Here is a 56,592-nt window from a genome sequence, read left to right on the forward strand (position 1 = left end):
TTGATTTCTTCAGAACGAGGAACTTCGTCGCCAGCAGCGCCGCCGCCCTCGTCAGTGATCGGGCTTATAATCCCTCAACATTCATACAGTCAACACAAACAAGCCAACTTTTTTGACATTTTTGTAACAGGTTGATTTTGCTGACAGTTTTACACGCTCTTGCTCTTGGCAAGAGTTTGCCTGTCGAAATCACCCCGTTTCGGATCGATTTCTGCCGATTCCAGACGGACAACGTCGGTTTGAGGTGCAACGTTCATATAGGCATGCGCCTGCGCAGTTTCCAGGCCGCTTGCCTCGACCGATCCAATCGGTAGTTTGAGCGGATATATCCATGCCTTTGCGGAGTTCAGAATGCTTATCCTCGATGAAGACCAAACGCGGAGCGCCCTACCGTGGGCACAGCTTATCGATGCGATCGAGGCCATGTTTCGAAGCGATTGCGTCATGCCGGTGCGCCACCATCACGATATGGAAGTTCCGGGGGAGGAGAATGCCACGCTGCTCTTAATGCCGGCGTGGCTTCCCGGCCAGTACACGGGCATCAAAACCGTTTCAGTTTTTCCAGGCAATGTTCGCCGGGGCCTGCCGGCGATCTTCGGAAGCTATCTGCTGTCGTCGGCGGCGACGGGACAAATGCTGGCTGTCATTGACGGCGGAGAATTGACGGCCCGGCGCACTGCTGCGACTTCGGCACTGGCATCCCGCTATCTTTCCCGACCGGACGCAGAAGAGATGCTGGTCTGTGGCACCGGGCGGCTTTCGCTCAACCTCATGCAGGCACACGGGACCGTCAGACCCATCCGGCGCTACCGCATATGGGGACGCAATCGAGAAGCGGCGAAGAGGGCTGCGGAGGAAGCGCAGGCTCTTGGCCTGCGGACCGAGGCGGTGGAGGATCTTGAAGCGGCAGTAAGAACTGCCGACATCGTTTCCTGCGCAACGCTTTCCAGCGAGCCGCTTGTTTACGGCGATTGGCTGAAGCCCGGCGCCCATCTCGACCTCGTTGGCGCTTTCAAGCCCAGCATGCGCGAGAGCGATGACACCGCCGTCCTGCGTTCGGTCGTCTATGTCGATACACGGGCAGGTGCGCTCAGCGAAGGCGGGGACATTATGCAGCCGTTGAAGAGCGGGTTAATGAAAGAGAGCGATATACGCGGAGAACTCGCGGAATTGATATCGGGGGCCAGCACAGGACGGACCAACGCGCAGGAGATTACGCTATTCAAGTCTGTCGGTGCGGCACTGGAAGATCTTGCCGGCGCCATTCTCGCTTATGAAATGACGACAGAACGAAAGTGAAGACCATGCCTCGCCTGCCGGAGCTTCCGGTTTCGTATGTTTTGCCCGATATCAGTGTCGCGCTCGGCGATGAAAAGCGCGCCATACTTTCAGCGCCGCCCGGCGCCGGCAAGACAACGCTCGTCCCGCTTCATCTGCTTGATCAGCCATGGCGTGGCGACGGGAAGATCGTCCTGTTGGAACCACGCAGACTGGCAGCCCGCGCCGCGGCAAGCCGCATGGCTTCTTTGTTTGGCGAGCAAATCGGCGAGACGGTCGGCTATCGCATGCGCCTCGACAACCGGATTTCGGCGAGAACGCGGATCGAGGTGGTCACCGAGGGCGTCTTTGCCCGGATGATTCTCGATGATCCCGAGCTTTCGGGTGTCTCGACTGTTATCTTCGACGAATTCCACGAGCGTTCGCTGGATGCTGATTTCGGCCTTGCTCTGGCGCTCGATGTTCAGTCTGCGCTTCGCGAAGATCTGCGTATCCTTGTGATGTCGGCAACACTCGATGTCGAGCGGGTCGCGGCCCTGCTTGATCATCCACCTGTCATCGAAAGCACGGGGCGAAGCTTCCCGATCGATATCCGTTATCAGGACAGACCGGGCGGCGAGCGGATCGAGGACGCAATGGTCCGGGCGATCGCCGCATCCCATGCCAGCGAGTCGGGGTCGATTCTCGCCTTCCTGCCGGGCCAGGCTGAGATCGCCCGGACGGCGGAGCGGCTTGAGGGACGATTCGGCCCGGAGACGCTGATTGCGCCGCTTTACGGCAATCTAAGCCAGAAGGAGCAGGACACAGCGATCCGCCCTGCCGCAGCTGGCACTCGCAAGATCGTACTCGCGACCTCCATTGCCGAAACCTCTATCACCATCGACGGCGTGCGAATCGTGATCGACAGCGGGCTACAGCGATTGCCGGTCTTCGAGGCATCGACGGGCATCACCAGGCTTGAAACCGTTCGGGTGTCTCGGGCTTCGGCCGACCAGCGCGCCGGCCGCGCGGGCCGAACGGAGCCGGGCATTGCAGTCCGCCTGTGGCATCAGGGGCAGACGGCCGCCCTTCCGGCATTCACACCGCCGCAGATTCTCTCGAGCGATCTTTCCGGTCTCGTGCTCGATCTCGCACACTGGGGCGTTCAGGATACGAAATCTCTCGCCTTCGTTGACCAGCCACCGGAAACGACGATCGCGGAAGCTACGGCCTTGCTTGTGCAGCTTGGGGCGCTTGACAGGGATGGCGCGTTGACGGCGCGCGGTAAAGTGATGCGCGACCTCGCATTGCCGCCGCGGCTCGCCGCCATGGTGGTTTCAGCTGGCGAATCCGGATATGCCAAGGATGCGGCACTGATATCGGTGCTGCTGACCGAGCAGGGGCTCGGCGGTACCAGTATCGATCTTGAAGAGCGGCTGCGGCGTTTCAAAGGCGAGAGAGGCGAAAGGGCCGAAGCATCAAGACGGCTCGCGGGACGGCTGGCAGGGGGGCTCAACAAGACCTCGAGTTCCGAGCCTGCACTCGCAGGGCGACTTCTGCTGCATGCCTTCCCGGATCGGGTTGCGCTTCAGCGCGGCGGGCGTGGACGTTATGTGATGGCGAACGGCCGCGGCGCCGAACTCGCAGAAACAGAACGGTTGGCAGGCAGCCAGATGCTTGTGATTGCCGATCTGACGGGGCGGGCGGCACAGGGCCGGATACTGGCCGCAGCAGAGGTCTCGAGGGCCGATATCGAGGCCGAACTGCCGGGCGAAATCCGCACAGACGACCAGACCTTCTTCGACCCACAAAGCCGGCAAGTGCGGGCACGCCGCGCCACGAGACTCGGCGCGATCGTTTTCGACGAGACGCCGCTTCCCCGCCCCTCGGGTGAGGCGGTCGTGGGAGCGCTCGCAGAGGGATTGCGTGAGCTGGGGCTCGGTCAGCTTCCCTTTTCCAAGGAGGCCCTGCAGCTTCGGGAGCGGATCGGTTTCTTGCATCGGTCAATCGGTGAGCCGTGGCCTGACATGAGCGACGAGGCGCTGCTCGAACGGATGGAGGACTGGTTCATCCCGTTTCAGACGGATGCGCGCGGGCTTTCGGATATTTCCGCCTCCGGCCTCTCCAATGGGCTGATGGCGCTTGTACCGCATGATCTGCAGCGAGATATCGCACGGCTGGCACCGACGCATTTCGAGGCGCCGACCGGGCAACGCCATCCGATCCAGTATGACCGTGAGGAGCCGGTGCTGACGATCCGTGTGCAAGAGCTTTTCGGGCTCAAGCAGCATCCAGCTGTCGCTGGCGGACGCCTGCCGCTGCTGCTCGAGCTCACTTCGCCGGCTCACAGGCCGATCCAAACGACGCGTGACCTGCCGGGTTTCTGGGCTGGCTCTTGGAAAGACGTGCGGGCGGATATGCGGGGACGCTATCCCAAGCACCCATGGCCAGAGAAACCCGAGGATGCCGCGCCGACGACACGGGCAAAGCCTCGTGGTACATAACCCGCCTACGCATCGATTCAAAAAGTTGGAGCGTCCTTTGCGTCGGAATGGGCGTAGGGCGCTCTGAGGGAGCATGCCGTGGTCGAGAAGACCGAAATCCAAACGCAGGAAGACAGGTTGAGCAGTCGGCGGCTGCGTCTGCAGACTTTGGTGCGCTTGCGATGGCTAGCGGTCGCGGGCCAGGCAGTGACGGTCTTCATCGTCGCTTTCCTGTTGAAATTCCCGTTACCGCTGGTTGCGAGCTGCTCACTGATTGCCGCGCTTGCCTGGGTGAATTTCTACCTGACAATTCGCTACCCGCCGACTCACCGGCTTGAGCCGCCTGCCGCTTTCGCACTTCTCGGTTTTGACCTTCTGCAACTATGCGCGCTGCTCTTCATCACTGGCGGCCTTGCCAATCCGTTCGCAGCGCTGGTCTGCGTTCCCGTCATCATTTCCTTCGCTTCGCAGCCGATCCGCTACAGCATGGCATTGATTGGTTTTGCGATGGTCTGCATCACCGTGCTGGCCTTCTCGCCGTTTCCGCTTCCGTGGTTCGACGGGATGGAAATCAATGTGCACAATGTCATGCAGTTCGGCGTCTGGTGCTCGATCGCCTCGACCATGGCCTTTGCCGCTTTCTATGCCTACAGGGTGTCGATGGAGGCGAGCCAACTCGCGGACGCGCTGGCGGCAACCGAACTGGTGCTGCAGCGGGAAAAACATCTCTCGCAACTCGACGGGCTTGCGGCCGCAGCAGCCCATGAGCTCGGCACACCGCTTGCGACGATCAGCGTCGTTGCCAAGGAGATGGAACGCGAGCTCAAAAATGACGACCGGTTCCGCGAGGATGTGCAGCTCCTGCGCAGCCAGAGCGAGCGCTGCCGCGATATCCTTCGCCGACTGACGACACTCTCCTCCGAAGGCGAGGCACATATGCGGCGCCTCCCCCTCTCCTCCATGATGGAAGAGATCGTGGCACCGCACCGCGAATTCGGCATCAAGCTGGAGCTTATCGAAAAGAGTCCGCGAAAAGGGGAGCCGGTCACCGACCGCAATGCCGGCATCATGTACGGGCTCGGCAATCTGATCGAAAATGCCGTCGACTATGCGCGTGAGAGGGTGACGGTCACTGTCGAGCACGATCACGAAAAGGTGCTTATCATTATCGAGGACGACGGCAACGGCTATGCGCCTGATATTCTGACGCGTATCGGCGAGCCCTATGTCACCAAACGACAGAAGGAAGATACGGCGGGGGGCCTGGGATTGGGACTTTTCATCGCTAAAACGCTGCTGGAGCGCTCCGGAGCATCGCTCGTCTTCGAGAATCGCGACCCGGAAATCGGAGGTGCCCGCATCCGCATCGAATGGCCTCGAACGTTGATCGACGCAAATTCGACAAAATGACTTTGTGGGCATAAACAAGATATAGCGGTTGACGCATTTCGGACATTCGACCGCCAGGACCGAAGCGATGACAGACCAGAACCATGAGATTTCCGCCGCCTCCAACGAGGAGCATATCGGGCCTGATCCGAGCCTGCTGATCGTCGATGACGATGGTCCTTTCCTGCGGCGCCTGGCGCGCGCAATGGAGGCACGCGGCTTTCACGTGGAAACGGCCGAATCAGTCGCAGAAGGCGTGGCGAAGTCCCGGGGGCGGCCGCCGAAATATGCGGTCGTCGACTTAAGACTTGGCGACGGCAACGGCCTCGACGTCATCGAAGCGATTCGCCAACGGCGCGACGACACGCGAATCATCGTGCTGACGGGCTACGGCAATATCGCTACGGCCGTGACGGCCGTGAAGCTTGGGGCTGTGGATTATCTCGCAAAACCCGCCGATGCCGATGACGTATTTTCAGCGCTCACACAGCGGCCGGGGGAAAAAGCCGAGCTGCCTGAGAATCCCATGTCGGCGGACCGGGTGCGTTGGGAACATATCCAGCGCGTCTATGAAATGTGCGAACGCAACGTGTCGGAAACGGCGCGCCGGCTCAACATGCACCGCCGCACCTTGCAACGCATCCTCGCCAAGCGCGCACCCAAATAGCTAGACCTCATCCACATTGAACGGCTTGCCATTTGCCCATTCGGCCATCATCAGCCGCTGTGCGGCGGCGCGCGAAAAATTGAGAGTCACGGCCTTGCGGGTGGCCGGCGGCAGGCGGTGTTCGGGTGCTTCGCGCAGCATATGTGCCCCGTAACCGTCTGAAAGAAAAAGCCCGCACTCTTCCGGGAAGATATCGAGAGGCACATCCTTGTGCGTCGCAAAGAATAGCCGGTCGCAATGCAGACGGTAGTCCGGCCATTTGCGATCGACCTTGAAATCCTCGATCGATGTCTTGATCTCTACGATCCAGACCTCTCCCTTCTCGGAGATCGTGATCAGATCGGCCCGGCGGCCGCTCGCCAGCGGAAGTTCCGGCAGCACCGCGTGGCGCATGTCGTGAAGCAAAATCTGCATGCCACGGCGTACCATCATGGCCCTGTCCGATTGCCGGCCATCGATTAACGGATTGTTATTGTAAACGCTCAAAATCGTCATGGATAACCATCAAGTGGAGTTGGCCGTTGTTGCAAAAAAGCCATGCGCTTTTAATTTGCGGCTCAGATGGATTTTGTCGCACTGCAGCAGCCTTGCAAAGGCAAAGTTAATCGAAAATAAACCATAAATAACGATGGTCGAAAGACTATCTTCCAATTGCCCAAAACCTTCACGAGTCATCCATGCGCATCCGCAATGCATTTCCTGTATTTGGCCTGCTGGCGACCCTGGCACTGGCCGGCTGCTCCACGACGTCCGAAACCGCGTCCACCGACAAGGGTGCGGGTCCGACCGTTCAGACGGCACAGATCTTCAATGACGCCTATGGCGTAACGTCGGATGCCGGATACTCCCTGCCGGCAATTCCGATCGACCGCGTCAAGCCGGAATTCCGCCGCCAGATCGTCAGCTACCAGAGCGACGAGCGTCCAGGCACGATCATCGTCAACACGCGCGAGCGTCACCTCTATTATATCCTGCCCGGCGGCAAGGCCGTTCGTTACGGCATCGGCGTCGGCAAGCAGGGCTTCGCATGGTCCGGCACGGCCTATGTCGCCTGGAAGCAAGAATGGCCGACCTGGCATCCGCCGAAAGAAATGGCTGTCCGTCGTCCTGACGTTGCCAAGTATGTCGACGACGGCATGGGTCCGGGCCTTACCAATCCGCTCGGCGCACGTGCCATGTATCTCTTCAATGAAGAAGGCAAGGACACGCTCTTCCGCCTGCACGGCACTCCCGAATGGGCATCGATCGGCACCGCCGCCTCCTCGGGCTGCATCCGCCTGATGAACCAAGACGTGATCGACCTCTACAGCCGGGTCCGCCCCGGCAAGACCACCTCCAAGGTTATCGTTATCCAGTAAGCTAAAGGCCGAATTCGGTATAAAAAAGGCCGCCGGACTTTTGGGTCCGGCGGCCTTTTGTATCTGGCATGCTCAGGCTCAGGCAGTCTGCTTCGCCTTCAACTCGATGCGACGGCGATGCAGGACCGGCTCGGTATAGCCGTTCGGCTGCTCTCTTCCCTTCAGGACGAGATCGAGCGCTGCCTGGAAGGCAATCGAATCGTCGAAATGTGCCGCCATCGGCATATAGGCCGGATCACCGGCGTTCTGTTGGTCGACAACAGCAGCCATACGCTTCATGGTTTCGACGATCTGCTCCCTGGTGACGATTTTGTGATGCAGCCAGTTCGCCATGTGCTGGGCGGAAATTCGCAGCGTCGCACGGTCTTCCATAAGGCCGACATTGTTGATGTCCGGCACTTTCGAGCAGCCGATGCCCTGGTCGACCCAACGCACGACATAACCCAGAATGCCCTGAGCGTTGTTGTCGAGTTCACGCTGGATTTCTTCCGGCGTCCAGTTCGGCCGCACAACGACCGGCACCGAGAGAATATCGGAGAGCTCGGCACGGCTGCGGTCCTTCAGCTGTTCCTGCACCTTGGCTACATTGATCCGGTGATAATGTGTGGCGTGCAGGGTGGCGGCCGTCGGCGACGGCACCCAGGCGGTGTTGGCGCCAGCCTTCGGATGGGCGATCTTCTGCTCCAGCATAGCGGCCATCAGATCCGGCATTGCCCACATGCCCTTGCCGATCTGCGCATGGCCGGAGAGGCCGCATTCGAGGCCGATATCGACGTTCCAGTTTTCGTAGGCGCCGATCCAGGCAGCCTGCTTCATGTCGCCCTTGCGGATCATCGGACCAGCTTCCATCGAGGTGTGGATCTCATCGCCGGTCCGATCGAGGAAACCCGTGTTGATGAAGACGACGCGTTCGCGGGCAGCGCGGATGCACTCCTTGAGATTGACCGTCGTGCGGCGCTCCTCGTCCATGATGCCCATCTTGATGGTGTTGCGCGCCATGCCGAGGGCATCTTCAACGCGCGAGAAGATCTCGACGGCGAAAGCGACCTCTTCTGGGCCATGCATCTTCGGCTTGACGACATACATGGAGCCGGCGCGCGAATTCTTGCGTCGTCCGGACGGGCCAACGTCGTAGAGAGCAATCAGGCCCGTAATCATGGCATCCATGATGCCCTCCGGCACCTCATTGCCGTCGCGATCGACGATCGCCGGATTGGTCATGAGGTGGCCGACATTGCGCACCAGCATCAGCGAGCGGCGATGGAGCTCGAAGGTTTCGCCGCCCGGTGCTGTGTAGGCGATATCGGGATTGAGCTTGCGGATGAAGGCCGAGCTGCCCTTCGTCACTTCCTCCTGCAGATCGCCCTTCATCAGGCCGAGCCAGTTGCGGTAGACGACGACCTTGTCTTCGGCGTCGACGGCGGCAACGGAATCTTCGCAGTCCATGATCGTGGTGATGGCCGATTCCAGCCAGACATCGGAAATATGCGCCGGGTCCGCCTTGCCGATTGCGGTCGAGGCGTCGAGGACGATTTCGATATGGATGCCGTTATTCTTCAGAAGGATATGCGTTGGCGCATTTGCATCGCCAAGATAGCCGGCGAAATGTCCGGCGTCTTTCAATATCAAAGCTTTACCGTCTGCGGCGGCGATTGCCAGAGCGCCATTCCTGACGGCGAAGGAGCCGACATTCTTCCAGGAGCTGCCATCGAGGGGAGCAGCGGAATCGAGGAAATCGCGAACCCAGGCAATGACCTTCTCGCCGCGCTTGGGATTATAACCCTTGCCCTTTTCGGTTCCGTCCGTTTCCGGAATGGCGTCCGTGCCGTAGAGAGCATCGTAGAGCGAGCCCCAGCGGGCATTGGCGGCATTCAACGCATAGCGGGCGTTCATGACGGGAACAACGAGCTGCGGGCCGGCAATGGAGGCAATCTCGGCATCGACATTGGCCGTCGAGACCTGAAAATCCGATCCCTCCGGCAAAAGATAGCCGATGTCCTCAAGGAAGGACTGATAGGCTTCCATGTCCGTCGGTGCGCCGTTCTGACGATACCAATCATCGATCTTCGCCTGCAGTTGGTCTCGCTTCGAAAGCAGCGCACGATTCTTCGGAGCCAGATCATGCACGATCGCTGCGAAATCGGCGAAGAACTTGTCCGCATCGATGGCGAGACCCGGCAGTGCCTCCGTCACAAGGAAATCATGGAGGACGGCTTCGATGAAGAGACCATTCTTTTCAATGCGGCTCATGCGGTGTCTCCCTTGCAGTGGCAGCTTTTCATGCTGCCACTTTGCCCGGCTTTCACTCACAGTCAATTCAGCAACAATTCGAAAGATTTATGCAGGCTTGGAAACAGTTCGGCGCGTCACGCGCATCGGAAGCCCATTCTGCGGCTGCGTCGTCAGCTTCTGTACCGGCCAGGGGTTCGTCTGGTCGGTGGAATCGACGCGATAGCGATGCATCAGAACGGCCAGCGCGATCACCGCTTCCTGAAGCGCGAAGGCGGCGCCGATGCAGACACGCGGGCCGGCTCCGAAGGGCAGGAACTGAAAACGGCCGATGGCGGCACGGTTTTCCGGCAGGAAACGTTCCGGCATATAGGCACGCGGGCGATCCCAGTGGAGTTCATGGCGATGCAGCGTCCAGGGCATGACCAGCACCGTGACGCCAGCTTCGATCTCGACCCGCTCACCCTTGGGGCTGGTCCAGGAATCATCTGAAATAGCGGCACGATTGATTGAGGGAGCCGGCGGATAGAGGCGTAGCGCTTCCTCGAAGGCGGCGCGGGTTTGCGGCATCAGATCCGGCCATTCGACGGGTTCTGCGCCAGTGGCAAGCACTGCGTCAATCTCCTCTTCCATCGCCTCGCGGATATGCGGACTGTTGGAGACACAATAGAGTGTCCATGCAAGTGCGCGGGCGGTCGTCTCATGGCCCGCGCCGATGAAGGTGAGAATATTGTCTTCGATCTCTTCCTTGGTGAGGCCATCGGGACCAGCCTGCTCCAGAAGCAGGGTCAGAAAATCGTTTGGCGCCGCGGTGCGATCGGCTTTCATTTTGGCAAGGCGCAGATCCATGGTGTTGCGCACGATGGCGCGGAATTTTTCCAACACCTTCTGGCCGCCAAAGCGTGTCACACGTGGAACCCATGACGGCGCGCGCAGCAAATCCATCGGATCGACGCGGCCCATGCGGTGCAGGAGTTCATTCACATCATCGGCGAAGTGACCGCTCGACGTAACGATCTCACCTGAGAACAGGGTGTCTGCGAGGATCGCGAAGGTCAGCTCCGTCATGTCCGTGCTGATATCAAAGACCGTGCCAGCTTCGCCGACATCGGCATATTTGCGGATGTAGTCTTCCGACTGGCGCAGCATTTGGCTCGCAAAGCCCTTGGCGTGGCGGGGCGTGAAGACAGGGGCGACCGCCTTACGCGAGCGTTTCCAAACTGAACCTTCCGCGGTCAGAAGTCCGTCACGCAGGATCGGCCGCAGTACGAGTTGGCGGACGTCGGACATGCGATAATTGTTGGCGTTGTCGACCAGCACATGCTTGATCAGGCCGGGATCGTTGACGATCAGTGTTCTCTGGCCGAAGAAACTTGTATGAATCCAGGGCAGCGTATAGGACGGCTCGCCCCAAAGCTCGAGCGGATTGCGAAAAATCGTCCTGATGATCTCAAGCCGCGACGGCGGCACGGTGCGCGGCAACGGTGCCGGCGGAACGAAGGGATCCGGGCGCATGTCCATCAGCATAGCCTTTCCCGGGAGGTATCGTCTTCCCGGCAGGCTTGAAGGTTAGAGCAGGCCCTTCAGCTCGTCCAGTTTGTCGTTGATCAGCCAGCCGTAATAATTCTCTTCCGGCCAGACCGTCGTGCCGGAGGAACGATTCTTGGCGGCAAGCGCTGCGGCACGCTGGCGGGAATTGCCGACATTATAAAGCGTCGCTGTCACCCCCGGATTCCCGGATATATCCATGCCGGCGATCTCCTTGTAGTCGTCGATCGATCGGCGGATCGAAGCGGCAACGAAGGCGAGCGAAATGTCGGGATCCATGATCGCCTTGTAAACCGAGCCGGCATCCTTCTCGTTGAGTTTCGGATAACCGGAAACGCGGGATACCAGGTCGGACAGCATGAGCGCCGTCAGCGGATTGACCTGGCCGAGACCGAAGGTCTGGCCGGCGTAGAAGGGCTGGAAGAAGACGGCGCTGAAGCGATTGTTTGGGAAGCTCTTGCCGCCAACGGTCTTGCCGCGGAAATCGCTTTCCCAGACATCCTCTCGGCAAGTCCAGAGGGTGTAGGAATCGCTCTTGCCGTTGCAGGCGGCAAATTGCGGCCGGTCGACGAAATCGTCTACGCTTTCGCCGTCATAAGCGAAACGGAAGCTCTGGCCGGCGTAGGAGGCAGCTTTAACATAATAAGCCTGAAGCCGGTCATAGGCATCGACATTATAGGTGTGTTCGCCGACGAGCGCGCCGATGACGTGGATCGGGCTGATGCCGTAGGCGTTCGAAACCTTCTTAATCTTGCCGAGAAGCTCGTGGTCGGTCGACAGGAGGTCGTAGACCTTCTCATATTTGATATCGAACGTCGTCTTGGTGCCTTTGGTGCGACGGACCGAAGCGCCGGGGATATCCGGCTGTTCGGCATGACGGTTACCGGGCGGAACGACCTGCGCCGCAAAGGCAGGGACCGAACCCGCAATGGTCATGGCAATCACAAGGCTTGTTAAAAGGCGTCGCACGATCTGCTTTCCCGTCTTTCCCTGTCATCTTTGTATCGCGGCTGACTGGACCAGAATCTTGTCCGAATAAAGCCGGCACAAAAACAAAGCGGGCCTTCACTAAAAAGTAAAAGGCCCGCTGTCGAGAGTTCAGATCGTCAAAGTTTCGACACCGGCGCGCAAAGACGGAAAGCGGTGTTTACCGATCACAGAATAAAGCGCGACAGGTCCGTATTCTGCGCCAGATCGCCGACATGTTCACGAACATACGCGGCATCGATCTTGACGTCCGTGCCGGCGCGGTCCGGCGCGTTATAGGAGATATCATCAAGCACCCTCTCCATGACGGTCTGCAGACGGCGGGCGCCGATATTCTCGACCGAGGAGTTCAGGTGGACGGCAACATCGGCAAGCGCATCAATCGCGTCATCGGTAAAGTCGAGCGTCAGGCTTTCGGTTTCCATCAGCGCCTTATATTGGCGGATGAGGCTCGCCTCGGTCTCCGTCAGGATGCGGCGGAAATCTTCCTTGTTGAGCGGACGCAACTCCACGCGGATCGGCAGACGACCCTGCAATTCGGGCAGCAGGTCCGACGGCTTGGAAACGTGGAAGGCGCCGGAGGCGATGAAGAGGACGTGGTCCGTCTTCACCGGGCCGTATTTGGTCGAAACCGTCGTGCCTTCAACGAGCGGCAGTAGGTCGCGCTGAACGCCTTCGCGGGAAACGCCGGCACCGACCCCGCCATCGCGGGCGGCGATCTTGTCGATTTCGTCGAGGAAGACGATGCCGTCATTCTCGACCGAGCGGACGGCTTCGCGCTGGATGACCTCGTTGTCGATCAGCTTGTCGGACTCATCGCGGATGAGATCCGTGTAGGAGGCCTTAACCGTGGTGCGGACCTTCTTGGTGCGGCCGCCCATCGCCTTGCCGAACATTTCAGACAGGTTCAGAACGCCGATATTGGCGCCCGGCATGCCGGGGATGTCGAATCCGCCCATGCCTGAGCCTGTATCGGCCACTTCGATATCGATCTCCTTGTCGTCGAGTTCGCCATTGCGCAGCTTCTTGCGGAAATTCTCGCGCGTTGCAGGCGAGGCTGTCGCACCGACCAGCGCATCAAGAACACGTTCTTCGGCGCTCATATGCGCCTTGGCCTGAACTTCGCTGCGCTTCTTTTCACGCACCAGGCCGATGCCAACCTCGACGAGATCGCGGATGATCTGCTCGACGTCGCGTCCGACATAGCCGACTTCGGTGAACTTGGTGGCTTCGACCTTGATAAAAGGGGCGCCGGCGAGCTTGGCGAGGCGACGAGAGATTTCCGTCTTGCCGACGCCGGTCGGGCCGATCATTAGGATATTCTTCGGCATGACCTCGTCGCGCAGGCTCGGATCGAGCTGCTGGCGGCGCCAGCGGTTGCGGAGCGCAATTGCCACGGCGCGCTTGGCCTCATGCTGGCCGATAATGTAGCGGTCGAGTTCGGAAACGATCTCGCGGGGGGAAAAAGTGGTCATATCAGATCCGTTCTTCGGGTGGGTCCATAACCATGAAATAGGCCGGACCATATATAGATGTTCTCGTGTCGAAATGCCGGAAGCCCGCCTTTTCGTAAGCGTGGATCGCTCTCGCATTCGCCGGATGGGGATCGATTACAATCCTTGTCACACCGGCAGCGAAAAGCTGGACAGCCATCTGCCTCACAATCGCGCTGCCGTGGCCCTTGCCCAGCAAATCCGCGTCGCCGATCGAGATATCCAGTCCGAGCGTGCCTTTCGGCTGGTCCTGATAGGGGTGGCCCTCTTCAAGATGGGGATCGTAGCTCTGCAGATAAGCAATCGGCGCTCCATCCAGCTCCACGATCATCGGCCGCGTTTCCACGCTCGTCATAGACTCCCTGATCGAAGCCAGCTCTTCGTCAACAGCGCCCCACCATTCAGCAATGTGCGGCTCACCGAGCCAGCGTGCCAGAAGCGGAAAATCTCCGTCGGCAACATCGCGGAATGTGTATCGGGGCGCGTTGTCAGCTTTCGGCATCCAACGTTTCCACGATGACGTTATGATTCGTGTAGACGCAGATGTCGGCAGCGATATCCAGCGCCCGGCGGGCAATCTCTTCGGCAGACTTATCGGTGTCAGCAAGCGCAAGAGCTGCGGCAAGCGCAAAATTGCCACCCGAGCCGATGGCCGCGACGCCATGCTCGGGTTCCAGCACGTCACCGTTACCGGTGATCGCAAGCGTTACCGATTTGTCGGCAACCAGCATCATGGCTTCGAGATTGCGCAGGTAGCGGTCGGTGCGCCAATCCTTGGCGAGTTCGACAGCGGCGCGCATCAGCTGGCCCGGATACTGTTCCAGCTTCTTTTCGAGCCTTTCCAGAAGGGTGAAGGCGTCGGCAGTAGCGCCGGCGAAACCGGCAATCACTTCGCCCTTGCCAATCCGGCGGACCTTGCGGGCGTTGCCCTTCATGACGGTCTGGCCGAGACTGACCTGGCCATCACCGGCCACCACGACCTTGCCGCCTTTACGAACTGTAATTATTGTCGTCATCTAACACCTGTTGCCCCAACTCACGGGCGGTTCCGGCGGGCCGAACATCCGGCCCCGTTGAGCCCTATGTAAGTCGGCGCACCACGATTGCAAATGGCTTGCCTTTTCCGCCCGCGCTTCTGGATATTTCGCGATGCGCCTGATAAGGAACCACCTTGATTTCAAGGAGAAAGCCATATGGCCGAGACCGTCGCAAGCCGCACCGGCAGCGTTTCCCGCAAGACCAACGAGACGTCCATTTCCGTTTCCGTCAATCTCGACGGCGCCGGCAAATCAACGATTTCGACGGGCGTCGGCTTCTTCGACCATATGCTGGACCAGCTTTCACGACACTCGCTGATCGACATGGAAATCGAATCCAAGGGTGACCTGCATATCGACGACCATCACACGGTCGAAGATACCGGCATCGCCATCGGCCAGGCAATCTCCAAGGCGCTCGGCGACCGCCGCGGCATCACCCGCTACGCCTCGATCGATCTTGCCATGGACGAGACGATGACCAAGGCGGCTGTTGATCTCTCCGGCCGTCCCTTTCTCGTCTGGAACGTTTCCTTCAGCGCCCCGAAGATCGGCACCTTCGATACGGAGCTGGTACGGGAGTTCTTCCAGGCGCTGGCGCAGAATGCCGGGATCACGCTGCATATTCTCAATCACTATGGTGCCAACAACCACCATATCGCAGAGACATGCTTCAAGGCCGTCGCGCGCGTTCTGCGTACGGCGACAGAGATCGATCCGCGGCAGGCGGGCCGTGTTCCTTCGACCAAGGGCACGCTTGCCTGAACCCCATCAGGGAGCCTCAGATGGCATCCAGCTACGTTTTTCTTGTTCCGCCTGATGGTCGGCGCGAGGATACGCGCACGATCCGTGACGGCTTCTCGTGGCTTGCCTTCCTCTTTCCCTGGATCTGGCTGCTTGCGCATCGCCTCTGGCTTCATGCGATCATTGCGTTCGCGCTGCAGGCGATCGGCGGCGTGCTGGCGGAAGAGCCAGGCTTCGGACCGGCGGGCATGGCACTCGCCTTCGCCGTCAACCTGTTCGTCGGGCTCGAGGGGCAGAATTTCCGCATCCGCAATCTCGTATCCCGCGGCTGGCGAGAGGATGCGGCGATCGGCGCGCCATCGCTCGACCTTGCGGAAGAGATCTATTTTTCCAACATCGAGACCGGTGCCGATACAAAAGTACACGAATGGAGCCAGGCTCCCGGCGCACAGGCGCAGCCTGGACAATCCACGTCGCTCGGTCTTTTCGGCTTTGAGGGAGGGCGCAAATAATGCGCGTTGCAATTATCGACTATGGCTCGGGCAATCTGCGCTCGGCGACGAAAGCTTTCGAACGAGCGGCCCGTGAAGCCGGCATCGAGGCGGAGATCAATCTCACCGACAAGGCGGAGATTGTCGCGGCGGCCGACCGTATCGTATTGCCAGGCGTCGGGGCCTATGCCGATTGCCGCCGTGGACTTGATGCCGTGCCTGGTATGACGGAGGCCCTGCTCGAAGGCGTTGAGAAAAAGGCGCGTCCATTCCTTGGCATCTGCGTCGGCATGCAGCTCATGTCCTCGCGCGGCCTTGAAAAAACGGTGACGCAAGGCTTCGGCTGGGTCCCCGGCGACGTCGTCGAGATGACACCTGCCGATCCGGAACTGAAAATCCCGCAGATAGGTTGGAACACGCTGGACCTGAAGCACGACCACCCGCTTTTCAACGGCATTCCCACCGGGCCTGATGGGCTGCATGCCTACTTCGTGCACTCCTATCATCTCGCTGCCGAAAATACCTCCGACGTGATCGCCACCACTGAGTACGGCGGGCCGATGACTGCCTTCGTCGGTCGGGACAATATGGCCGGTTCGCAGTTTCACCCGGAAAAAAGCCAGAAGCTAGGGCTGGCGCTGATCGCGAATTTCCTGCGCTGGGCGCCGTAAGGACTGGCTTTTAGTACGAGCGCCTTATTTCCTTGTAATTGAAGAGCCAAGGACAGGAGCGCTCGATGCCGGCTTCGCAGAAATCAGGCAGAATCTTCTATATGCTGCGGCCCTCCAGAGAGGGGCAGCCGGCTTTTGTCGATGTCAGGCTGCCAGACGGGACGATCATCCGGCAGGTTGACGAGGCGATCCATCGCAAAGCGCTCTCCAATGCTGCCAAGGCGCTCAAAGAGAGGCTCGGTGATGATGCATGAGAGCTTTCCCGGAAACGAGAATTCCCTGTTGCGGTCGAACGGCAGCGTCAGCGCCACCGACCTCGCCGAAGCGGTGCTGGAATTTTACATCGAAGGCGAAGACGATTTGATCGGCCTGCTCGCCTATGCGCTTTATGAGCGTCAGAAGCGTGATTTCATCGTCAGCCACCGCAAGCGCAATTCCGGCCGTTCGCCGAACGAGGCGGAAATTGCGGCCGTGACGAGCAACTATCTCTCGGCCGATCTGCGCAACACCCTACGCGACCGCGCTTCGCAGATCTTGTCGCGCTATGCCGAGACCTATGTCGAGGCCATGGAACCGCAGATCCAGCTCGTCGCCACCAATAGCGAGGCGTTACGTCGGGTGCGTGACATCGAAAAGTCAGTAAAGAAGCGCACCGGCTTCTGGCGGCAGGTCCGCGTCGGCTTCTCCGTGACGCTGCTGTTGATCGTGCTTTTCGCCGCGGCCACCATTGCCGCTGTCTTTTTTCGTTCGGATATCGTAGATGCGTGGAATGCACTGATAGTGCCCCTGACGCTACGGACTTGAGACGAATGATCCTTTTTCCCGCGATCGACCTGAAGGGCGGACAATGTGTTCGCCTGAAGCTCGGCGATATGCAACAGGCGACGGTCTACAACACCGATCCGGCCGCCCAGGCGAGATCCTTCGAGGAGCAGGGGTTCGAATGGCTGCACGTGGTCGATCTCGACGGCGCCTTTGCAGGACATTCGGCGAATAGCAATGCCGTTGAGGCGATCCTGAAGGCCACGAAGAACCCGGTTCAGCTCGGCGGCGGCATTCGCACTCTCGACCATATCGAAAACTGGCTTTCTCGCGGGCTGCGCCGCGTTATCCTCGGCACCGTCGCCGTACGCGACCCGGCACTCGTTATCGAAGCCTGCAAGAAATTTCCGGGTCGCGTTGCTGTCGGCATCGATGCCAAGGGCGGCAAGGTCGCTGTCGAAGGCTGGGCGGAAGCCTCCGAACTCGGGATCGTCGAACTCGCGAAGAAATTCGAAGGCGCCGGGGTTGCAGCGATCATCTATACGGACATCGATCGCGACGGCATTCTGACCGGCATCAACTGGGTCTCGACGCTGGAACTGGCGGATACCGTTTCCATTCCGGTCATCGCTTCCGGCGGTCTCGCCTCTATCGACGATATCAAGCGCATGTTGCAACCGGACGCCCGCAAGCTTGAGGGCGCCATTTCCGGCCGTGCCCTCTATGATGGTCGGATCGACCCTAAGGAAGCGCTCGATCTCATCAAGGCCGCCCGGGCGAAGGAGACTGTCTAATGAGCTTGAAGGCCCGCGTGATCCCCTGCCTCGACGTCAAGGACGGCCGTGTCGTCAAGGGCGTCAATTTCCTCAACCTGGTCGATGCCGGCGATCCTGTCGAAGCGGCCAAGGCCTATGATGCGGCCGGTGCCGACGAACTCTGCTTCCTCGATATCACCGCTTCCTCGGACAATCGTGAGACAATCTTCGATGTCGTCGCGCGCACGGCCGAGCAGTGCTTCATGCCGCTTACCGTCGGCGGCGGCGTGCGGACCATCGGCGATATCCGCAAGCTCCTGCTTTGCGGCGCCGATAAGGTGTCGATCAATTCTGCAGCGGTCAATAATCCGGATTTCGTCGCCGAGGCGGCCGACAAGTTCGGCGACCAGTGCATCGTTGTTTCTATCGATGCCAAGCGCCGGCTGACGCAGCAGGTCGGCGGCGACAATCTCAGCGCCTGGGAAATCTATACGCATGGCGGCCGCAACGCGACCGGCATCGACGCTGTGGAATTCGCCCAGAAGATGGTGGCCCGCGGCGCCGGCGAACTGCTCGTCACCTCCATGGACCGCGACGGCACAAAGGTCGGCTACGATCTGGAGCTGACACGGGCGATTGCCGATTCCGTCCGCGTGCCTGTCATCGCGTCTGGCGGTGTGGGCGATCTCGACGATCTCGTAGCCGGCGTGAAGGAAGGCCATGCCAACGCGGTGCTCGCCGCGTCAATCTTCCATTTCGGTACCTATTCCGTCGGCGAAGCAAAACACTATATGTCAGAGCGCGGCATCGCGATGCGGCTCGACTGAGTTTGGAAGCAGGACCATGAGCGGATTTTCCCTTTCCGACCTCGAGCGGATCGTCGAAGAGCGGGCGAAGGCCTCTGCCGACGAATCCTGGACCGCCAAGCTGGTAGCGGGCGGACAGCCGAAAGCAGCTAAGAAACTCGGCGAGGAAGCAATCGAAGCAGTGATGGCGGCCGTCACCAACGACCGCGATAACCTCATCTATGAAGCAGCCGACGTTCTCTATCACCTAATGGTCGTATTGAAGATTGCTGAAATACCGCTAGAGAATGTCATGACCGAACTTGCGCGGCGGACCGCGCAATCCGGCCTCAAGGAAAAGGCCAGCCGGTAGAGTTCATGAGCATCGCGACACAGATCATCGGAGTGGCGGAAAAGGTGGATGACTTCCAGACCGCTTCTTATTCTCCCTACCATTTCTTCAGCTCGGATCAGTGGGCAAAGTTTCGAGCCGATACGCCGCTGACGTTGACAGGAGACGAGGTCAAACGGTTGCGCTCCATGGGCGATCCGATCGACCTCGATGAAGTCAGGCGCATCTACCTGTCGCTCTCTCGTCTGCTTTCGGCGCATGTGGAATCGTCGCAGCTGCTGTTCAAGCAGCGCAACCGGTTCCTCAGCCTGTCGAATGTGACGAAGACCCCGTTTGTGATCGGCATTGCCGGTTCCGTGGCCGTCGGCAAGTCCACGACAGCGCGTATTCTGAAGGAACTGCTCGGCCGCTGGCCCTCCAGTCCCAAGGTCGATCTCGTCACCACTGATGGTTTTCTCCATCCGAATGCAGTGCTGAAGCGCGAGAACCTGATGCAGCGCAAGGGTTTTCCAGAGAGTTACGATACCGGCGCAATTCTGCGTTTCCTGTCGGCGATCAAGGCAGGCCTGCCGGATGTGAAGGCGCCCTCCTATTCGCACCTCGTCTATGACGTGCTACCGGACGAATACAAGATCGTTGACCGACCCGATATTCTGATCTTCGAGGGCATCAACGTCCTGCAATCGCGCGACCTTCCGGCAGACGGCAAGATCGTGCCGATGGTCTCCGACTTCTTCGACTTCTCGATCTATATCGACGCCGAAGAAACGCAGATCCACAACTGGTACGTTACGCGCTTCATGCGCCTCAGGGAAACGGCCTTCCGGGATCCGAATTCCTACTTCCACCGCTATGCTTCAATCAGCGAGGAGGAGGCGGTTGCGATCGCCGAGGATCTCTGGGCGAACATCAACCTCAAGAACCTGCGGCAGAACATCCTGCCGACAAGGCCGCGCGCCGACCTCATCCTGCGCAAGGGCAAGGATCACCTCATCGAACAGGTGGCGTTGCGCAAACTGTAGAATGTGAACGCTTCAGGGATTGACGCGGCGAAGCGTCAGATTGATGCGGCCGCCGTTCTTCAGAAGCGTCGACGTGGCCGGATAGATGCGGTCGACGCCGTGGAAGCAGAGCCGCCCTTGCCCGCCGAGAATGACGAGATCACCGCTCGACAGTTTGAAGGAGATGGTCTTGTCGCTGCGGTTCACTCCACCCACGCGAAACAGGCAGGCATTGCCGAGCGAAATCGAAACGACCGGTGCCTTCAGGTCAGTCTCATCCTTATCCTGATGCAGGCCCATGCGCGCGTCATCCGAATAGAAATTGACGAGGCAGGCTTCGGGTGGCTTCTTATAGCCCGATACGTCGTTCCAGATATCAGACAATTCCTGAGGAATCGCCGGCCACGGCCTGCCTGTCGCCGGATGCATCGGCTGATAGCGATAGCCGCGCTCCTTATCCGTCACCCAGCCGAGCGAACCGCAATTGGTCATGCGCACCGACATCGGCTTGCCGGTGCCTGGCATGACCGGCACATAGAGCGGCGCTTCGGCAACGATAGCCCTGATGATATCGACCAGCGCCTCCTGGCGAGCGCGGTCCAAATATTCCGGCAGATGGCGGATGCCGCTCAGAAGCTCCGGCATATCATTCTCCGCCACCTGGGCGGCCGCGCATCTTCTTGACTTCCGAGCGTCCCGACTTTTCCTTCAGGCGCCGTTCGATCGAGCCTTTGGTCGGTTTCGTCTTCTTGCGCGGCGGCGGCGGCGGTTTGGCGGCTTCGATGATCAGTTCCTTCAGCCGCTCGCGTGCGTCCTCGCGATTGCGGTCCTGGCTGCGAAAGCGGCTCGCCTCGATCATCAGGACGCCGTCCTTCGACATGCGTCTGCCGGCAAGCTTGATCGCATTGGCCTTGACCCGCTCGCTAAGCGAAGGCGAATTCGGGATGTTGAAGAAGAGTTGGACGGCGGTCGAGACCTTGTTGACGTTCTGACCACCAGGGCCGCCTGCCAGAACGAACTGTTCCGTCAGCTCCCATCCGGCGATGGTGATCCTGTCGTTGATATAGAGCGCTTCGCTGGCCATACCGCCTTCTAACGCATAATGGCCGTAAATTAAAAGCGGGTGAACCCGGCGCAGAAGCGACCGGGTTTCACGTGAATCGACTGGTTCCAGTACCGAGTTATTCGGCTGCGACCTTGATGCCCGGCGCTGCGTCGCGCACGCCGCCGTCGACGTGGCCCTCGAACTTGGCGAAGTTGGCGATGAACATGGAGACCAGCTTTTCAGCCTGCGCGTCATAGGCCTGCTTGTCGGCCCAGGTCGAGCGCGGATCGAGGATGCCGGTATCGACGCCCTTCACTGCGACCGGAACGGCAAAGCCGAAATTCGGATCGGCGCGGAGTTCAACCTTGGCAAGTTCGCCGGACAGGGCAGCCGTCAGCAACGCACGGGTAGCCTTGATCGGCATGCGCTTGCCGGTGCCGTAAGCGCCACCGGTCCAGCCGGTATTGACGAGCCAGCATTCGACGCCATGGCGGCGGATGAGTTCCTTCAACAAATTGCCGTATTCGGCGGGGTGGCGCGGCATAAAGGGTGCGCCAAAGCACGTCGAGAAGGTCGCTTCAGGCTCCGTGACACCCTTTTCGGTGCCAGCAACCTTTGCTGTGTAACCGGACAGGAAGTGATACATGGCCTGATCCGGCGTCAGCTTGGCGATCGGCGGCATGACGCCGAAAGCGTCAGCCGTCAGCATGATGATGGTCTTCGGATGACCAGCAAGGCCAGTCTCCGATGCATTCGGAATGAAATCCATCGGGTAGGCGCAACGCGTATTTTCGGTCAGCGACGCATCATCGAAATCCGGTTCGCGCTTCTCGTTGAGCACGACGTTTTCAAGCACCGTGCCAAAGCGCTGGGTGGTGGCGTAGATTTCCGGCTCGGCTTCTGCCGAGAGACGGATGGTCTTGGCGTAGCAGCCACCTTCAAAATTGAAGATGCCGTTTTCGCCCCAGCCGTGCTCGTCGTCGCCGATCAGCGTACGAGCGGGATCGGCCGAAAGCGTCGTCTTGCCCGTACCTGACAGGCCAAAGAAGACAGCAGCATCGCCGGCCGGGCCGACATTGGCCGAGCAGTGCATTGGCATGACGCCCTTTTCCGGCAGAAGGTAGTTCAGCACGGTGAAAACGGATTTCTTCATCTCGCCGGCATAAGAAGTACCGCCGATCAGAACGATCCCGTTGGTCAGATCACAGGCGATCACTGTCTCGGTGCGGCAGCCATGACGCTCGGGATCGGCCTTGAAGCTCGGCAGATCGATAATCGTCAGGTTCGGCGCAAAATCTGCGAGCACATCGGCCTTCGGACGGATCAACAGATTGCGGATGAAGAGCGAGTGCCAGGCGAATTCAGTCACAACGCGGGTCGGCAGCGCTTGGCCCCTATCGGCGCCGCCGATGAGGTCCTGCACGAAGAGATCCTTGCCCGCGGCATGGGCCAGCATATCCTTGTGCAGAAGTGCGAAATGCTCCGGCGACATCGGCTTGTTGTTGTCCCACCAGATCTTACCGTCGGTGTTCCCGTCGCGAACGACGAACTTATCGCGCGGCGAACGGCCCGTATGCTGGCCAGTGGTTGCACGAAGGGCGCCCTGGGCTGTCAGTTCGGCCTCTCTCCGGCGAATCGCTTCTTCGTAAAGAAGAGCGGCGGAGAGGTTATAACGGACGCTCCGTACGTCGCTGAAACCGATCGTCGCCAGCTCGATTGCCTGGTTGTGAACTCCGAACGTCTCCATAGCTTTTCCCTTCGCTGAGGCGCCTTGGCCGTTAAAATCTGCGCAAAAGTAAAAGGAGAAATTTTAAATGGCAATAGGATTGAGATTAGAAAATATAACAATATCAAATAATTAATCGATTTAAATTCCGGTGATCCGTTTTAAATCGTTTGAAGACCCTTTGTTGAAACAAGTTGTCACACGACTTTTGATTGCGCCTCGTGAAGATCGGCAATCTGCCCCTTTATCTTTGCCACAATTTGTTCCACCTTTATCCTCCATAAGCGCAACCGGTCCCAAAGACCGCCTGGGGAGACGAAATCCGGGAGATCGCGCACCGATGACGGAGACGAATACCATGCCGACAATCGCGCTCGTTGACGACGACCGCAACATTCTCACTTCCGTGTCGATTGCACTGGAAGCTGAAGGATATAAGGTCGAGACCTACACGGATGGCGCCTCAGCGCTGGATGGTCTGCTCGCACGCCCGCCGCATCTGGCGATCTTCGATATCAAGATGCCGCGTATGGACGGCATGGAGCTGCTGCGCCGGCTTCGACAGAAGTCGGACATGCCGGTCATCTTCCTCACCTCCAAGGATGAAGAGATTGATGAGCTGTTCGGCCTGAAAATGGGAGCCGATGATTTTATCACCAAGCCCTTCTCCCAGCGCCTGTTGGTCGAGCGCGTTCGCGCCGTCCTGCGCCGTGCATCGAGCCGCGAGGCGGCTGCAGCCGGCGGCGTTGCAACGGCCGGCGCGCCTAAGGCAGGTGCGGTCCAGCAGGCCCGTTCGCTGGAGCGCGGCCAACTCGTCATGGATCAGGAGCGGCATACCTGTACCTGGAAGGGCGAGGCAGTCACTCTCACCGTGACCGAATTCCTGATCCTGCATTCGCTGGCGCAGCGCCCAGGTGTGGTGAAAAGCCGCGACGCCCTCATGGATGCCGCCTATGACGAACAGGTGTATGTTGATGATCGCACCATCGACAGCCACATCAAACGGCTGCGCAAGAAGTTCAAGATGGTCGATACGGACTTTGATATGATTGAAACGCTTTACGGTGTGGGGTACCGCTTCCGCGAAGCAGCCTGACGCCGAACGGCGCGGCAAAAGACGATTGAGGGTGGCGGGCCGGTCAAGCTGGCCCCGCCCTCCGAAAGGGCCTGTCATTGGCACAGTTGGTGCAGGAAAGAGATCTGGATGATGCGGAGGGCGTGAGCACCCGACGCATCAGGGGCCGGCGTTGGTCACATCCCTTCACTCTGATCCGCCGTATCTTCGGCAATGCCGTCTTTTCGAGCCTGACGCGCCGCATCGTTTTCTTCAACCTCGCCGCCTTGCTCGTTCTCGTCGGTGGCATTCTCTATCTCAACCAGTTCCGCGAAGGTCTGATCGACGCTCGCGTCGAGAGCTTGCTGACGCAGGGCGAAATCATCGCCGGCGCGGTTTCGGCCTCGGCTTCCGTCGATACGAACTCGATCACCATCGACCCGCAGAAGCTGCTCGAGCTGCAGGCTGGCCAGAGCATCACACCGGTGCCGAATGACGAGGATCTCGAATTTCCGATCGATCCGGAAAAGGTTGCCCCGGTTCTTCGCCGGCTGATTTCGCCGACTCGCACACGCGCCCGGATCTTCGATGCCGATGCAAATCTGCTGCTCGATTCCCGGCATCTTTATTCCCGTGGCCAAGTTCTGCGTTTCGATCTGCCGCCGGTGGAAGAAGAAAAGCAGACCTGGGGCGAATGGTTCACCGCCCTCTTCAACAAGGCGCTGCAGCCGGGCAATCTTCCTGTCTATAAGGAAGCGCCGGGCGGCGACGGCTCCATTTACCCCGAAGTGATGAATGCGCTGACGGGCGTGCGCGGCGCAGTCGTACGCACGACGGAAAAGGGCGAACTCATCGTTTCGGTTGCGGTGCCGATCCAGCGCTTCCGGGCGGTGCTGGGTGTGTTGTTGCTTTCGACGCAGGCGGGCGACATCGACAATATCGTGCATGCCGAGCGCCTCGCCATCATGCGCGTGTTCGGGGTTGCAACGCTCGTCAACGTGCTTTTGTCGCTCGTTCTCTCCTCGACGATCGCCAATCCCTTACGCCGGCTTTCAGCGGCTGCCATACGCGTGCGCCGCGGCGCCAAAGAGCGCGAGGAGATCCCTGATTTTTCCGTGCGTCAGGACGAAATCGGCAACCTTTCCATCGCGTTGCGCGAAATGACGACGGCTCTATACGACCGCATCGATGCGATCGAGAGCTTTGCGGCCGATGTCAGCCATGAACTGAAGAACCCGCTGACCTCGCTGCGCAGCGCTGTCGAAACACTGCCGCTCGCCAAATCCGACGATTCCAAGAAGCGGCTGATGGATGTCATCCAGCATGATGTCCGCCGCCTCGACCGCCTGATCAGCGATATCTCGGACGCATCCCGCCTCGATGCCGAGCTTGCACGGGTAGACGCCGGCTTAGTCGACCTGGAAGTGTTTCTGCGTGACCTCATCGATGTGTCGCGTCAGATCCGCAGTACCAAGAAGAAGGTTGAGATCGAATATGCTGTGGATCGCAAGCCCAACGTTAAGACGCGCTTTGTCGTCAAAGGACATGACCTGCGTATTGGACAGATCATCACCAACCTGATCGAAAATGCCCGCTCCTTCGTGCCGGAGCAGGACGGTAAGATCACGGTCCGTCTGGTCCGCACCCGTTCCCGTTGTGTCGTCTATATCGAAGACAATGGTCCGGGCATCCAGGCCGAAAATATCGACCGCATTTTTGAACGCTTTTATACCGACCGGCCGGAATCCGAAGGCTTTGGTCAGAATTCCGGCCTCGGGCTCTCCATTAGCAGGCAGATCGCTGAGGCGCATGGCGGCTCGTTGCGGGCCGAAAACATCGTCGACGACGAGAGCGGTAAATTGCTTGGCGCCCGCTTCATCCTCGCTCTCCCCGCCGATGCCGCGGCATGATCAATATCCACGCCACCGCAATCGTCATCGGAAAGACCGGTCTCCTATTCACCGGCCCCTCGGGCTGGGGCAAATCGATGACCGCGTTTACCTGCATGGCGGAGGCACGGAGGCAGGGACTTTTCTCTGCCCTCGTGGCCGACGATCAGGTGCTTCTTTCAAAACAGGACAACGCAGTTATTGCCACCTGCCCGCCTGCCATTGCCGGGCTCATCGAACTGCGCGGCACGGGCATCATAAGGCAAAATCACGTCGCCCAGGCGGCAATGCATATCGCAATCCTGCCGGGCAGCCCCACGGGCGAGAACCGGCTCCCCGAGGAAGGGGAAACTGCGGTTCTTGCCGAGGGATGCGAATTGCCTGTATTGCGGCTGTTGCCCAATCTCTCCCTACCCCTTGCCGTATTGATGGCAAAAGCGCCAGAAATTGGAAGCTGAGGTCTCCGGGACGAGCCAATACGGCTTATATAATCATATTTTTATCTTGCACTTCGGCTTTCGATAGCCAAGATGTCCCTCCACCGGTGGACGTAATTGCTGCGTTGCGATATTGGGGCCACCGTTTGGGTATGCCATTGGGAGCAGTAATATCATGATCGGACTTGTGCTTGTCACTCATGGCAAGCTGGCTGAAGAGTTTCGTCATGCCGTAGAGCACGTCGTCGGTCCTCAGAAATTTATCGAAACGGTCTGCATCGGACCGGAAGACGATATGGACCAGAGACGACAGGACATTCTCGAAGCCGTTTCCGGCGCAGACGACGGTCACGGCGTTGTCATTCTCACCGACATGTTCGGCGGTACACCTTCCAACCTCGCCATTTCTGTGATGAGCAGCGGCCACACCGAAGTGATTGCCGGCGTCAACCTGCCGATGCTGATCAAGCTCGCCGGCGTGCGCGGCGAAAACAATATGGAAAAGGCGCTCGCCGAAGCTTCCGAGGCAGGGCGTAAATATATCAACGTCGCAAGCCGGGTGCTGAGCGGAAAATAGAAAGCCTTCATGACGCCGCTCTCCCGGGAATTGCTGATCATCAACAAGCGCGGCCTGCACGCGCGCGCCTCCGCGAAATTCGTTCAGACCGTCGACGCCTTTGATGCGACGATCACCGTTTCCAAGGACGGTATGACGGTCGGCGGCACTTCCATCATGGGCCTGATGATGCTCGCGGCGAGCCCCGGCTCCAGCGTCGTCGTCTCTGCGACCGGCAATCAGGCCGCCGAAGCTCTGGATGCGCTCGACCAGCTTATCCAGAACAAGTTCGGCGAAGAAATCTGATCTCCAGCGCCATATAAAGATATAAAGACCTCTTTATATCCCCGTTGCCTTCCCGGCCGAAGCCTGATAAACGGCGAGCATGTCGTGCATTCAGCACGCGGTCACCGTCGCGCGGTCATCGTCGCGTCCTTGCGATGTTTCGAGACGTTTTCAGCCTGGAGAACCCTATGAGCACTGAAAAAGATTATGTCGTCGCCGATATCGGCCTTGCAGATTTCGGCCGCAAGGAAATCACGATCGCCGAAACTGAAATGCCAGGCCTCATGGCCTCCCGTGCTGAATTCGGCGCATCCAAGCCGCTGAAGGGCGCGCGCATCACCGGCTCTCTGCACATGACGATCCAGACCGCGGTTCTCATCGAGACGCTGGTGGCCCTCGGTGCCGAAGTTCGCTGGGCTTCGTGCAATATCTTCTCGACGCAGGACCATGCCGCAGCGGCGATCGCTGCCGCGGGTATCCCCGTCTTTGCAATCAAGGGCGAATCCCTCGTCGATTACTGGAACTACACCGACAAGATCTTCCAGTGGGCCGATGGCGGCCTCTCCAACATGATCCTGGACGATGGCGGTGACGCTACCATGTACATCCTGCTCGGCGCCCGTGCCGAAGCGGGCGAGGACGTTCTCTCCAACCCCCATTCCGAAGAAGAAGAAATTCTCTTCGCCCAGATCAAGAAGCGCCTCGCCGCAACGCCCGGCTGGTTCACCAAGCAGCGCGATGCCATCAAGGGCGTCACCGAAGAAACCACGACGGGCGTCAATCGCCTCTATCAGCTAAGCCAGAAGGGCCTGCTGCCTTTCCCGGCCATCAACGTCAACGACTCCGTCACCAAGTCGAAGTTCGACAACAAGTATGGCTGCAAGGAGTCGCTGGTCGACGGTATCCGCCGCGGTACCGACGTGATGATGGCCGGCAAGGTTGCCGTCGTCTGCGGTTATGGCGACGTCGGCAAGGGTTCTGCCGCCTCCCTTTCCGGCGCCGGCGCCCGCGTCAAGGTGACCGAAGCCGATCCGATCTGCGCCCTGCAGGCCGCCATGGACGGTTATGAAGTGGTTCTGCTCGAAGATGTCGTTTCATCGGCCGATATCTTCATCACCACGACCGGCAACAAGGATGTCATCCGCATCGACCACATGCGTCAGATGAAGGATATGGCGATCGTCGGCAATATCGGCCACTTCGACAACGAAATTGAAGTTGCAGCACTGCGTAACCTCAAGTGGACCAACGTCAAGCCGCAGGTCGACCTGATCGAGTTCCCGAAGGGCAACCGTATCATCCTTCTCTCCGAAGGCCGCCTGCTGAACCTCGGCAATGCGACAGGCCATCCGTCTTTCGTCATGTCGGCATCGTTCACCAACCAGACGCTGGCGCAGATCGAGCTCTTCACCAAGCCCGGCCAATACGAGAACAAGGTCTATATCCTGCCGAAGCACCTCGACGAAAAGGTTGCGCGCCTTCACCTCGACAAGCTCGGTGTGAAGCTTACCCAGCTTAGCGAAGAGCAGGCTGCCTATATCGGCGTGAAGCCGCAGGGCCCGTTCAAGTCCGACCACTACAGATACTGATTTTACCTTCGATATCCACAAGATGTGGTGGCCTCGGCATTGACAAATGCCGGGGCTTATTTTTTGGACGCTCCCTTTCCGACGATTCCCTAACGAAGTATTGTTTTAAGACTTGATTCGTGGCTGCGGAGCTCTCTGTTTTCCACGAAAATGGGATGTCTTGTCGTGATGCGGCACATTAAAGGACGGAGACATACCGGGGATGTCGGAAATGAAATACAGCCTGCCCAGCCAGGTGGAGGACAGTGCCTACGCCGCTGACCGCCCGCTTCAGGCAGGCCAAAAATATAAGTTTGCCGCGGCCCCTTTGGCCGCAAGGCAAAAGCTATGGTCTTTGGCACATATTGCAAAGCTGTGTGCTGCTAGCACCGCTGTTGCCGCTCCGGCGTGGCCGGCCCTGGCGCAGTCGGCGACCGGCATTGGCGCGTCGGCACATCTGTTTACCTCCTCGCAGGTCGTTGGCCTTTCTGTCGTCATCGGCGTTATTTCGGCTGCCCTGCTTTCGACGCTGTGGCTGGTGCGCCAGCGCGGCAATCTGGAAAACGAAAGCCGAGAAATTCGCTCGGCACTTTCGGATGCGCAGCAGCGCATTTCGCAATATCAGGCGCTCATCGCCGACAAGAACCGGCGTATCGTCATCTGGGACGGCGTCGCCCGGCCGGAATTGCTCGGTCAGCTTCCGCCGGAAACCGGCGCGCCGCAAGACAATGAATTCCTTGCCTTCGGTCTTTGGCTGAAAGCCCGATCGGCTTCCGAACTGGAGCGAGCCATCGGTCGCCTTCGCGAGCAGGCGGAAAGCTTCGACATGGTGGTCGAGACCATCCGTGATGAAGTGCTCGAGGCGCAGGGCCGGGTTTCCGGCGGTCGTGCTTTCGTCCGTTTCGTTGCACTCAACAATCTGCGGGCGGAACTGGCCGAACTGAAGATCGAGCGCGATCGGCTGATGACCTCGATCTCCGCCTTTCAGACGATGCTGGACGCAATCGACATGCCGGCTTGGCAGCGCGATACCTCCGGCCGTCTGACCTGGGTCAACCATGCCTATGGAGATGCTGTCGAAGCACAATCGCCGGACCAAGCCGTCAATGAAGGCCGTGAAATCCTGACGACCATCGCCCGTGAGCGCATCCGCGCTACTGCAACGCCGGAATCGCCCTTCCACGACACGATTTCGACAGTGGTGCGCGGCAACCGCACCTTCTTCGACGTGGTCGATGTCAAGGTTCCCAGCGGCTCAGCGGGTATTGCAGTCGACGTCTCTGATGTCGAGGCGGTTCGCGCCGAACTGGAGCGGACGCTGAAGAGCCATGCCGAGACGCTCGATCATCTCGCAACGCCCGTTGCTATCTTCGACGGCGACCGCCGGCTGCAGTTCTACAATCAGGCATTCGTCTCGCTTTGGGAATTCGATATCGCTTTCCTCGAAAGCAAGCCCGACAATAGTGAGCTTCTGGAACGCCTGCGCGCCGCCAAGAAACTGCCCGACCAGCTGAACTGGAAATCGTGGAAGGAAACAGCACTTTCCGTCTATCGTTCGCTCGATACGCAATCCGACCTCTGGCATCTGCCGAACGGGCAGACGCTGCGTGTCTTCGCCACCGCACATCCGCAGGGCGGCGCAACCTGGGTCTTCGAAAACCTGACCGAACAGGTGGATCTCGAAACGCGCTACAATACGCTAGTGAAGGTCCAGGGTGAAACAATTGACCATCTGTCGGAAGGCGTCGCCGTTTTCGGGCCCGATGGACGTATCCGCCTCTCTAACCCGGCCTTCCGCGCGCTGTGGGGGATCACCGAGACGGAAGCCAAACCCGGGACGCATATCCGTGCCATCGGCGAAGCCTGCGGACCCTCCTATGACCAGCCGGATGGCTGGAAAACCTTTGCCGAGCTGATCACCAGCTTCGACGACGAACGCCGTTCCAGCCAGGGAACGCTCGAACTGCTGTCCGGCCTCGTGCTCGACTTTGCCGTCACGCCGCTGCCGAACGCACAGACCATGCTGACCTTCGTCAACATGACCGATAGCGTCCGCGCGGAGCGGGCGCTGACAGAAAAGAACGAGGCGCTGCGCAAGGCGGACGAGCTGAAGAACGACTTCGTACAGCATGTCTCCTATGAGCTCCGTTCGCCGCTGACGAACATCATCGGATTCACCGATCTCTTGCGCACGCCGGGCGTCGGCCCGCTAAACGAACGGCAGGCCGAATATATCGATCATATCGCCACCTCGTCTTCCGTACTGTTGACGCTCGTCAATGACATCCTCGATCTCGCTACCGTCGATGCCGGCATCATGAAGCTCAACTACGCGGAAATTGATCTCGCCGATCTTCTCGACGACGTCTCCATGCAGATCGCAGACCGGCTGCAGGAAAGCGGCGTCTCGCTTGCAATCACCGCTCCAGCCTATCTCGGCTCGATCGTTGCCGACCCGCAGCGGCTAAAGCAGATCTTGCTGAAGCTCCTGGCCAACGCCGCCAATTTCTCGCCGGAAGGTGCATCCATTTCGCTGGAATGCCACCGGGAAGGCACAGATCTCGTCTTCTCAGTCCGGGATCGCGGCCCCGGCATTTCTCCCGAGATGATATCGACGGTCTTCGATCGCTTCGCGACCGGTGCCAAGAGCGGAAAACGCGGCGGGGCGGGCCTCGGCCTTTCGATCGTCGACAGCTTCGTCAGCCTACATAATGGCGAGGTCAGCATCGACAGCGAGCCAGGCAAGGGAACGACGGTGACCTGCCGTATCCCCTCCATCAACCTGCCGCATTCCGTCGCCGCAGAATGACCCAAGGCGAGGTGATATCGCTTTTTCTCGAAAACGAGGCGGCAACAGACCGTCTCGGCAATGATCTTGCGCTTGCGCTGAAGGCGGGCGATTGTCTGGCGCTATCAGGCGATCTCGGTGCGGGAAAGTCCTCGCTCGCACGTGCCTTCCTGCGCACCATAGCCGACGATGACGGGCTGGACGTTCCAAGTCCGACGTTCACGCTGGTGCAATCCTACGAGCTGCGCATTCCCGTCTCGCATTTCGATCTCTACAGGCTCGGCGATTCCTCGGAGCTGACGGAACTCGGCTTTGACGAAGCGCTGGAAAACGGCATCTGCCTGGTTGAATGGCCCGAGATGGCGGAAGGCGAATTGCCAACATCGCGTATCGCCTTGCGGCTCGAGCACGAGGGTAAAGGCCGACGTGCGACGATCACGGCACCGGAGAATGCGGCAGCTCGTATCCGTCGCGTCCTGGCAATCCGCTGTTTCCTCACGGATGCCGGTTACGGCGACGCAGAGCGCCGGTTCCTGACCGGCGACGCCTCGCTTCGCGCCTATGAATATTTCCGTCTTCGCGACAGCTCGCGAAAAATTCTCATGGATTGGCGGCCGCCGCCGGAAGGGCCGCCGATTTATGACGGCAAGCCATACCCGAAGGTCGCTCATCTGGCGCAGGATGCCTACCCTTTCGTCGCTATTGCCGATACGTTGCGCGAGCGCGGTTTTGCGACCCCCAAAATCGAGAAGGTCGATTACGAGCAGGGCATCCTGCTGATCGAGGATCTCGGTACCGAGGGCATACTGGATGACAAAGGCCGGCCGATCGCCGAGCGCTACCGGGAAAGCGTCGCTTGCCTTGCCCATCTTCATTCGATGCAGATCCCGCAGGACATCTCGGTTACAGCCACGCATACGCATCATATTCCGGACTTCGATCGCGCGGCGATGACCATGGAGGTGCGGCTCGTTTTAGACTGGCATATTGCCTGGAAGCGTGGCAGCCCACCCACCGATGCCGAGCGCGAGGAATATCTTGCGATCTGGGATCACCTGATCGACGAACTGCAGTCGGCCGAAACCAATCTGCTGCTCCGTGACTTCCATTCGCCCAACATCATCTGGCGGGAACATGAAAGCGGCATCCGCAAGATCGGCATTATCGACTTCCAGGATGCGATGATCGGACCGACCGCCTATGATCTTGCTTCGATCGTCCAAGACGCCCGCGTCACAATCGAACCGGATCTCTTCCGTCAGCTAATGGATGACTATCTTTCGCTCCGGCGGGCCCAAGGTGGTTTTGATGAAGCCGGATTTATGAAGGCATGGGCCATCATGTCGGCGCAGCGCAACTGCAAACTTGCCGGCCTGTGGGTGCGGCTCTTGCAGCGGGACGGCAAATCCGGCTATCTGCAACATATGCCTCGCACGTTATCTTATCTGAGGGTGGCGCTGGAACACGAGGCGCTTGCCCCCTTGCGCGAATGGTGCGCAAGGGCTGGAATAGTCCCAGTCGAATCATAAGACCGGATCAGTATGACCATCAGACAAGCCATGGTACTGGCCGCGGGGCTTGGAACCCGCATGCGCCCGATTACCAACACGATCCCAAAGCCCCTGGTGAAGATCAGCGGAAAGCCGATGATCGACTATACGCTTGACTCCCTGGTGGAAGCTGGCGTTGAGCGTGCTGTCGTCAATGTCCATCATTTCGCCGATCAGATGGAAGACCATCTGAAAAACTATCGCGGGCTCGATATTTTCATTTCCGACGAGCGTGATGCGCTGATGAATTCTGGCGGCGGCCTTGCAAAAGGACTCAAGCTGCTCGACCGAGACCTGATCTTCGTCATGAATGCCGATCTATTTTGGATCGGCGAACCCGCAGGACAGCCAAGCAATCTGAAGCGTTTAGCCGGATTCTTCGATGCAAAGCAGATGGATATGGCATTGCTCTGTGTGCGCATTGAGGACACGACAGGCCATAACGGCAAGAATGATTTCAGCCTTGGCGCCGACGGCCGGCTGACCCGCTATCGTGACGGTTCCTCCAATCCGGTCGTCTATGCCGGTGCGATCGTCATGAGCCCTACACTGTTTGATGATGCGCCCAAGGAAGCCTTCAATCTCAACATCTATTTCGACAAGGCGATTGCCCGCGGCAGGCTCTTCGGCATGCTGATGGAGGGCCATTGGCTGACGGTTGGCACGCCCGAAGCGATCGACGAAGCAGAGGAAACGATCCGGCGGTTCCGGACGTTTGCATGAAGGATGGCGGAGAGGCATCAGCCACGCATTCTCACGATCCCGTCAGGCGTTCCGTTCCTTAGAACGCTGGCGGCATCGCTATGTGACGGACGCCTCACGCCTCTCTTTCGGCATGATCCCACCGATCCGCTGTCGCTTGCCAAGGTGACGATCTATCTGCCGACGCGGCGCGCCGTGCGCGTGTTGCGCTCCGAATTCGTCGACCTGCTCGGGGGGCGATCGGCAATCCTGCCGGTTATCCGCCCGCTCGGCGAGACGGATGACGATAGCGGTTATTTCGACGAGGCGCTGCCTGCGACGATCGATCTTGCCCAGCCGCTTTCCAATACGGCACGGCTTCTGGAACTGGCGCGGCTGATCCTCGCCTGGCGCAACAAATTGCCCGAGATTGTCCGGCATATCCATTCGGAATCGCCTCTCGTCGCCCCTGCGAGCCCGGCTGATGCCATCTGGCTTGCCCGCAATCTTGCAGAGCTGATCGATTCGATCGAAACCGAGGACCTGGCTTGGACCGAGCTCGCAAAGCTCGATACCGGCGACTATGCGGCCTGGTGGCAATTGACGGCCGAGTTCCTTCAGATCGCCAGCGCCTTCTGGCCCGATCGCCTTGTCGAGCTCGACCGCTCCTCGCCGGCCCGCCACCGCAATGCAATCTTGCGCGCCGAGGCCGGCCGGCTTTCGGCGCTGAAACCTGCCGGGCCGATTATCATCGCCGGTTCGACGGGTTCGCTTCCTGCGACCGCCGACCTGATCGGCGCCGTAGCAGATCTGCCCGAAGGCGTGATCGTGCTGCCCGGCCTCGATCTTTCCATGCCGGAGGAACATTGGCTTCTGGTCGCGCCCGATCTTCTGCCGGGACAGCCAGCCAACCCCGCAAGCCGCACACATCCACAATATGGCCTTGCCGTGCTCCTGAAGCGCCTGAAACTCACCCGCGACGATGTACGGTCTCTCGAAGAGCCGGATTCCGATCTCAGGTTCCGAGCCGAGGTCCTTTCCCGTGCCTTGACGCCGTCGCAAGCGACAAGCGACTGGGGTGCATGGAAGAAGGACTTACGCGAAGGGGCGGTCACTGAAGCATTCGCGGATGTTTCACTGATCGAAGCTGCCAATGAACGCGAAGAGGCGACAGCAATCGCCGTTGCTCTGCGGCTGGCGCTTGAGCGGCCGGGCAAAGACAGCGAAAGCCGGGCTGCTCTCATTACGCCCGACCGCAATCTTGCCCGCCGGGTCATGGCAGAACTCTCCCGCTTCGGCATTGTTGCCGACGATTCGGCCGGTACGCCGCTTTCAGCGACGCCGCAGGGCACGCTGCTGCAATTGCTGTTGGAGGCAACGCTGCGTCCCGGCGATCCGGTCGCAATCGTTTCATTGCTCAAGCATCCACTTGCCCGTTTCAGGTTGGAACGCAACTTGCTGACCGCGGCGGTTGAAGCGTTGGAGCTTCTGGCGCTGCGTGGTGGTGTGGCCGAAGTGGCTATCGGGTCGCTCGAGCAGCTGCTCGACCACCAGCTTGCGGAACAGGCTCTCGACAGGCATGCGCCAGTGTGGCGCAAATCGCTTCCGCCAGGGGCGTTCGATATGGCTCGCCAACTTACCCACCAGGTACAGAACGCGGTCGAGCCGCTCGCATCGGCGCTGGGGCGGCATCACGGTGACGATGGCCAACCGAAAAGCATGACGCTCTCACAGTGGGCCGAGCGGACGGGACGCGCTCTGGAAGGTGTCGCTGCAGATGAATACGGAAATCTGGCCGGCCTCTGGTCCGGCGAGGCGGGCGATGCCCTGGCAAGCCTGCTCGGCGAAGTCATCGATACCGACGGCCAAATGGAAGCGGACGGGCCGCAATGGATCGATATCATGCAGGCGTTATCGGCGGGGCAAGCCGTCAAGCCCGGTGCGCTCAGCCACCCTCGCCTCTTCATCTTCGGCACGCTGGAAGCGCGGCTACAGAATGTCGATACGCTGATCCTCGGCAGCCTCAATGAAGGGTCATGGCCGGGACAGACTGCCAACAACCCCTTCATCTCCCGCATGATGAAAACGGAGATCGGGCTGGAACCGCCGGAACGGCGTATCGGTCAGCTGGCGCATGATTTCGAGATGGCGAACGGCACGCGCCACCTCATTTATTCGCGAGCACTACGCCAGGGCTCGACGCCGACCGTCGCCTCCCGATGGCTGCAGCGGCTTCTGGCGCTCGGCGGAAAGCATTTCGAAGAGCAATTGCGCGAACGCGGCGCACGTTTCGTTCACTGGGCCGGCCAGATCGATCACGGTGACAGCCAGGCACCGGCGCAAAGGCCCTCGCCCAGGCCACCACGCGAGTTGCAGCCCAAATCCTATTCCTTTAGCGAGGTAGGCCGGCTGCGCCGCGACCCCTACGCAATCTACGCGCGTCGTGTGCTGCGGCTTGATCCTGTCGACGCCTTCAATCGCGATCCTGGCGCAGCGGAGCGCGGCACGCTCTACCACAAGATCATCGACCGCTTTGTCCGCGAAGGTCATATTGCCGGAACGCCTGAAGCGGAAGCGGCGATGGAAGTCATCCTGACTGAACTTTTCGACATGGAGAAGTTGCCGCCGCATATCGATGCTGTCTGGCGGCCACGCTTTCGCGAGGTCGCACGCGCCTTCCTGACGTGGGAGGCCGGGCGGCAGTCCGATGTTCAAAAGCGGCTGACGGAAGTGAGAGGCGGGGTTGAACTCGACGGGATCAATATCCGGCTCACTGGTGTCGCCGACCGCATCGACGTCAGAGGACCGAACACCGCCGATATCATCGATTACAAGACTGGCTATAACCCATCACCGACGCAGGCCCGCGCGTTGCTGGACCCACAGCTCGCGCTGGAAGCGGCGGCGCTCCGCGCAGGGGCCTTTCGCGATGCGGGCAGCCTTGTTCCCAATGATCTTCTGTATGTACGCCTGCGACCAGGGACGCGTTTTCTGGTCGACAAGGTCAATAACGAGGAAGCAAATAGCGACAAGGCAAAATCGGCCATGCAGCTCGCCGAGGAATCGATCGACCAGCTGGTGAAATTCGTCAGCTTGCTGCAGTCGGGCGAGAAGGGCTTTACCTCGCGGCTGATCCCCGCCCAGCAGTTCGACTTCGGCGGTGATTACGACCATCTCGCGCGCGTTGCGGAATGGGCGACGGCTGATCCGGAGGGAGGCGGCGATGATTGATCCGACCGCGCTTCCCGAGAGCGATGATCCCGGTACCTGGATCAGTTGGACAACGATCCAGCAGGCGATCGCTTCCGACCCTGCGCGTTCCGCCTGGGTGTCGGCAAATGCCGGCTCGGGCAAGACGCATGTCCTGACGCAGCGGGTCATCCGGCTCTTGCTCTCCGGCGCGCGACCCTCGGCGATCCTCTGCCTCACCTATACCAAGGCTGCCGCTTCCGAAATGTCGAACCGCGTCTTCGAGCGGCTTGCCGAATGGGCAGTTCTTCCGGACGAGGAGCTTGCCAAGCGCATTAAACAAATCGAAGGCCGTGAGCCGGATTCCTTGAAGCTCGCGGAGGCACGTCGGCTGTTTGCCAGGGCGTTGGAGACGCCAGGCGGATTGAAGATCCAGACGATTCACGCGTTCTGCGAAGCGCTGCTTCATCAGTTTCCGCTGGAAGCGAATGTCGCCGGCCACTTCTCGGTTCTCGATGATCGGGCGGCGGCGACGTTGCTTGCCGATGCACGCCGCTCCCTGCTGACATCGACGGCACCGGAGAAGGACCGCGATCTCGCCGATGCCTTCGCCTACGTGCTCAACCTCGGCGACGAATCGGGGCTCGACAACCTGCTCGGCGAAATCGTTGCCAACCGCAATGCCATACGCCGATTCATGATTGCAGCCGAGCAACATGGTGGCGTCGACCAATGGCTGCGGCGGAGGCTTGGACTTGCGCCTGATGATACGGAAGAAAGATTGGCCGACCGGTACTGGCCCCTACCCGGCCTCTCCGGCTCGGCGCTGGAAGCCTACCTGTCGCTTGCCATGGAAAAGGGCGGAGCGAAGGCGCAAGAGGTTGCAGAAGGGTTAAGACGCGCGGCCCGCGAACGTGATGCCACAGCCCGCACGCAGATTCTGGAAAAGGTTTTCCTGACCGCCAAGGGAGAACCGAAGACGGACGGACAATTCTTCGTCAAGGCAATGCTCGCTGCAGCACCGCAACTCGCCGATGCGATCGCCTCTGCACGCACCCATATCGTCGATTGCCGCGACAAGCTGAAAATGATGCGGATGTACACGGCAACGCACGCCGCCCTCGTGCTCGCGGACCGCTTGAACCGTGATTACGAGGAGCTCAAGAAACAGCGCAGCCATCTCGACTTCGAAGATCTTATCACCCGCACCGCCGAGCTGCTCACGAAGAGCGACGTTGGCCCATGGATCCACTACAAGCTCGACCAAGGCATCGACCATATTCTCGTCGATGAGGCACAGGATACCAGTCCCATCCAATGGAGCGTTATCCAGTCGCTCGCGGAGGATTTCTTCTCCGGCGAGAGCGCGCGGCCCGTGGTTCGCACGCTGTTTGCGGTCGGCGACGAAAAGCAGTCCATCTACTCCTTTCAGGGAGCGCGGCCGGAACGGTTTTCCGAGGAAAAGGAACGAACGCAGCGCCGGGTGCAGAACAGCGGTCTCGACTTTTCGACTGTACGCCTGCCGCTTTCCTTCCGCTCCACCTCCGACGTCCTGCACGCCGTCGATCATATCTTCACCCCGGCGGATAATGCACGCGGTCTCGGCATGGAACCGGTCGTCCATCGTTCGAGCCGTATTGGCCATCCGGGCGCCGTCGATCTCTGGGACATGGTCGTGCCCGATATCGTGGTCAAGGACGAGGACTGGACCGCTCCCTTCGACGCCACGCCCGAAAGCGCACCGGCCGCTATCCTGGCGCGGCGGATCGCCCATACGATCGGCGCTCTCGTCGGCCGCGAAACGATCGTCGACAAGGGCAAGGAACGGTTCATCGAAGCCGGTGATATTCTCGTGCTGGTGCGCAAACGCGATGCTTTCGTCACTGCGCTGACACGCGAACTCAAGCGGCGTGGCGACATTCCGGTTGCCGGCGCCGACAGATTGGTGCTCACCAGCCATATAGCCGTGCAGGACCTGATGGCGCTTGGCCGGTTTCTGCTCCTGCCTGAAGATGATCTCTCTCTTGCCGCGGTCCTGAAGAGCCCGCTCTTCGATCTTGCGGAAGAGGATATTTTTGCGGTTGCGGCGCTACGCGGCGACAACGAAAGCGTCTGGCAGCATCTTCGCAAATATGCCGCCGATGGCCATGAACGGTTCCGTGCGGTTGTCGCGCGGCTGGAGCTCTTTCTCGCCCAGTCCCGGAGCCTCTCGGTCCATGATTTCTATGCCCGAGTTCTCGGCAGCCACGGTGGCCGGCGGCAATTCCTGGCGCGGCTCGGCAGTGAAGCCAGCGATATTCTCGACGAATTCCTGACTTTTGCGCTCGATCAGGAGACGTCGGCGCTGCCAGGGCTGCAATCCTTCATCTCGACGCTGGAACTCGAAGCGCCGGAAGTAAAACGAGAGCAGGACAAGGGCAGGAACGAGGTGCGCATCATGACGGTGCATGCCTCCAAAGGTCTCGAAGCGCCAATCGTTTTCCTCGTCGACGGCGGCTCCAAGGCGTTTACGCATACGCATCTGCCGAAGTTCAGGCTGATTGATTCTGGACCGGACGAGCCGCCGATACCGGTCTGGATACCGGTCAACGATCTCGGCAACTCGCTCACATTGAGTGATGCGGCACGTATTCAGCTGCTTGCGGAAGAGGAATACCGGCGCCTCCTCTACGTCGCAATGACGCGCGCCGCCGACCGATTGGTCGTCTGCGGTTATCGCGGCATGCGGCAGAACAACGATACTTGGCACATGATGATATCGAGCGCGCTCAGCGAGGACCATCCGCATGTCCAGAAGGCACGCTTCTCCGGCCCTGACGGAGAATGGGAAGGCGTCCGCTGGCGCGTGCCGCAAGTCGAGCGCAGCTTCGAGCGGCTGGATCGCGCTCAGGAACAGGCGAGCGTCGAAACGGTCCCGCCGGTTCTCTTCCAGCCCCTGCCGCCGCAGAAACAGTTGCCGCGGCCGCTCAGCCCTTCCGGCGCCGGAACGATCATCGACGAAGAGGCGGATGACTTACTCGTCGTTTCACCGCTTTTCGGCAACCGGGAAAGCAATGATCGTTCCCTTGAGAAGGGCCGTCTTATTCACAGAATGCTCCAGGCCTTGCCGGATATCCCGGCGGAGGAGAGAATTAAGGCGGCAAAACGTTATGCCGAACGCGCCGCGAGGTTCTGGCCCATCGCCGAACGGCAGGTTCTGGTCGATTCGGTTATCAGACTTTTGCACGACGAAAGGCTACAGGCCGTCTTCAATGTCCATGCACAGGCCGAGATTTCGATCATGGGAACGTTGACTCTGGAGGGCCGGGAATATGCGGTTTCTGGCCGCATCGACCGGCTTGCTGTGCTGCCTGACGGGGTCGTCATCATGGATTACAAGACGAACCGCGTGCCGCCAGCGACCGAAGAGAAAATCCCCTTTGCCCACAAAGCCCAGCTCGCCATCTACCGGGAAATCCTGAAGCCGCTTTATCCGGCCAAGCGGATTGATTGCATGTTGATTTACACGGAAAACGCCACCATCCATAGACTCCGCGAGCAGACCTTGGCTTCTGCACTTGCAGGACTCAACACAAAGTGAAATATCGGACATTGAAATTCCGGCACCGCACCCTCACATCTTGTCCAACAGCAAATTCCGGTAAAGGAGCAGCCTATGGCTACCGTTAAGGTCGATATCAACAATTTTCAGGCGGAAGTTCTGGAATCCTCAGAACCCGTCGTCGTCGATTTTTGGGCGGAATGGTGCGGCCCATGCAAAATGATTGCTCCGAGCCTTGAAGAAATCGCGACCGAAATGGCCGGCAAGGTCAAGGTTGCCAAACTCAATATCGATGAAAACCCGGAACTGGCAGCGCAGTTCGGCGTTCGCTCCATCCCCACCCTTGCGATCTTCAAGGGCGGCGAGGTTGCCGACATCTCCGTCGGCGCAAAGCCGAAGACAGCGCTTTCCAACTGGATTTCCAGCGCGGCCTGAAGATAGTACATTGTTTGATGTGAAAAGCCCGGCAAATGCCGGGTTTTTCATTTGGGGGGCGTACCGTTTTCCGCCAGTACATCACCGACAAGATAGAGAGAGCCGCCAATCAGAATGCGGGGTGGCGGCGCTGCGGGATCAACGGCCGCGGCGATGGCGTCCAGAGCCTCTGTGACGGATGACATCGGTTCTGCCACAAGGCCGGCATCATAGGCGGTATTGGCAAGGATAACTGGATCGATCGCCGCTTCGCTGCCGTGGATCGGCACGGAATAGACCTTTTCCACCAATCCAGCGAAAGCCTTGAAGTAGCCGACCGGATCTTTGGTGTTGATCATGCCCGAGATCAGGAACAGAGGGCGAGGCTGACGCTCTTCGAAATTCGCCATGGCTTCGGCGATCACCTCGCCGGCCCCCGGATTGTGGCCACCATCGACCCAGATTTCCGATTTCGCCGGTGCGTGACTCAACAACCTGCCTTTCGTCAGCTTCTGCAGGCGCCCCGGCCATTCCACCGTCTCCATCGCCTTTTCCATCATCAGTTCGGTGACAGTGAAGCCCGCAGCCTTGACGGCACGGATGGCGGCGGCAGCGTTGGCATATTGATGACGCCCGGGAAGGCGCGGTAACGGCAGGTCGGCGAGGCCAAATTCGTCTTGATAAATCAGCCGGCCATATTCTTCATGCGCCATGAAATCCTGGCCGAACACCGCGCTCGGGCAGTTCAACCGCTCGGCGGTCGACATCAATACATCAAGCGCCGCATCGTACTCCTGATGCCCGATGACGACCGAATGGCCGCGCTTCATAATACCAGCCTTTTCCGCAGCAATCAGTTCCACGCGATCACCGAGATACGGCTGATGATCAAGCGAAATCGGCATGATGACAGAAGCAGCAGGATCTTCGATGACATTCGTCGCATCGAAACGTCCGCCGAGACCAACCTCGATAATCACGGCATCGGCCGGATGCTCGGAAAACAGAATGAAAGTGACGGCCGTCAAGATTTCAAAGACGGTGATCTTCTTACCGTCATTGGCCTTTGCCACTCGCCGCAAAGCCTCGGCAAAGACGGCATCGTCAACCAGTTTCCCGCGACCGCCGGCAACGCCTAAGCGGTAACGCTCATGCCAGTTGACGAGGTGTGGCGACGTATGGACATGAACGCTGTAGCCACCAGCTTCCAAAAGCGCGCGGCAAAAGGCCGATGTCGAACCCTTGCCATTGGTGCCGGCGATGTGAATGACGGGAGGAAGATCGCGCTCGGGATTGCCGAGGGCCTCCAGAAGGAGCTTGATGCGGTCCAATGACAGATCGTAGCCCTTGGGATGCAATCCCAAGAGCTTTTCGATCTCCTGCGCCGCCTCACTCACCGCAATCTGGCCTCTGTCCGTCATCGGCCCGCCCTATCCTGTGAGGTCTGCTGCTCAGGCGCTTGCCGCCAGAGCAATCACCCCATTGGCATCATTTGCTGCTGTTGCCGGCTTCTTGGTCAGGATTTTCAAAAGACGCGCCAGCGTTTCGGGAATGTCATGACGCTTGACGACCATGTCGACTACACCGTGTTCCAGCAGATATTCCGACGTCTGAAAGCCCTCGGGCAGCTTTTCACGCAGCGTCTGTTCGATGACGCGCTTGCCCGCAAAGCCGATTTCAGCGCCCGGTTCGGCCAGATGGATATCGCCGAGCATGGCGTAAGATGCTGTCACGCCACCAGTGGTCGGGTTGGTCAGAACCACAATGTAGGGCAGGCCCGCTTCCTTGAGCATATCGACGGCAACCGTCGTGCGAGGAAGCTGCATCAGCGACATGATGCCCTCCTGCATGCGCGCGCCGCCTGAAGCCGGGAACATGACGAGCGGGCATTTTTCCGCGATCGCACGTTCGAAGGCTTTCACGATCGCTTCACCGGCAGCCATGCCGAGCGAGCCGCCAATGAAGTTGAACTCATGAACGACCGCAACGAGCTTCAAACCCTGTACCTTGCCGAGGCCGGCGAGGATAGTGTCCTCCTGCTCGGTCTTGAGTCGGCTGTCACGCAGACGATCGATATATTTCTTGGAATCGCGGAACTTGAGCGGATCCTGGGCGACCTTGGGCTGCGGCAAGGATTCGTATTCGCCATTGTCGAACAGGTCGGCAAGACGCGCCTTGGCCGGCATCTTCATGTGGTAGCCAGAAGCGGGAATGACCCACTTGTTGCCTTCCAGGTCCTTGTGAAAGACCATCTCGCCTGTTTCCGGGCACTTGATCCAGAGGTTCTCCGGCACTTCGCGACGGCCCAGCATGGAATTGATCCGCGGGCGAACGTAGTTAGTGATCCAGTTCAACTCGAATACTCCTATTGACTGGTGCCAATGTGGGGAAACTATTCGGCAGCAACAAGGCGCGCCGAACGCGTTCCTGTGGAAAGACCGCGAACCAGCGTCGCAACGGCCTGAACCGTATCGGCCGTCGCCTGTCCATCCGCCGTCAGGGTATTGGCTACCTGATTGACGATAGCGGTACCGACAACCACGCCGTCGGCGGAGGCTCCAATGACCTTCGCATGTTCAGCCGTCTTGACGCCGAACCCGACACAAACGGGCAAGTCGGTATGATCTTTGATGCGCTTGACGGCGCCTGCAACCAACGATGTATCCGGGAGCGCCGAACCGGTGATGCCGGTCATCGAGACGTAATAAACGAAGCCGGACGTGTTCTTCAGAACAGTCGGCAGGCGCTTTCCGTCCGTCGTCGGCGTTGCGAGGCGGATGAAATTGATGCCTTTCTTCAGCGCAGGAATGCAGAGTTCATCATCCATTTCCGGCGGAAGATCGACAACGATCAGGCCATCGATGCCGGATGCCAGTGCGTCATCGAGAAATTTTTCGACGCCATAGATGTAGATCGGGTTGTAGTAACCCATCATGACGATCGGCGTCGTGTCATTGTCCTTGCGGAAGTCGGCAGCGAGCTGCAGCGTTTTCTTCAGCGTCTGCCCACTCTTCAGTGCGCGCTGGCCGGCGAGCTGGATTGCCGGGCCGTCAGCCATAGGATCAGAAAAGGGCATGCCAAGTTCGATGACGTCGGAGCCTGCTTCCGGCAGCGCTTTCATGATGCCGAGCGAGGTCTCGTAGTCGGGATCGCCGCCCATGAAATAGGTTACCAGCGCCGGGCGACCTTCCGCCTTCAGATCAGCGAAACGTTTATCCATGCGTGCGGTCATATTCTTTACTCACCCATTCCCAAAATCTTGCCGACGGTGAAGATGTCCTTGTCGCCGCGGCCGGAGAGGTTCATCAGGATGATCTCGTCCTTACCCATCTTTGGCGCGCGCTTGATGACTTCGGCAAGCGCATGCGAAGGCTCAAGCGCCGGAATGATGCCCTCAAGCCGCGTCAGCGTCTGGAAAGCTTCAAGCGCCTCATGGTCCATGATCGGCACGTATTCGGCACGGCCGATATCGTTCAGCCATGAATGTTCCGGGCCGATGCCGGGGTAGTCGAGGCCAGCCGAGATCGAATGGCCTTCCTTGATCTGCCCGTCATTGTCCTGCAGCAGATAGGTACGGTTGCCATGCAGTACGCCTGGTGAGCCGGCCGTGATCGAGGCGCAGTGCTCGTCGCCCTGCAGGCCTTTGCCGCCCGCTTCGACGCCAACGATCTTGACCTCCTTGTCGTCCAAGAATGGATGGAAGATGCCAATCGCGTTCGAACCGCCGCCGACGGCAGCGATGACGAGATCCGGCAGGCGCCCTTCGGCTTCGAGAATCTGCTGCTTGGCTTCGGTACCGATGACGGCCTGGAAATCGCGGACCATTTCCGGATAGGGATGCGGGCCTGCGGCCGTGCCGATCAGGTAATAGGTGCTGTCGACATTGGTGACCCAGTCACGCAACGCCTCGTTCATGGCATCCTTCAGCGTGCCGTGACCAGCCGTTACCGGCTTTACCTCTGCACCCAGCAGCTTCATGCGGAAAACGTTCGGCGCCTGACGCTCGACATCGGTCGCGCCCATATAGACGACGCAGGGAAGGCCGAAGCGCGCAGCAACGGTCGCAGAGGCAACACCATGCTGACCGGCACCGGTTTCGGCGATGATGCGCGTCTTGCCCATGCGCTTCGCAAGCAGGATCTGGCCGATGCAATTGTTGATCTTGTGCGAGCCGGTGTGGTTCAGCTCCTCACGCTTGAAATAGATCTTGGCACCGCCGAGATGCTGGGTCAGGCGCTCGGCATAGTAGAGAGGGCTCGGGCGGCCTATATAGTGGGTTCCGAGATGCTTCAGTTCCGCCTGAAATTCCGGATCGTCCTTCGCCTTGTTCCACTCTTCCTGCAGGTCGAGGATCAGCGGCATCAAGGTTTCGGCCACGAAGCGGCCCCCGTAAATGCCGAAGCGGCCGTCTTCGTCCGGGCCGGCACGGAAGGAATTCGGTTTAGGCGTCTCGTTCACTTTCAACTCCCTGAGGTCGTTTCAGGCAGGCATGCCTCTTCGACCGCATCGAAAAACTCATCGATCATTTCTGGGCTCTTCACGCCCGGCGCACTCTCGACACCAGAGGCGGTATCGATACCCGGTGCCTTGGAGATTGCCAGGGCCTGGCCGACATTGCTCTTGTTCAGCCCACCGGAAAGCATGTAGTCGATGCTACCGTCAAGCCAAGTGAGCAGGCTCCAGTCAAAGGAAACGCCGTTACCACCCGGCAGCTCGGACCCTTTCGGCGGCTTGGCATCGAAAAGGAAACGATCGGCGATGCCTATATATGCCTCGACCCGCTTCAGGTCGTCGGCGGTGCGAACCGCCAATGCCTTGATAACAGGGATGCCGTAAACCGCCTTGATGGTCAGTACGCGCTCGGGACTCTCGCTGCCATGAAGCTGCAGCATATCGGGGCGCAAAAGCGCAATGATTTCATCGAGATCATCATTGGTCGGATCGACTACCACGGCGACGATTTTCGCCTTGCCGCGCGCAGGCTCCGCAAGCTTGCCGGCAATGTCGGGCTCGACATAGCGCGGGCTCTTTTCGAAAAAATTGAAGCCGAGATGCGTCGCGCCGCGCTTCAATGCGCGTTCGATGGCCTCGGGTGTCTTCAACCCGCAGATCTTGATATCTGGTTTCATGGCAGCGGAGTGACATGAAATTCGCGAAGAGTCGAGCCAATTTGCAAATGCTGGCCGCATTTAGCGGGTGCGCTTAATCGAAGTCTATGGCATGCAACTGGCTGCCATGGCGCTTCAGCCAGGACTTCGCGTCTTCCATATGCGGGCAAAGCTTCTTGCAGAGCGCCCAGAAGTGCGGGCCGTGGTTCATTTCCTTGAGATGCGCTACCTCATGGGCGGCGAGATAGTCTATCACCGACGGCGGCGCCATGACGATGCGCCAGGAAAAACTCAAATTCCCTTCCGAGGAACAGGAACCCCAGCGGCTGCGGGTATCCTTCATGGAAATCGAACGGATGGGCGCCTTGATGGAGCCCGCATGCAGGCGCGACAGTTTCTCAAGATCGGCACGAGCTTCCTTCTTGAGAAAGGCGGCGATGCGCCGGCCGAGATGTTCCGGCATGCCGCTGACGAGAAGTACTGCCTCACCGTCCACCATGACGGCTTCGGTCAGCCCACGCAGACTGCCGGTATGCTGGATGCGATGTTTGACGCCTCGAAAGAGAATGTCGCCGCCGTCGTGCAGACCCGTATCGGTGGAAAATTTCGCAAGCTTGGTCAGCAGCCAGCCTTGGTGCCGATCAAGAAAGGCATTGACCTCACGGGCGGCGAGCCCCTTCGGCACCGTCATCTTCAGCGCCCGGCCACCCGGCTCGATGCGCAGCGTGATCCGGGTTGCGCGATCGTGCTGCTTGATCGTCAAAGGCATCAGACGGCCGGCGACATCCAGCGTCCGCTTTTCAGGCGGCGCCATCTTTTTCGTCGTACGGCGGATCTTCGGGAGCGGAAACATAGGAGTTTTCTATACGATTCGGGGCAAATCCGGGCAAAGAAAAACCGGCATCGGAAGCGATGCCGGCCGCAGATTTCATATGATCACGCTTTACGGCGTCTGGTATTCGGCGACCGGACCATTGTCGTCGCGCCTGCCGTTCTTGCGCTCGCGCATGAAGCGGTCGAATTCTTCCTGATCCTTGGCGCGGCGAAGCTCGCGCAGGTAGGAATCGAATTCTTCACGCATTTCATCGAGCTTGCGACGCTCCTCTTCGATGCGATCGAGCTCGGCCTTGCGCCAATCGTCGAAGGCGACGTTGCCCGTCGAGAAATGCGGGCGGTGACGGCCATGCGAACGGCGGCAGCCTGCAAAGAAGCCATCCGTTGCCTGGTTGACGTCATGCTTGAAGCCGCGCAGGCGTTCGCCGAAGATGATATAGGCAAGCATGGCCAGCCCCAGAGGCCAGAAAACCATGAAGCCGAGGATCATCAAGGCAACGGTAGCCGGAGTCCAATCCGGCCGAAGCAATGCTGACTGGTTCATCGTGCGGTATCCTCGCGTTCAGCACCCGACACGATGCCGAGTGCTGAAAAACCAAATGGTTACAGCGGAACCGGCCTTCAAGACGATTTCAGGTTAAATCGGACAACGCCTTGAATCCACGACATTAAATCAGCGTTCTCTAACTCACGCCGATTTGCCGCCTTTGATGACCCGCTGAACCGGCGCCTTCTTGGCGCGGGAATGCTGGCGCGTGAACGAGACTATGCGAGGCGCGATCTCGCGGCGGAAGCGAGAACCGTTGAAGACGCCATAGTGGCCAACATCCGGCTGCAGATAGTGCATGCGCATCTCTTCAGGGATGTTCACGCAGATAGTCTGCGCGGCATGCGTCTGGCCGACGCCGGAGATATCGTCGTTCTCACCTTCGACCGTCAGCAGGGCGACATTGCGGATCGCCGTGGGATCGACACGCTTGCCGCGATGCATCAGCTCCCCCTTCGGCAGCGCATGCTTCATGAAAACCTGCTCTACGGTCTGCAGATAAAATTCTGCCGTCAGGTCCATGACGGCGAGATATTCGTCGTAGAAATCGCGGTGCTTTTCCGGCTCCCCATCGTTCTTCACGAGATGCATGAAGAATTCTTTGTGAGCCACCAAATGTCGATCGAGATTCATCGACATGAAGCCGGAAAGCTGCAGGAAACCGGGATAGACGGGGCGCATGAAGCCCGGTTGCGGCCACGGCACGTTCATGATGACGTTATCAGCAAACCATTCGAGCGGGCGCTCTTTAGCAAGTTTATTTACGGCCGTCGGATTGATACGGGTATCAATCGGGCCGCCCATCAGAGTCATGGACGAAGGCGCAAGCGGATCCTTGGCTTCTTCCATGATTGCGGCGGCGGCCAGCACCGGCACGGAGGGCTGACAGACCGCAATGACATGCGTGTCATGGCCCAGGAAATGCAGCATCTCGATGACGTAATCGATGTAATCTGAAAAATCGAAAGTGCCTTCGGTCATCGGCACCATGCGCGCATCCAACCAATCGGTGATATAAATATCGGCGCTGGGCAGCAATGCCTCGACGGTTCCGCGCAGCAAAGTCGCATAGTGGCCAGACATCGGGGCAACGATGAGAATACGTGGATCGTCGTTTCGGCCGCCGGCTGGAACATCGCGCGAAAAGTGCAGAAGATTGCAGAAGGAGCGCGTCCAGACCACTTCCTCGCGCACAGCGATGGTCCTGCCGTCGATAACGGTTTCCTTGAGTCCGAATTCCGGCTTCCCATAACGGCGCGTGGTGCGCTCGAACATTTCGAGACCGGCCGAAATGGTGCGTCCCATCGGGGTCTGTGAGAAGGGGTTCAGCGGGTTGGCATAGGCAAAACGCATAATATCGGCTGCAGCGCGGAAGGGAGCCAGCACTGCATGGTTCAATTCATAAAGCTGGTAGAACATGGAGGGCGCCACCTTTCTCTATCCGGCAAAGACGACGCCAATTGAAGGGCGCCGGACTCTTTCCGTTAACGCTGGCACATCAACGTAGGCTAACAGGTTTTTGTTGCACAGCAACATAACATTACAGACTGAAAGAAAAATGCCGGAAAGTTGATCTCCGGCATTATCTTGGCGCATAAAGTTTAATCTTTTCAGCCGGAAAAATCGTTAACGATCCGCTACGAAGAGCTGCTTTTGGGTGCCGAGGCCTTCGATGCCCAGTTCGACGACGTCGCCATCCCTCAAGTAACGCGGCGGCTTCATGCCCATGCCGACACCCGGCGGCGTACCGGTCGAGATAACGTCGCCCGGCTGCAAGGACATGAACTGGCTGAGATAGGAAACGATGAAGGCGACGCCATAGACCATGGTCCTTGTGGAGCCGTCCTGCATCGTTTGACCGTTGACCTTGAGCCACATGCCGAGATTCTGCGGGTTGGCCACTTCATCCTTAGTGACGAGCCATGGGCCGATCGGGCCGAACGTGTCGCAGGACTTGCCCTTGGTCCACTGACCTGAACGCTCGGTCTGGAAGGCGCGCTCCGAAACGTCGTTGGAGACGCAGTAGCCGGCGACATAATCCAGAGCTTCGGCTTCGCTGACATATTTGGCGGTTTTGCCGATGACCACGCCGAGTTCGACTTCCCAGTCGGTCTTTTCCGAACCGCGCGGGATTTGGACGTTGTCGTTCGGGCCGACGATTGCCGATGTCGCCTTCATGAAAATGACAGGCTCGGGCGGCACGGTAGCGCCGGTTTCAGCTGCGTGGTCGGAATAGTTCAGGCCGATGCAGATGAACTTGCCGGTGCCGGCGACGCAGGCGCCGATACGGCCAGGCGCCAGTTCCGCCAGACTTTTCGGGTCCAGGGCGGCGATCTTCGCGAGACCTGTCGGGGTGATCGCCTCGCCACCGATATCGGTGACATGGGCCGAAAGGTCGCGGATCTTGCCATCGGCATCGAGCAGGGCCGGCTTTTCGCGGCCCGCTTCTCCAACGCGCATCAGCTTCATGAATATCCTCCTCATGCAAAGCGGGTGCGCCACCTATGAACGAATTATTCATCCGTGTCATTATGCCTTTCCGAGGAAGCGGTACGCCTGCTCAGAGAATTTTATTCTTTCCCGAAAGGAAAATGCTCTCTCGCTTTGTCTTCGCGCAATTTCAGACCTAAAACCGTTGCGCGCCTTTGCTGGAACTGCCCTAGAAAATTTCAGCGAGTGCCGGCCCTGCCGGAACTATACGCGTGGGGTTAAGGCTCTCGATCGAATAGTAACCGCGCTTGATATGGTCGAAATTCACGGTCTCAGCGATGCCTGGCCAATCCAGCATCCGCCGGCAGAAAGCCTTGAGGTTGGCGTAATCGGAGAGGCGCCGCAAATTGCATTTGAAGAGACCGTGGTAGGCGACATCGAAACGTACCAGTGTAACGAACAGCCGGATATCCGCTTCCGTCGGATGATCGGCAAAAAGGAAGTTGCGCCCCTCAAGTTGCGGTTCGATCCAGTCCAGGCAGGCAAACACTTCCGCGAAAGCCTCCTCATAAGCAATCTGCGTCGTTGCAAAGCCGGTGCGATAAACGCCGTTGTTCAGCGAAGGGTAGATGCGCTCGTTGAAGGTATCTATGTCGCTCCGCCGAGGGGCCGGATAGAGATCGATCTCACCACACGCGAGATCGCCAAAGCCACTGTTCAACATGCGCAGGATATCTGACGATTCGTTGTTGACGATCGTTGCCCGCTTCTTGTCCCACAGGACAGGAACCGTGGCACGGCCGGTGAAATCCGGATCCGCCTTGGTGTAGATCTCATGCATAAAGGTTGCGCCGTTCACCTCATCCACGGTCGCGCCGGGATAGTCTCCAAAACGCCAGCCCTGCTTGGTAAGCGCAGGTTCGACGATCGAAACCGAGATGACTTCCTCAAGCCCCTTGAGCTTGCGGCCGATCAGCGTGCGCGAAGCCCAAGGGCAGATATAGGCGACGTAGAGGTGGTAGCGTCCAGCTTCTGCGGCAAAACCGCTCTCACCCGTCGGACCTGCGTTGCCATCAGGTGTCACCCAATTACGGAAGCTTGATATCTGGCGGACGAAACCACCCTTCTCGTCCTTTGCCTGGACCGGCTGCCAATCCTCTGTCCATTTCCCATTCACGAGCATGCCGCATCTCCGATCGACTGGATTTGACGCCGCTTTAGCTGGAGTTTCCCGCGCGCGTAAGATCAGTTTCTGGAAACAGATTGTGCACCGGCTGGAACCAAACTTCGCTTGCCAAGCAAGCGATCGCGGAAATATCAGTAGGTGATCTTCGCAATGAGTTTATCGCCAACGTCCGGAAGCCAGCATGACGACAGCCAATAGCCGCGAATCCGAATATGCAATCGATCCGATGTTTCTCGACCGCTGGTCGCCTCGTGCCTTTACCGGCGAAGTCATCGAAGAAGCGCAGCTGCTGACGCTGCTTGACGCTGCACACTGGGCGCCTTCTTCCGCAAACATGCAGCCGTGGCGGTTCCTTTACGCATTGAAGGGTTTCGAACACTGGGAGGAGTTCCTGAGCTTGCTCGTCGAATCCAACCAGGAGTGGGCGAAGAATGCTTCGGCGCTGATCTTCGTGGTCTCACGCAGTTTCAACGGCGCGCGCAGCGAGGGACGGCCAAGCTATACACACTCCTTCGACGCCGGCGCGGCATGGGGCCATCTCGCTATTCAGGCTCGCATGTCCGGCTTCTATGCCCACGGCATGAGCGGCATCAAGCATGAAGAAATCAAAGAAAAGCTTGGGGTGCCAGACGGTTATCGTGTCGAAGCTGGTATTGCCGTCGGGCGTATTGCCGACAAGAGCGTCCTCTCCGAACGCAATCGCGCGCGTGAATTTCCAAGTCAGCGCAAGCCGCTCTCGGAAGTCGCTTTCAACGGTCACTTCGTCGACAATGATTGATCACAAATAAAAGCCCGGCAAGCCTGATGGCTGCGGGGCTTATTTCATGACTGGTTTTCAACTCAGATGTCGAGGTTTGCAACACTCAGGGCGTTGTCCTGGATGAATTCGCGACGCGGCTCGACTTCATCCCCCATCAGGCGGGCAAAGAGGCCGTCCGCATCGGTCGCGTCGCTGACCTTGACCTGCAGCAGCGAACGGACGTTCGGATCCAAAGTCGTTTCCCAGAGCTGCTCGGCATTCATTTCGCCGAGGCCCTTGTAGCGCTGCATAGTCAGTCCTTTACGGCCGCTGGCGAAAATAGCATCGAGCAGGGCGCGTGGACCGGAAATTTCCACATCGCCATCACGTCGGCTCAGTGCCGGTGGTGTCTGGTAGATTTCCTTCAGACGCGGAGTGAGCTGATCGATAAGACGCGCATCCTGGGAGCCGATCAGCGCCATGTCGAGCACGATGACTTCCTTGACGCCGCGAACCATGCGTTCCAGGCGGATGCCGCCCTCGCTGGTCAGGCTGCCTTCCCAGCCGCGTTCAGTCTCCTCAGCGATAATATCGAGCCGTCTGGCGACTTCACTCGCCAATTCCTGAGCGCGGTCCGCATTGCTGACGAGCTCGGCATTGAGTGCGCCGGCGATCGCGGCCTGTTCGACCACGGCGCGGTTGTAGCGCGAATGGAGATTGTCGAGCAGCGCGCGCAGACGCAAGGCATCATGAATGACCTCATTCAGATCCTGCCCGACCCGCACTTCACCGCTCGCAAGCTTCAGCGCCGCATCATCCAGGCCCTGGCCTATCAGATAATCTTCCAGCGCCTTTTCATTCTTGACGTATTGCACCGACTTACCGCGCGAAACCTTATAAAGCGGCGGCTGGGCGATATAGAGATGGCCACGCTCGATCAGCTCCGGCATCTGGCGGAAGAAGAAGGTGAGCAGCAGCGTGCGGATGTGGGCGCCATCGACGTCGGCATCCGTCATGATGATGATCTTGTGGTAACGCAGCTTTTCGGCATTAAACTCATCCTTGCCGATGCCGGTGCCAAGCGCGGTGATGAGCGTGCCGATTTCCTGGCTCGACAGCATCTTGTCGAAACGGGCGCGCTCGACGTTCAAGATTTTGCCACGCAGCGGTAGGATCGCCTGATTTTCACGCGAGCGCCCCTGCTTTGCCGAACCGCCTGCCGAGTCCCCCTCGACGAGGAAGACTTCGGACTTGGCCGGATCCCGCTCGGAGCAGTCGGCGAGCTTGCCAGGAAGCGAGGCGATATCGAGTGCGCCTTTGCGGCGGGTCAGTTCACGCGCCTTGCGGGCGGCTTCACGGGCGGCGGCAGCTTCCACCACCTTGCCGACGAGAACCTTGGCTTCAGAGGGATGTTCTTCGAGCCAGGTGCTGAGCGCTTCATTGACCAGGCTTTCGACGACAGGACGCACTTCCGAGGAAACGAGCTTGTCCTTGGTCTGCGACGAGAATTTTGGATCCGGCACCTTGACCGACAGAACAGCGGTCAGGCCTTCGCGGCAATCGTCACCGGTGAGCGTCACCTTTTCCTTCTTGGTGATGCCAGAGGTATCGGCATAGGACGTGATCTGGCGTGTCAACGCAGCGCGGAAGCCGGCCATGTGCGTCCCGCCGTCACGCTGGGGAATGTTGTTGGTGAAGCAGAGTACATTCTCGTGGTAGCTGTCGTTCCACCACATGGCCACTTCAACGGTAATGCCATCCTTCTCGCCACGGATTGCGACAGGCTTTTCGACGAGCGGCTTCTTGGCGCGGTCGAGATAGGAAACGAACGCCTCGAGGCCGCCGTCATAGACCATCTCTTCCTGCTTGATGTCGGAGTGACGCTTGTCCGTCAGCAGAATGCGGACACCGGAGTTCAGGAAGGCCAGTTCGCGCAAGCGGTGCTCGAGCGTGCCATAGTCGAATTCCGTCATGGTGAAGGTTTCGGAGCTCGGCATGAAGCTCACTTCCGTGCCGGTCTCGTTACCGGCTTCGCCCGTTATCTTCAGGGGCGCATCCGCAACACCATGAGTGAAGCTCATCTCGTGGATCTTGCCCTGGCGGCGGATCTTCAGTTTCAGCCAGACAGAGAGTGCGTTGACGACCGAGACGCCTACACCATGCAGACCGCCAGAAACCTTATAGGAATTTTGATCGAACTTACCGCCGGCATGGAGCTGGGTCATGATGACTTCGGCCGCCGATACGCCTTCGCCGCTGTGAATATCGGTCGGAATGCCGCGGCCGTTATCCGTCACGGTCACAGACCCATCCGGATTGAGCGAAACGGTGACGATATCGGCGTGGCCGGCTAGCGCTTCGTCGATCGCGTTGTCGACGACTTCATAGACCATATGGTGAAGGCCGGAGCCGTCGTCGGTGTCGCCGATATACATGCCGGGGCGCTTGCGCACGGCATCGAGTCCCTTAAGGACCTTGATGGAGTCTGCGCCATATTCGGTGTTTACGCCGTTTTCCGTCGCGGGTGCATCGGTCATTCTGTCGAGATTTTCCCTGTTGTCGTCAGCAGCGGCGCGCCTTGCGAATCACCGGCTTTTTCAAAGTCGAATATAGGTTTTTTGTAGCGAGTTCCCAATGGCAAGGCCCTAAAACAAGGTATAAATCAGGGGATTATGACGCTTTTCCGTCGACTTTGCTGCCATTTTCGAGAAGGGCCGATAGCCGGGCGATATCAGCCTTGTCAAGGCTTCGGATTCGCTTGGCCAGACGATTGGCAAATTCGGTGTATTCGGGCGGCAGGCCCGACGTATCGACGACCACGCGCGGATCGGAAGTGCCGGCAACGAGGAAGAGTTCCTCGGCCTCGTCCCAGATGATGTTGAAGTAGCCGGCAATGCGCTGCAGGAGATCGAAGCTCGGCACGCCGCGCTTTCCATGCTCGAGCGCTGAGAGGTAAGCCGGTGAAACATTCAGGGCCGCAGCCATCTGTTTCTGCGTCACGCCCTTACGAGCCCGCAGCTTGCGGACCGCTTCAGCAAACGGCGTCACGACTTTTCCCCGGCGCGGCGCGAGAGGCGGATATAGAGCGCACCCTCGCCGCCGTGATGCTGGGCCGCCGACTCGTAGGACGAAATCAGGAAACGGAATTCCGGCTTGGAGAACCAAAGCGGCACGGCACGTTTCAAAGCGCCTTCGCTACCCATTGAACTGCCCTTGCCGGTAATAACCAGAACGTGTCGCATGCCGCGCTCGTGCGCGCGGATCAGGAAGTCGAGGAGGAACGAGTGGGCCTCGCTCTGGACCATGCCGTGAAGATCGATCCGCGCTTCCAGCGCCAGCTTGCCCTTTGCAATTTTGCGCTTGACCGGCCGTTCCAGCGGATGGTGGAGACCCGAAGGCTGTCTTGCCGATCCCGGCGCCGCGGGTCGCTGCATAAGAGCCGGAGCCATCTTCTGTTTTTCGGCCTCTTTCTGCTCGGCAACCGCTTCGGCCTCAGCCAGAAATGTATCGAGCGCGGTCAGCTCGTCCGCCTTGCCCGGCATCGGCCTCGTACTGCGGGCCACCCTGCCCCAGAGGATCCTCTCGTCCGAACTGAGTTTGCGATCCTTGGCCATCAGAGGAACCTCGTCGCGGCGGTATTCGGAATGAGAATTGTGAAGTCGGCGTCGTCGCTCACCGTGCCGGCCAGCTCGCCCGCGGTATAGCCAGAGCCGGTGAAGATATCGCCGCGGGCCGGGCCAACAATTGCAGAACCGGTGTCCAGCGCCAGCATCAATCGCCGAAACGGTTTGCCGCCATCGAGATGCGTGAGGCTTTCGGAACGGATGAAAAATGGAAAGCCGAAGGTGTGGATCAGGCGGTCGACGGCGAGCGAACGTCCGGCGAGCAGCGGCACTTTTGCCGCCGCAATCGGTCCGGCGTTCGGATCTTCCACCGCGGTTTCTCGGAAGAAAATATAGGACCGGTTATGCCAGAGGACTTCATCTACCTGGTCCGGATGAGCGGCAAGCCAAGCGCGGATCGATTGCATGGAAATGTTTGCGCGGTCGATTTCGCCTCGGTCGATCAATAATTTGCCGATGGCCGAAAAAGGATGACCGGCTTTCGCGGCATAGGTAATGCGGCCGATACGGCCATCCGGATAGTGCAGACGAGCAGCCCCCTGCACATGCACAAAAAAGAGATCGACCTTCGATTTCGCCCAGGCGATTTCGAGGCCGCGGCCTTCAAGATAACCCTGGTCGATGGCACGGCGATCGGGATAGGCGTCGATTAGACCATCACGAAGGCGTCCGAAAACATAGGAATTCTCCAGATCGGCCGGACGGTTTTGATCTTCGAGATCTATCAGGTCGTCTGGGCGACGGTAGATCGGAAAGCGGAACTCCTCATCCGGCCTGTCGGCGACGTCGATTTCCGGTTCGTAAAATGCCGTGACAAACCCGCTACCGCCATCTCTTCGTACAATCCGGAATGGCTGACAGTGTTGTTCGAAGAAGCGTCGCGCCACCTCGGCGGACGACGGATGAAACTTCTCCGCTGCTTCCAGCAATGGAAGGAGATCGGCTGATGTCAGTCCTAGCGATCCGGTGCGATAGGGTTTCGTTTCGGAAATATGCCGTCGACAGGCAGCCATGACTTCAAAAAGGCTCGAGGGATCGTCATCCCTCCAGCCTCCCAATGCGTCGAAACTGGCCGCCTGAAGGGTGAAACCGGCTGCGTCACTCATGTTCCGATTCGGTCGCCACGAGTTTCCAGTTGGGGTCGCGCGATCGGGTATCGCGAGCGAAGGTCCAGAGATCGTTGACCTCGGCGACGTTCTCCGCATCGCCTTCGATCAGCACGTCGCTCTTATCGTAGGTGGCAGAGATCAACTGACTAATGATACGCACCGTGATCTGCGCCTCGCTACCTTTGGTTTCGGCATGAGTGATCTCGGCCTTGTCGATGCCCACGAAAGTGGACTTCATCTTCTCGCCCCTATTCTCGCGATCGCTGATTGCCGCATCGAAGCCG

At 59.3% G+C, this 56,592-nt stretch carries 53 protein-coding genes (1 of these 53 only partly in view); 27 read left to right on the plus strand and 26 right to left on the minus strand.

The features are described from left to right. The first annotated feature begins 351 nt into the window (after positions 1-351). The 4 genes from FHX15_RS27605 to FHX15_RS27620 all read left to right on the plus strand — a co-directional run bounded on the left by FHX15_RS27605 (position 352) and on the right by FHX15_RS27620 (position 5,796). Positions 352-1,299, plus strand: a complete 948-nt coding sequence (locus FHX15_RS27605) for an ornithine cyclodeaminase family protein (protein ID WP_184401540.1) — start codon at positions 352-354, stop codon at positions 1,297-1,299. Positions 1,300-1,304: 5 nt separating this feature from the next. Then, positions 1,305-3,761, plus strand: a complete 2,457-nt coding sequence (gene hrpB / locus FHX15_RS27610; RefSeq protein WP_184401652.1) for an ATP-dependent helicase HrpB — start codon at positions 1,305-1,307, stop codon at positions 3,759-3,761. Between the two features lie 78 nt (positions 3,762-3,839). Next, positions 3,840-5,150 carry an ActS/PrrB/RegB family redox-sensitive histidine kinase gene (locus FHX15_RS27615; RefSeq protein ID WP_184401541.1) on the plus strand — a complete coding sequence of 437 codons (1,311 nt, stop codon included), beginning with the start codon at positions 3,840-3,842 and terminating at the stop codon, positions 5,148-5,150. 67 nt (positions 5,151-5,217) lie between these two features. Further along, positions 5,218-5,796 carry an ActR/PrrA/RegA family redox response regulator transcription factor gene (locus FHX15_RS27620; RefSeq protein ID WP_184401542.1) on the plus strand — a complete coding sequence of 193 codons (579 nt, stop codon included), beginning with the start codon at positions 5,218-5,220 and terminating at the stop codon, positions 5,794-5,796. Here the strand turns inward: FHX15_RS27620 and FHX15_RS27625 are convergent, their stop codons facing one another. Together FHX15_RS27625 and FHX15_RS27630 are read right to left on the minus strand one after the other, a co-directional pair. Next, positions 5,797-6,291, minus strand: coding sequence for an MmcB family DNA repair protein (locus tag FHX15_RS27625; RefSeq protein ID WP_184401543.1), 495 nt, complete (start codon positions 6,289-6,291; stop codon positions 5,797-5,799). A gap of 9 nt (positions 6,292-6,300) precedes the next feature. Then, positions 6,301-6,471: a hypothetical protein gene (locus FHX15_RS27630; RefSeq protein ID WP_184401544.1), complete on the minus strand. Its 171-nt coding sequence runs from the start codon at positions 6,469-6,471 to the stop codon at positions 6,301-6,303. A 2-nt stretch (positions 6,472-6,473) separates the two neighbouring features. Here FHX15_RS27630 and FHX15_RS27635 point away from each other — a divergent pair, with 2 nt between their 5' ends. Further along, positions 6,474-7,154, plus strand: coding sequence for a L,D-transpeptidase (locus FHX15_RS27635; protein WP_184401545.1), 681 nt, complete (start codon positions 6,474-6,476; stop codon positions 7,152-7,154). Between the two features lie 78 nt (positions 7,155-7,232). Here the strand turns inward: FHX15_RS27635 and FHX15_RS27640 are convergent, their stop codons facing one another. The 6 genes from FHX15_RS27640 to hslV form a co-directional block, all read right to left on the minus strand. Beyond that, entirely contained in the window at positions 7,233-9,404 is a 2,172-nt protein-coding gene (locus tag FHX15_RS27640) for a malate synthase G (protein ID WP_184401546.1), read from the minus strand. A gap of 87 nt (positions 9,405-9,491) precedes the next feature. After that, a complete protein-coding gene (locus FHX15_RS27645) occupies positions 9,492-10,904 on the minus strand; it encodes a cytochrome P450 (RefSeq protein ID WP_184401547.1) in 1,413 nt (470 codons plus the stop codon). A 48-nt stretch (positions 10,905-10,952) separates the two neighbouring features. Then, positions 10,953-11,900: a DUF1402 family protein gene (locus tag FHX15_RS27650; protein WP_184401548.1), complete on the minus strand. Its 948-nt coding sequence runs from the start codon at positions 11,898-11,900 to the stop codon at positions 10,953-10,955. Between the two features lie 185 nt (positions 11,901-12,085). Beyond that, on the minus strand, positions 12,086-13,393 hold the full coding sequence (gene hslU / locus FHX15_RS27655; RefSeq protein WP_184401549.1) for an ATP-dependent protease ATPase subunit HslU: 1,308 nt from the start codon (positions 13,391-13,393) through the stop codon (positions 12,086-12,088). A 1-nt stretch (position 13,394) separates the two neighbouring features. Next, the gene (locus FHX15_RS27660; protein ID WP_184401550.1) at positions 13,395-13,913 is read right to left on the minus strand and encodes a GNAT family N-acetyltransferase; all 519 of its coding nucleotides are present in this window, start codon (positions 13,911-13,913) and stop codon (positions 13,395-13,397) included. Then, positions 13,900-14,427, minus strand: a complete 528-nt coding sequence (gene hslV, locus FHX15_RS27665; RefSeq protein WP_184401551.1) for an ATP-dependent protease subunit HslV — start codon at positions 14,425-14,427, stop codon at positions 13,900-13,902. Before hslV ends, FHX15_RS27660 begins: the two co-directional genes overlap by 14 nt. A gap of 177 nt (positions 14,428-14,604) precedes the next feature. Between hslV and hisB the strand changes: the two genes are divergently transcribed. The 9 genes from hisB to coaA all read left to right on the plus strand — a co-directional run bounded on the left by hisB (position 14,605) and on the right by coaA (position 20,030). After that, positions 14,605-15,213: an imidazoleglycerol-phosphate dehydratase HisB gene (hisB, locus tag FHX15_RS27670; protein ID WP_184401552.1), complete on the plus strand. Its 609-nt coding sequence runs from the start codon at positions 14,605-14,607 to the stop codon at positions 15,211-15,213. A gap of 20 nt (positions 15,214-15,233) precedes the next feature. Next, positions 15,234-15,704: a DUF2628 domain-containing protein gene (locus tag FHX15_RS27675; protein WP_184401553.1), complete on the plus strand. Its 471-nt coding sequence runs from the start codon at positions 15,234-15,236 to the stop codon at positions 15,702-15,704. Further along, entirely contained in the window at positions 15,704-16,354 is a 651-nt protein-coding gene (hisH, locus tag FHX15_RS27680) for an imidazole glycerol phosphate synthase subunit HisH (RefSeq protein ID WP_184401554.1), read from the plus strand. The genes FHX15_RS27675 and hisH overlap by 1 nt, the downstream gene beginning before the upstream one ends. 65 nt (positions 16,355-16,419) lie before the next feature. Next, a complete protein-coding gene (locus tag FHX15_RS27685; protein ID WP_184401555.1) occupies positions 16,420-16,608 on the plus strand; it encodes a hypothetical protein in 189 nt (62 codons plus the stop codon). Further along, a complete protein-coding gene (locus FHX15_RS27690; protein WP_184401653.1) occupies positions 16,598-17,158 on the plus strand; it encodes a hypothetical protein in 561 nt (186 codons plus the stop codon). The genes FHX15_RS27685 and FHX15_RS27690 overlap by 11 nt, the downstream gene beginning before the upstream one ends. A gap of 5 nt (positions 17,159-17,163) precedes the next feature. Then, complete coding sequence (gene hisA / locus FHX15_RS27695) at positions 17,164-17,910, plus strand: 1-(5-phosphoribosyl)-5-[(5-phosphoribosylamino)methylideneamino]imidazole-4-carboxamide isomerase (RefSeq protein WP_184401556.1); 747 nt, start codon at positions 17,164-17,166, stop codon at positions 17,908-17,910. Continuing rightward, positions 17,910-18,698 carry an imidazole glycerol phosphate synthase subunit HisF gene (gene hisF / locus FHX15_RS27700; protein ID WP_184401557.1) on the plus strand — a complete coding sequence of 263 codons (789 nt, stop codon included), beginning with the start codon at positions 17,910-17,912 and terminating at the stop codon, positions 18,696-18,698. Before hisA ends, hisF begins: the two co-directional genes overlap by 1 nt. Positions 18,699-18,714: 16 nt before the next feature. After that, positions 18,715-19,029, plus strand: a complete 315-nt coding sequence (locus FHX15_RS27705) for a phosphoribosyl-ATP diphosphatase (RefSeq protein WP_184401558.1) — start codon at positions 18,715-18,717, stop codon at positions 19,027-19,029. Positions 19,030-19,034: 5 nt separating this feature from the next. After that, positions 19,035-20,030 (plus strand): type I pantothenate kinase, encoded by a 996-nt coding sequence (gene coaA, locus FHX15_RS27710; protein ID WP_184401559.1) that lies wholly within the window; start codon positions 19,035-19,037, stop codon positions 20,028-20,030. Between the two features lie 12 nt (positions 20,031-20,042). Here the strand turns inward: coaA and FHX15_RS27715 are convergent, their stop codons facing one another. The 3 genes from FHX15_RS27715 to FHX15_RS27725 form a co-directional block, all read right to left on the minus strand. Next, entirely contained in the window at positions 20,043-20,654 is a 612-nt protein-coding gene (locus FHX15_RS27715; RefSeq protein ID WP_184401560.1) for an alpha-ketoglutarate-dependent dioxygenase AlkB, read from the minus strand. Position 20,655: 1 nt separating this feature from the next. Then, the gene (arfB, locus tag FHX15_RS27720; protein WP_184401561.1) at positions 20,656-21,093 is read right to left on the minus strand and encodes an alternative ribosome rescue aminoacyl-tRNA hydrolase ArfB; all 438 of its coding nucleotides are present in this window, start codon (positions 21,091-21,093) and stop codon (positions 20,656-20,658) included. 97 nt (positions 21,094-21,190) lie between these two features. Then, complete coding sequence (locus tag FHX15_RS27725; RefSeq protein ID WP_184401562.1) at positions 21,191-22,801, minus strand: phosphoenolpyruvate carboxykinase; 1,611 nt, start codon at positions 22,799-22,801, stop codon at positions 21,191-21,193. 337 nt (positions 22,802-23,138) lie between these two features. Here FHX15_RS27725 and FHX15_RS27730 point away from each other — a divergent pair, with 337 nt between their 5' ends. The 12 genes from FHX15_RS27730 to trxA all read left to right on the plus strand — a co-directional run bounded on the left by FHX15_RS27730 (position 23,139) and on the right by trxA (position 40,753). After that, complete coding sequence (locus FHX15_RS27730) at positions 23,139-23,876, plus strand: response regulator transcription factor (RefSeq protein ID WP_210290881.1); 738 nt, start codon at positions 23,139-23,141, stop codon at positions 23,874-23,876. Positions 23,877-23,953: 77 nt separating this feature from the next. Then, entirely contained in the window at positions 23,954-25,744 is a 1,791-nt protein-coding gene (locus tag FHX15_RS27735) for a sensor histidine kinase (protein WP_184401564.1), read from the plus strand. Beyond that, positions 25,741-26,181, plus strand: a complete 441-nt coding sequence (locus tag FHX15_RS27740; RefSeq protein WP_184401565.1) for an HPr kinase/phosphorylase — start codon at positions 25,741-25,743, stop codon at positions 26,179-26,181. The genes FHX15_RS27735 and FHX15_RS27740 overlap by 4 nt, the downstream gene beginning before the upstream one ends. A 154-nt stretch (positions 26,182-26,335) precedes the next feature. After that, positions 26,336-26,737, plus strand: coding sequence for a PTS sugar transporter subunit IIA (locus FHX15_RS27745; protein WP_007813746.1), 402 nt, complete (start codon positions 26,336-26,338; stop codon positions 26,735-26,737). Positions 26,738-26,746: 9 nt separating this feature from the next. Continuing rightward, positions 26,747-27,022, plus strand: a complete 276-nt coding sequence (locus tag FHX15_RS27750) for an HPr family phosphocarrier protein (RefSeq protein ID WP_184401566.1) — start codon at positions 26,747-26,749, stop codon at positions 27,020-27,022. Positions 27,023-27,189: 167 nt separating this feature from the next. After that, positions 27,190-28,590, plus strand: a complete 1,401-nt coding sequence (ahcY, locus tag FHX15_RS27755) for an adenosylhomocysteinase (RefSeq protein ID WP_184401567.1) — start codon at positions 27,190-27,192, stop codon at positions 28,588-28,590. A gap of 202 nt (positions 28,591-28,792) precedes the next feature. After that, a complete protein-coding gene (locus FHX15_RS27760) occupies positions 28,793-31,378 on the plus strand; it encodes a sensor histidine kinase (RefSeq protein WP_184401568.1) in 2,586 nt (861 codons plus the stop codon). Then, positions 31,375-32,886, plus strand: a complete 1,512-nt coding sequence (gene tsaE / locus FHX15_RS27765) for a tRNA (adenosine(37)-N6)-threonylcarbamoyltransferase complex ATPase subunit type 1 TsaE (RefSeq protein ID WP_184401569.1) — start codon at positions 31,375-31,377, stop codon at positions 32,884-32,886. Before FHX15_RS27760 ends, tsaE begins: the two co-directional genes overlap by 4 nt. A 12-nt stretch (positions 32,887-32,898) precedes the next feature. Beyond that, positions 32,899-33,630 (plus strand): nucleotidyltransferase family protein, encoded by a 732-nt coding sequence (locus FHX15_RS27770; RefSeq protein ID WP_184401570.1) that lies wholly within the window; start codon positions 32,899-32,901, stop codon positions 33,628-33,630. 3 nt (positions 33,631-33,633) lie between these two features. After that, positions 33,634-36,819: a double-strand break repair protein AddB gene (addB, locus tag FHX15_RS27775; RefSeq protein ID WP_184401571.1), complete on the plus strand. Its 3,186-nt coding sequence runs from the start codon at positions 33,634-33,636 to the stop codon at positions 36,817-36,819. Continuing rightward, on the plus strand, positions 36,812-40,357 hold the full coding sequence (gene addA, locus FHX15_RS27780; protein WP_184401572.1) for a double-strand break repair helicase AddA: 3,546 nt from the start codon (positions 36,812-36,814) through the stop codon (positions 40,355-40,357). The genes addB and addA overlap by 8 nt, the downstream gene beginning before the upstream one ends. 75 nt (positions 40,358-40,432) lie before the next feature. Continuing rightward, on the plus strand, positions 40,433-40,753 hold the full coding sequence (gene trxA, locus FHX15_RS27785; protein ID WP_184401573.1) for a thioredoxin: 321 nt from the start codon (positions 40,433-40,435) through the stop codon (positions 40,751-40,753). A 47-nt stretch (positions 40,754-40,800) separates the two neighbouring features. Here the strand turns inward: trxA and FHX15_RS27790 are convergent, their stop codons facing one another. The 10 genes from FHX15_RS27790 to FHX15_RS27835 form a co-directional block, all read right to left on the minus strand. After that, positions 40,801-42,153, minus strand: coding sequence for a folylpolyglutamate synthase/dihydrofolate synthase family protein (locus FHX15_RS27790; RefSeq protein ID WP_184401574.1), 1,353 nt, complete (start codon positions 42,151-42,153; stop codon positions 40,801-40,803). Between the two features lie 30 nt (positions 42,154-42,183). Beyond that, on the minus strand, positions 42,184-43,086 hold the full coding sequence (gene accD / locus FHX15_RS27795) for an acetyl-CoA carboxylase, carboxyltransferase subunit beta (protein WP_184401575.1): 903 nt from the start codon (positions 43,084-43,086) through the stop codon (positions 42,184-42,186). Positions 43,087-43,124: 38 nt separating this feature from the next. Continuing rightward, the gene (gene trpA, locus FHX15_RS27800; protein WP_184401576.1) at positions 43,125-43,964 is read right to left on the minus strand and encodes a tryptophan synthase subunit alpha; all 840 of its coding nucleotides are present in this window, start codon (positions 43,962-43,964) and stop codon (positions 43,125-43,127) included. A 5-nt stretch (positions 43,965-43,969) separates the two neighbouring features. Beyond that, positions 43,970-45,190, minus strand: coding sequence for a tryptophan synthase subunit beta (gene trpB, locus FHX15_RS27805; RefSeq protein ID WP_184401577.1), 1,221 nt, complete (start codon positions 45,188-45,190; stop codon positions 43,970-43,972). A gap of 2 nt (positions 45,191-45,192) precedes the next feature. Beyond that, positions 45,193-45,861 (minus strand): phosphoribosylanthranilate isomerase, encoded by a 669-nt coding sequence (locus FHX15_RS27810; protein ID WP_184401578.1) that lies wholly within the window; start codon positions 45,859-45,861, stop codon positions 45,193-45,195. Positions 45,862-45,934: 73 nt separating this feature from the next. Further along, entirely contained in the window at positions 45,935-46,693 is a 759-nt protein-coding gene (locus FHX15_RS27815; RefSeq protein ID WP_184401579.1) for a M48 family metallopeptidase, read from the minus strand. A 90-nt stretch (positions 46,694-46,783) separates the two neighbouring features. Continuing rightward, a complete protein-coding gene (locus FHX15_RS27820; protein ID WP_184401580.1) occupies positions 46,784-47,218 on the minus strand; it encodes a DUF2852 domain-containing protein in 435 nt (144 codons plus the stop codon). Between the two features lie 144 nt (positions 47,219-47,362). Then, positions 47,363-48,640 (minus strand): polyhydroxyalkanoate depolymerase, encoded by a 1,278-nt coding sequence (locus FHX15_RS27825; RefSeq protein WP_184401581.1) that lies wholly within the window; start codon positions 48,638-48,640, stop codon positions 47,363-47,365. A gap of 207 nt (positions 48,641-48,847) precedes the next feature. Then, entirely contained in the window at positions 48,848-49,690 is an 843-nt protein-coding gene (locus FHX15_RS27830; RefSeq protein WP_184401582.1) for a fumarylacetoacetate hydrolase family protein, read from the minus strand. Positions 49,691-49,880: 190 nt separating this feature from the next. Next, entirely contained in the window at positions 49,881-50,834 is a 954-nt protein-coding gene (locus FHX15_RS27835) for a glutathione S-transferase family protein (RefSeq protein ID WP_184401583.1), read from the minus strand. Positions 50,835-51,018: 184 nt separating this feature from the next. Between FHX15_RS27835 and FHX15_RS27840 the strand changes: the two genes are divergently transcribed. Next, entirely contained in the window at positions 51,019-51,615 is a 597-nt protein-coding gene (locus FHX15_RS27840; protein ID WP_184401584.1) for a nitroreductase family protein, read from the plus strand. Between the two features lie 62 nt (positions 51,616-51,677). Here the strand turns inward: FHX15_RS27840 and gyrB are convergent, their stop codons facing one another. The 5 genes from gyrB to FHX15_RS27865 all read right to left on the minus strand — a co-directional run. After that, a complete protein-coding gene (gene gyrB / locus FHX15_RS27845; protein WP_184401585.1) occupies positions 51,678-54,113 on the minus strand; it encodes a DNA topoisomerase (ATP-hydrolyzing) subunit B in 2,436 nt (811 codons plus the stop codon). Between the two features lie 133 nt (positions 54,114-54,246). Further along, positions 54,247-54,624, minus strand: a complete 378-nt coding sequence (locus FHX15_RS27850) for a helix-turn-helix domain-containing protein (protein WP_184401586.1) — start codon at positions 54,622-54,624, stop codon at positions 54,247-54,249. Further along, on the minus strand, positions 54,621-55,190 hold the full coding sequence (locus FHX15_RS27855) for a Smr/MutS family protein (RefSeq protein ID WP_184401587.1): 570 nt from the start codon (positions 55,188-55,190) through the stop codon (positions 54,621-54,623). The genes FHX15_RS27850 and FHX15_RS27855 overlap by 4 nt, the downstream gene beginning before the upstream one ends. After that, positions 55,190-56,305, minus strand: coding sequence for a murein transglycosylase A (locus FHX15_RS27860; protein WP_184401588.1), 1,116 nt, complete (start codon positions 56,303-56,305; stop codon positions 55,190-55,192). Before FHX15_RS27860 ends, FHX15_RS27855 begins: the two co-directional genes overlap by 1 nt. Next, positions 56,298-56,592: the end of a Tim44/TimA family putative adaptor protein gene (locus tag FHX15_RS27865; RefSeq protein WP_184401589.1), read on the minus strand. 410 nt of this gene lie beyond the right edge of the window; the window shows 295 of its 705 coding nt (coding positions 411-705); its start codon lies beyond the right edge, outside the window; the stop codon is at positions 56,298-56,300. The genes FHX15_RS27860 and FHX15_RS27865 overlap by 8 nt, the downstream gene beginning before the upstream one ends.

The sequence above is a fragment of the Rhizobium sp. BK650 genome (genome assembly GCF_014195325.1).
Taxonomy (GTDB): domain Bacteria; phylum Pseudomonadota; class Alphaproteobacteria; order Rhizobiales; family Rhizobiaceae; genus Rhizobium.

What these genes read in the sequence shown, in the direction of transcription:
- FHX15_RS27810 (WP_184401578.1), bottom strand. Translation starts at nt 45,861, where the DNA reads ATGAAACCAGATATCAAGATCTGCGGGTTGAAGACACCCGAGGCCATC.
- FHX15_RS27640 (WP_184401546.1), bottom strand. Translation starts at nt 9,404, where the DNA reads ATGAGCCGCATTGAAAAGAATGGTCTCTTCATCGAAGCCGTCCTCCAT.
- FHX15_RS27705 (WP_184401558.1), top strand. Translation starts at nt 18,715, where the DNA reads ATGAGCGGATTTTCCCTTTCCGACCTCGAGCGGATCGTCGAAGAGCGG.
- coaA (WP_184401559.1), top strand. Translation starts at nt 19,035, where the DNA reads ATGAGCATCGCGACACAGATCATCGGAGTGGCGGAAAAGGTGGATGAC.
- FHX15_RS27820 (WP_184401580.1), bottom strand. Translation starts at nt 47,218, where the DNA reads ATGAACCAGTCAGCATTGCTTCGGCCGGATTGGACTCCGGCTACCGTT.
- tsaE (WP_184401569.1), top strand. Translation starts at nt 31,375, where the DNA reads ATGACCCAAGGCGAGGTGATATCGCTTTTTCTCGAAAACGAGGCGGCA.
- FHX15_RS27860 (WP_184401588.1), bottom strand. Translation starts at nt 56,305, where the DNA reads ATGAGTGACGCAGCCGGTTTCACCCTTCAGGCGGCCAGTTTCGACGCA.
- hslV (WP_184401551.1), bottom strand. Translation starts at nt 14,427, where the DNA reads ATGACGACAATAATTACAGTTCGTAAAGGCGGCAAGGTCGTGGTGGCC.
- FHX15_RS27690 (WP_184401653.1), top strand. Translation starts at nt 16,598, where the DNA reads ATGATGCATGAGAGCTTTCCCGGAAACGAGAATTCCCTGTTGCGGTCG.
- FHX15_RS27630 (WP_184401544.1), bottom strand. Translation starts at nt 6,471, where the DNA reads ATGACTCGTGAAGGTTTTGGGCAATTGGAAGATAGTCTTTCGACCATC.
- FHX15_RS27745 (WP_007813746.1), top strand. Translation starts at nt 26,336, where the DNA reads ATGATCGGACTTGTGCTTGTCACTCATGGCAAGCTGGCTGAAGAGTTT.
- FHX15_RS27835 (WP_184401583.1), bottom strand. Translation starts at nt 50,834, where the DNA reads ATGCTCGTGAATGGGAAATGGACAGAGGATTGGCAGCCGGTCCAGGCA.
- hslU (WP_184401549.1), bottom strand. Translation starts at nt 13,393, where the DNA reads ATGACCACTTTTTCCCCCCGCGAGATCGTTTCCGAACTCGACCGCTAC.
- hisF (WP_184401557.1), top strand. Translation starts at nt 17,910, where the DNA reads ATGAGCTTGAAGGCCCGCGTGATCCCCTGCCTCGACGTCAAGGACGGC.
- hisB (WP_184401552.1), top strand. Translation starts at nt 14,605, where the DNA reads ATGGCCGAGACCGTCGCAAGCCGCACCGGCAGCGTTTCCCGCAAGACC.
- FHX15_RS27855 (WP_184401587.1), bottom strand. Translation starts at nt 55,190, where the DNA reads ATGGCCAAGGATCGCAAACTCAGTTCGGACGAGAGGATCCTCTGGGGC.
- gyrB (WP_184401585.1), bottom strand. Translation starts at nt 54,113, where the DNA reads ATGACCGATGCACCCGCGACGGAAAACGGCGTAAACACCGAATATGGC.
- FHX15_RS27740 (WP_184401565.1), top strand. Translation starts at nt 25,741, where the DNA reads ATGATCAATATCCACGCCACCGCAATCGTCATCGGAAAGACCGGTCTC.
- FHX15_RS27675 (WP_184401553.1), top strand. Translation starts at nt 15,234, where the DNA reads ATGGCATCCAGCTACGTTTTTCTTGTTCCGCCTGATGGTCGGCGCGAG.
- FHX15_RS27750 (WP_184401566.1), top strand. Translation starts at nt 26,747, where the DNA reads ATGACGCCGCTCTCCCGGGAATTGCTGATCATCAACAAGCGCGGCCTG.
- FHX15_RS27715 (WP_184401560.1), bottom strand. Translation starts at nt 20,654, where the DNA reads ATGCCGGAGCTTCTGAGCGGCATCCGCCATCTGCCGGAATATTTGGAC.
- ahcY (WP_184401567.1), top strand. Translation starts at nt 27,190, where the DNA reads ATGAGCACTGAAAAAGATTATGTCGTCGCCGATATCGGCCTTGCAGAT.
- FHX15_RS27790 (WP_184401574.1), bottom strand. Translation starts at nt 42,153, where the DNA reads ATGACGGACAGAGGCCAGATTGCGGTGAGTGAGGCGGCGCAGGAGATC.
- FHX15_RS27635 (WP_184401545.1), top strand. Translation starts at nt 6,474, where the DNA reads ATGCGCATCCGCAATGCATTTCCTGTATTTGGCCTGCTGGCGACCCTG.
- FHX15_RS27760 (WP_184401568.1), top strand. Translation starts at nt 28,793, where the DNA reads ATGTCGGAAATGAAATACAGCCTGCCCAGCCAGGTGGAGGACAGTGCC.
- hisA (WP_184401556.1), top strand. Translation starts at nt 17,164, where the DNA reads ATGATCCTTTTTCCCGCGATCGACCTGAAGGGCGGACAATGTGTTCGC.
- FHX15_RS27725 (WP_184401562.1), bottom strand. Translation starts at nt 22,801, where the DNA reads ATGGAGACGTTCGGAGTTCACAACCAGGCAATCGAGCTGGCGACGATC.
- hisH (WP_184401554.1), top strand. Translation starts at nt 15,704, where the DNA reads ATGCGCGTTGCAATTATCGACTATGGCTCGGGCAATCTGCGCTCGGCG.
- FHX15_RS27685 (WP_184401555.1), top strand. Translation starts at nt 16,420, where the DNA reads ATGCCGGCTTCGCAGAAATCAGGCAGAATCTTCTATATGCTGCGGCCC.
- arfB (WP_184401561.1), bottom strand. Translation starts at nt 21,093, where the DNA reads ATGGCCAGCGAAGCGCTCTATATCAACGACAGGATCACCATCGCCGGA.
- FHX15_RS27770 (WP_184401570.1), top strand. Translation starts at nt 32,899, where the DNA reads ATGACCATCAGACAAGCCATGGTACTGGCCGCGGGGCTTGGAACCCGC.
- FHX15_RS27815 (WP_184401579.1), bottom strand. Translation starts at nt 46,693, where the DNA reads ATGTTTCCGCTCCCGAAGATCCGCCGTACGACGAAAAAGATGGCGCCG.
- FHX15_RS27625 (WP_184401543.1), bottom strand. Translation starts at nt 6,291, where the DNA reads ATGACGATTTTGAGCGTTTACAATAACAATCCGTTAATCGATGGCCGG.
- FHX15_RS27660 (WP_184401550.1), bottom strand. Translation starts at nt 13,913, where the DNA reads ATGCCGAAAGCTGACAACGCGCCCCGATACACATTCCGCGATGTTGCC.
- hrpB (WP_184401652.1), top strand. Translation starts at nt 1,305, where the DNA reads ATGCCTCGCCTGCCGGAGCTTCCGGTTTCGTATGTTTTGCCCGATATC.
- FHX15_RS27645 (WP_184401547.1), bottom strand. Translation starts at nt 10,904, where the DNA reads ATGGACATGCGCCCGGATCCCTTCGTTCCGCCGGCACCGTTGCCGCGC.
- trpA (WP_184401576.1), bottom strand. Translation starts at nt 43,964, where the DNA reads ATGACCGCACGCATGGATAAACGTTTCGCTGATCTGAAGGCGGAAGGT.
- FHX15_RS27830 (WP_184401582.1), bottom strand. Translation starts at nt 49,690, where the DNA reads ATGAAGCTGATGCGCGTTGGAGAAGCGGGCCGCGAAAAGCCGGCCCTG.
- addA (WP_184401572.1), top strand. Translation starts at nt 36,812, where the DNA reads ATGATTGATCCGACCGCGCTTCCCGAGAGCGATGATCCCGGTACCTGG.
- FHX15_RS27730 (WP_210290881.1), top strand. Translation starts at nt 23,139, where the DNA reads ATGCCGACAATCGCGCTCGTTGACGACGACCGCAACATTCTCACTTCC.
- FHX15_RS27840 (WP_184401584.1), top strand. Translation starts at nt 51,019, where the DNA reads ATGACGACAGCCAATAGCCGCGAATCCGAATATGCAATCGATCCGATG.
- trxA (WP_184401573.1), top strand. Translation starts at nt 40,433, where the DNA reads ATGGCTACCGTTAAGGTCGATATCAACAATTTTCAGGCGGAAGTTCTG.
- FHX15_RS27620 (WP_184401542.1), top strand. Translation starts at nt 5,218, where the DNA reads ATGACAGACCAGAACCATGAGATTTCCGCCGCCTCCAACGAGGAGCAT.
- FHX15_RS27605 (WP_184401540.1), top strand. Translation starts at nt 352, where the DNA reads ATGCTTATCCTCGATGAAGACCAAACGCGGAGCGCCCTACCGTGGGCA.
- FHX15_RS27825 (WP_184401581.1), bottom strand. Translation starts at nt 48,640, where the DNA reads ATGTTCTACCAGCTTTATGAATTGAACCATGCAGTGCTGGCTCCCTTC.
- addB (WP_184401571.1), top strand. Translation starts at nt 33,634, where the DNA reads ATGGCGGAGAGGCATCAGCCACGCATTCTCACGATCCCGTCAGGCGTT.